The sequence below is a fragment of the Neolewinella agarilytica genome (assembly GCF_900110645.1).
Taxonomy (GTDB): Bacteria; Bacteroidota; Bacteroidia; order Chitinophagales; family Saprospiraceae; genus Neolewinella; species Neolewinella agarilytica.
Window position 1 is genome coordinate 1 of the sequence record NZ_FOFB01000013.1, and the last position, 57,671, is coordinate 57,671.

At 50.9% G+C, this 57,671-nt stretch carries 47 protein-coding genes and 1 pseudogene (1 of these 48 running past the window's edge); 24 read left to right on the plus strand and 24 right to left on the minus strand.

What is annotated here, in order from left to right; translation table 11 throughout:
* Positions 1–212: 212 nt before the first annotated feature.
* Together BM123_RS12430 and BM123_RS12435 are read right to left on the minus strand one after the other, a co-directional pair.
* Positions 213–1,487 carry an ABC transporter permease gene (locus tag BM123_RS12430; protein ID WP_090168962.1) on the minus strand — a complete coding sequence of 425 codons (1,275 nt, stop codon included), beginning with the start codon at positions 1,485–1,487 and terminating at the stop codon, positions 213–215.
* Positions 1,484–2,110, minus strand: a complete 627-nt coding sequence (locus BM123_RS12435) for an ABC transporter ATP-binding protein (protein WP_090168964.1) — start codon at positions 2,108–2,110, stop codon at positions 1,484–1,486. The genes BM123_RS12430 and BM123_RS12435 overlap by 4 nt, the downstream gene beginning before the upstream one ends.
* Positions 2,111–2,489: 379 nt before the next feature.
* On the opposite strand from BM123_RS12435, the gene BM123_RS12440 reads away from it, so the two are divergent.
* The 5 genes from BM123_RS12440 to BM123_RS12455 all read left to right on the plus strand — a co-directional run bounded on the left by BM123_RS12440 (position 2,490) and on the right by BM123_RS12455 (position 6,332).
* Complete coding sequence (locus BM123_RS12440) at positions 2,490–3,092, plus strand: hypothetical protein (protein ID WP_090168966.1); 603 nt, start codon at positions 2,490–2,492, stop codon at positions 3,090–3,092.
* On the plus strand, positions 3,089–4,114 hold the full coding sequence (locus BM123_RS12445) for a DUF262 domain-containing protein (RefSeq protein ID WP_090168968.1): 1,026 nt from the start codon (positions 3,089–3,091) through the stop codon (positions 4,112–4,114). Before BM123_RS12440 ends, BM123_RS12445 begins: the two co-directional genes overlap by 4 nt.
* A 141-nt stretch (positions 4,115–4,255) precedes the next feature.
* Positions 4,256–5,014 carry a hypothetical protein gene (locus BM123_RS12450; RefSeq protein ID WP_139211869.1) on the plus strand — a complete coding sequence of 253 codons (759 nt, stop codon included), beginning with the start codon at positions 4,256–4,258 and terminating at the stop codon, positions 5,012–5,014.
* A 53-nt stretch (positions 5,015–5,067) separates the two neighbouring features.
* Positions 5,068–5,223, plus strand: coding sequence for a hypothetical protein (locus BM123_RS24440; RefSeq protein ID WP_217642163.1), 156 nt, complete (start codon positions 5,068–5,070; stop codon positions 5,221–5,223).
* A 296-nt stretch (positions 5,224–5,519) separates the two neighbouring features.
* Positions 5,520–6,332, plus strand: coding sequence for a PorV/PorQ family protein (locus BM123_RS12455; protein WP_139211870.1), 813 nt, complete (start codon positions 5,520–5,522; stop codon positions 6,330–6,332).
* Here BM123_RS12455 and BM123_RS12460 read toward each other — a convergent pair.
* Together BM123_RS12460 and ribH are read right to left on the minus strand one after the other, a co-directional pair.
* A complete protein-coding gene (locus BM123_RS12460; RefSeq protein ID WP_245748532.1) occupies positions 6,319–8,193 on the minus strand; it encodes a PLP-dependent aminotransferase family protein in 1,875 nt (624 codons plus the stop codon). The two genes, BM123_RS12455 and BM123_RS12460, sit on opposite strands and share 14 nt — an antisense overlap.
* A 128-nt stretch (positions 8,194–8,321) precedes the next feature.
* Positions 8,322–8,840 (minus strand): 6,7-dimethyl-8-ribityllumazine synthase, encoded by a 519-nt coding sequence (gene ribH, locus BM123_RS12465; RefSeq protein WP_090168973.1) that lies wholly within the window; start codon positions 8,838–8,840, stop codon positions 8,322–8,324.
* Positions 8,841–8,997: 157 nt separating this feature from the next.
* On the opposite strand from ribH, the gene BM123_RS12470 reads away from it, so the two are divergent.
* From BM123_RS12470 to BM123_RS12480, 3 genes are all read left to right on the plus strand, one after another.
* Positions 8,998–10,935 (plus strand): DUF294 nucleotidyltransferase-like domain-containing protein, encoded by a 1,938-nt coding sequence (locus BM123_RS12470; protein ID WP_090168975.1) that lies wholly within the window; start codon positions 8,998–9,000, stop codon positions 10,933–10,935.
* On the plus strand, positions 10,935–11,648 hold the full coding sequence (locus BM123_RS12475; RefSeq protein WP_090168977.1) for a 3'-5' exonuclease: 714 nt from the start codon (positions 10,935–10,937) through the stop codon (positions 11,646–11,648). The genes BM123_RS12470 and BM123_RS12475 overlap by 1 nt, the downstream gene beginning before the upstream one ends.
* 112 nt (positions 11,649–11,760) lie before the next feature.
* A complete protein-coding gene (locus BM123_RS12480; RefSeq protein WP_090168979.1) occupies positions 11,761–12,663 on the plus strand; it encodes a hydroxypyruvate isomerase family protein in 903 nt (300 codons plus the stop codon).
* A gap of 101 nt (positions 12,664–12,764) precedes the next feature.
* Here the strand turns inward: BM123_RS12480 and BM123_RS12485 are convergent, their stop codons facing one another.
* From BM123_RS12485 to BM123_RS12515, 7 genes are all read right to left on the minus strand, one after another.
* Positions 12,765–15,617, minus strand: a complete 2,853-nt coding sequence (locus BM123_RS12485) for an Npt1/Npt2 family nucleotide transporter (RefSeq protein ID WP_139211871.1) — start codon at positions 15,615–15,617, stop codon at positions 12,765–12,767.
* 168 nt (positions 15,618–15,785) lie between these two features.
* Entirely contained in the window at positions 15,786–16,325 is a 540-nt protein-coding gene (ilvN, locus tag BM123_RS12490; RefSeq protein WP_090168984.1) for an acetolactate synthase small subunit, read from the minus strand.
* A gap of 174 nt (positions 16,326–16,499) precedes the next feature.
* Positions 16,500–18,254 (minus strand): biosynthetic-type acetolactate synthase large subunit, encoded by a 1,755-nt coding sequence (gene ilvB, locus BM123_RS12495; protein ID WP_090168986.1) that lies wholly within the window; start codon positions 18,252–18,254, stop codon positions 16,500–16,502.
* A 58-nt stretch (positions 18,255–18,312) separates the two neighbouring features.
* The gene (gene ilvD, locus BM123_RS12500; protein WP_090168988.1) at positions 18,313–19,995 is read right to left on the minus strand and encodes a dihydroxy-acid dehydratase; all 1,683 of its coding nucleotides are present in this window, start codon (positions 19,993–19,995) and stop codon (positions 18,313–18,315) included.
* A 263-nt stretch (positions 19,996–20,258) separates the two neighbouring features.
* A complete protein-coding gene (locus tag BM123_RS12505) occupies positions 20,259–20,927 on the minus strand; it encodes a hypothetical protein (protein WP_090168990.1) in 669 nt (222 codons plus the stop codon).
* Between the two features lie 184 nt (positions 20,928–21,111).
* On the minus strand, positions 21,112–21,612 hold the full coding sequence (locus BM123_RS12510) for a hypothetical protein (RefSeq protein ID WP_139211872.1): 501 nt from the start codon (positions 21,610–21,612) through the stop codon (positions 21,112–21,114).
* Between the two features lie 16 nt (positions 21,613–21,628).
* Positions 21,629–22,438, minus strand: coding sequence for a LytR/AlgR family response regulator transcription factor (locus tag BM123_RS12515; protein WP_090168995.1), 810 nt, complete (start codon positions 22,436–22,438; stop codon positions 21,629–21,631).
* A 385-nt stretch (positions 22,439–22,823) separates the two neighbouring features.
* Between BM123_RS12515 and ilvC the strand changes: the two genes are divergently transcribed.
* Positions 22,824–23,870, plus strand: coding sequence for a ketol-acid reductoisomerase (ilvC, locus tag BM123_RS12520; RefSeq protein ID WP_090168997.1), 1,047 nt, complete (start codon positions 22,824–22,826; stop codon positions 23,868–23,870).
* Positions 23,871–24,042: 172 nt separating this feature from the next.
* Complete coding sequence (gene ilvA, locus BM123_RS12525; RefSeq protein WP_090168999.1) at positions 24,043–25,302, plus strand: threonine ammonia-lyase; 1,260 nt, start codon at positions 24,043–24,045, stop codon at positions 25,300–25,302.
* Positions 25,303–25,305: 3 nt separating this feature from the next.
* On the opposite strand, the gene BM123_RS12530 is transcribed toward ilvA, so the two are convergent.
* Positions 25,306–26,184: a UbiA-like polyprenyltransferase gene (locus tag BM123_RS12530; protein ID WP_090169001.1), complete on the minus strand. Its 879-nt coding sequence runs from the start codon at positions 26,182–26,184 to the stop codon at positions 25,306–25,308.
* Between the two features lie 99 nt (positions 26,185–26,283).
* Complete coding sequence (locus tag BM123_RS12535; protein ID WP_090169003.1) at positions 26,284–31,569, minus strand: T9SS type B sorting domain-containing protein; 5,286 nt, start codon at positions 31,567–31,569, stop codon at positions 26,284–26,286.
* Positions 31,570–31,997: 428 nt separating this feature from the next.
* On the opposite strand from BM123_RS12535, the gene BM123_RS12540 reads away from it, so the two are divergent.
* The 3 genes from BM123_RS12540 (at position 31,998) to BM123_RS12550 (ending at position 33,293) form a co-directional block, all read left to right on the plus strand.
* Positions 31,998–32,552: a YceD family protein gene (locus tag BM123_RS12540; protein ID WP_090169005.1), complete on the plus strand. Its 555-nt coding sequence runs from the start codon at positions 31,998–32,000 to the stop codon at positions 32,550–32,552.
* Between the two features lie 25 nt (positions 32,553–32,577).
* Positions 32,578–32,802, plus strand: coding sequence for a 50S ribosomal protein L32 (rpmF, locus tag BM123_RS24695; RefSeq protein ID WP_090169007.1), 225 nt, complete (start codon positions 32,578–32,580; stop codon positions 32,800–32,802).
* Between the two features lie 104 nt (positions 32,803–32,906).
* Positions 32,907–33,293 carry a Rid family detoxifying hydrolase gene (locus BM123_RS12550; protein ID WP_090169009.1) on the plus strand — a complete coding sequence of 129 codons (387 nt, stop codon included), beginning with the start codon at positions 32,907–32,909 and terminating at the stop codon, positions 33,291–33,293.
* 208 nt (positions 33,294–33,501) lie between these two features.
* Here the strand turns inward: BM123_RS12550 and BM123_RS12555 are convergent, their stop codons facing one another.
* On the minus strand, positions 33,502–33,939 hold the full coding sequence (locus tag BM123_RS12555; RefSeq protein ID WP_090169011.1) for a hypothetical protein: 438 nt from the start codon (positions 33,937–33,939) through the stop codon (positions 33,502–33,504).
* Positions 33,940–33,991: 52 nt separating this feature from the next.
* Positions 33,992–35,422: a redoxin domain-containing protein gene (locus tag BM123_RS12560; protein ID WP_090169014.1), complete on the minus strand. Its 1,431-nt coding sequence runs from the start codon at positions 35,420–35,422 to the stop codon at positions 33,992–33,994.
* 230 nt (positions 35,423–35,652) lie between these two features.
* Here BM123_RS12560 and BM123_RS12565 point away from each other — a divergent pair.
* Positions 35,653–36,612 (plus strand): annotated as a pseudogene (locus BM123_RS12565) (PfkB family carbohydrate kinase); the annotation flags it as partial.
* 83 nt (positions 36,613–36,695) lie between these two features.
* Here the strand turns inward: BM123_RS12565 and aroB are convergent.
* Positions 36,696–37,754 carry a 3-dehydroquinate synthase gene (aroB, locus tag BM123_RS12570; RefSeq protein ID WP_090169016.1) on the minus strand — a complete coding sequence of 353 codons (1,059 nt, stop codon included), beginning with the start codon at positions 37,752–37,754 and terminating at the stop codon, positions 36,696–36,698.
* Positions 37,755–37,814: 60 nt separating this feature from the next.
* Positions 37,815–38,174 (minus strand): Hpt domain-containing protein, encoded by a 360-nt coding sequence (locus BM123_RS24920; RefSeq protein ID WP_090169017.1) that lies wholly within the window; start codon positions 38,172–38,174, stop codon positions 37,815–37,817.
* A gap of 384 nt (positions 38,175–38,558) precedes the next feature.
* Between BM123_RS24920 and BM123_RS12580 the strand changes: the two genes are divergently transcribed.
* Positions 38,559–39,794, plus strand: a complete 1,236-nt coding sequence (locus BM123_RS12580; protein WP_175489364.1) for a DEAD/DEAH box helicase — start codon at positions 38,559–38,561, stop codon at positions 39,792–39,794.
* Between the two features lie 128 nt (positions 39,795–39,922).
* Here BM123_RS12580 and BM123_RS12585 read toward each other — a convergent pair whose 3' ends face one another.
* Positions 39,923–40,819: a helix-turn-helix domain-containing protein gene (locus BM123_RS12585; RefSeq protein ID WP_090169021.1), complete on the minus strand. Its 897-nt coding sequence runs from the start codon at positions 40,817–40,819 to the stop codon at positions 39,923–39,925.
* A gap of 332 nt (positions 40,820–41,151) precedes the next feature.
* Between BM123_RS12585 and BM123_RS12590 the strand changes: the two genes are divergently transcribed.
* The 5 genes from BM123_RS12590 to BM123_RS12610 all read left to right on the plus strand — a co-directional run bounded on the left by BM123_RS12590 (position 41,152) and on the right by BM123_RS12610 (position 46,625).
* A complete protein-coding gene (locus tag BM123_RS12590; RefSeq protein ID WP_139211873.1) occupies positions 41,152–41,751 on the plus strand; it encodes a hypothetical protein in 600 nt (199 codons plus the stop codon).
* Positions 41,752–42,095: 344 nt separating this feature from the next.
* On the plus strand, positions 42,096–42,749 hold the full coding sequence (locus BM123_RS12595; RefSeq protein WP_090169024.1) for a CatA-like O-acetyltransferase: 654 nt from the start codon (positions 42,096–42,098) through the stop codon (positions 42,747–42,749).
* Between the two features lie 258 nt (positions 42,750–43,007).
* Complete coding sequence (locus BM123_RS12600) at positions 43,008–43,733, plus strand: DUF4332 domain-containing protein (protein WP_090169027.1); 726 nt, start codon at positions 43,008–43,010, stop codon at positions 43,731–43,733.
* Between the two features lie 190 nt (positions 43,734–43,923).
* Entirely contained in the window at positions 43,924–45,846 is a 1,923-nt protein-coding gene (glgB, locus tag BM123_RS12605; protein WP_090169029.1) for a 1,4-alpha-glucan branching protein GlgB, read from the plus strand.
* 164 nt (positions 45,847–46,010) lie between these two features.
* The gene (locus BM123_RS12610; RefSeq protein WP_090169030.1) at positions 46,011–46,625 is read left to right on the plus strand and encodes a hypothetical protein; all 615 of its coding nucleotides are present in this window, start codon (positions 46,011–46,013) and stop codon (positions 46,623–46,625) included.
* Between the two features lie 33 nt (positions 46,626–46,658).
* Here the strand turns inward: BM123_RS12610 and BM123_RS12615 are convergent, their stop codons facing one another.
* The 3 genes from BM123_RS12615 to BM123_RS12620 form a co-directional block, all read right to left on the minus strand.
* Positions 46,659–48,650 carry a putative porin gene (locus tag BM123_RS12615; protein WP_175489365.1) on the minus strand — a complete coding sequence of 664 codons (1,992 nt, stop codon included), beginning with the start codon at positions 48,648–48,650 and terminating at the stop codon, positions 46,659–46,661.
* Positions 48,651–48,790: 140 nt separating this feature from the next.
* Positions 48,791–48,913: a hypothetical protein gene (locus tag BM123_RS24700; RefSeq protein ID WP_262490464.1), complete on the minus strand. Its 123-nt coding sequence runs from the start codon at positions 48,911–48,913 to the stop codon at positions 48,791–48,793.
* 171 nt (positions 48,914–49,084) lie between these two features.
* Positions 49,085–49,888: an enoyl-ACP reductase FabI gene (locus BM123_RS12620; protein ID WP_090169034.1), complete on the minus strand. Its 804-nt coding sequence runs from the start codon at positions 49,886–49,888 to the stop codon at positions 49,085–49,087.
* 240 nt (positions 49,889–50,128) lie between these two features.
* Between BM123_RS12620 and BM123_RS24225 the strand changes: the two genes are divergently transcribed.
* Positions 50,129–50,269, plus strand: coding sequence for a hypothetical protein (locus BM123_RS24225; RefSeq protein ID WP_175489366.1), 141 nt, complete (start codon positions 50,129–50,131; stop codon positions 50,267–50,269).
* A gap of 244 nt (positions 50,270–50,513) precedes the next feature.
* Here BM123_RS24225 and BM123_RS12630 read toward each other — a convergent pair whose 3' ends face one another.
* Together BM123_RS12630 and BM123_RS12635 are read right to left on the minus strand one after the other, a co-directional pair.
* On the minus strand, positions 50,514–51,572 hold the full coding sequence (locus BM123_RS12630) for a GNAT family N-acetyltransferase (RefSeq protein WP_090169040.1): 1,059 nt from the start codon (positions 51,570–51,572) through the stop codon (positions 50,514–50,516).
* A 52-nt stretch (positions 51,573–51,624) separates the two neighbouring features.
* Positions 51,625–53,541 carry a UbiD family decarboxylase gene (locus BM123_RS12635; protein ID WP_090169042.1) on the minus strand — a complete coding sequence of 639 codons (1,917 nt, stop codon included), beginning with the start codon at positions 53,539–53,541 and terminating at the stop codon, positions 51,625–51,627.
* Between the two features lie 361 nt (positions 53,542–53,902).
* On the opposite strand from BM123_RS12635, the gene BM123_RS12640 reads away from it, so the two are divergent.
* The 3 genes from BM123_RS12640 (at position 53,903) to BM123_RS12650 (ending at position 56,908) form a co-directional block, all read left to right on the plus strand.
* The gene (locus BM123_RS12640) at positions 53,903–55,045 is read left to right on the plus strand and encodes an AraC family transcriptional regulator (protein WP_090169044.1); all 1,143 of its coding nucleotides are present in this window, start codon (positions 53,903–53,905) and stop codon (positions 55,043–55,045) included.
* A gap of 86 nt (positions 55,046–55,131) precedes the next feature.
* Positions 55,132–55,860, plus strand: coding sequence for a hypothetical protein (locus BM123_RS12645; RefSeq protein ID WP_139211874.1), 729 nt, complete (start codon positions 55,132–55,134; stop codon positions 55,858–55,860).
* 88 nt (positions 55,861–55,948) lie between these two features.
* Positions 55,949–56,908 carry an alpha/beta fold hydrolase gene (locus tag BM123_RS12650; protein ID WP_090169049.1) on the plus strand — a complete coding sequence of 320 codons (960 nt, stop codon included), beginning with the start codon at positions 55,949–55,951 and terminating at the stop codon, positions 56,906–56,908.
* A 199-nt stretch (positions 56,909–57,107) separates the two neighbouring features.
* On the opposite strand, the gene BM123_RS12655 is transcribed toward BM123_RS12650, so the two are convergent.
* On the minus strand, positions 57,108–57,671 hold the 3' portion of the coding sequence (locus tag BM123_RS12655) for a succinylglutamate desuccinylase/aspartoacylase family protein (RefSeq protein WP_090169050.1). It continues 423 nt past the right edge of the window; only the last 564 of its 987 coding nucleotides appear in the window; its start codon lies beyond the right edge, outside the window; it ends in the stop codon at positions 57,108–57,110.

Sequence of the window (57,671 nt, forward strand, 5' to 3'; positions counted from 1 at the left end):
CTCGCCTACAGTGACTCCATGAGCTGACGCATCAAGGGTCTTGAGTCGTAAAGATAAAAAACATCGCTAAAGCCTAGGATTTAACCATAGCACCTTTTGCCCTTCAAAAGTAGGCCGCCGGCAGGCATGTAAAACGGGAAGCTTAACGGATTATAATGGATCAATCATGATTAGTAATCCAAAATCATAGCGGACCATTACTTGACAGACCACTACCCCTCCATCAAAGTCTCCCCAATCTCCGTCCGTGCCGCCTGGGTAGCGGGTAAAACTGCCGCTACAAAGCCAATCAGCAGTGCCCCTACCAGTAACCACCACTCTTCCGGCAGGAAGCGGGCGGGGTCAAGGCTGTAGCGGAAATCATCGCTTACACTGGAAGCGATAAAGTAGAGAATACCGTGGCTCAGCAAAAGGCCAAGAATGTAACCGATGACCGCTACCATCAGACCTTCGACGATGATGAGGGAAAAGAGTTTGCCCCTCCCTGCGCCCATTACCCGTAGCAGGGCTAGTTCATACCGACGGTCCCGCAACGAATTGAAAAGACTAATGAAAATACTCAGGGCCGAGACAATTGTAATGGCCAACACCAGAATGCCCAGAATTCGCTGCCCGGAATCAAATTGCCGGCGGACTTCACTGATTTCATAGGCGGGATTTGCCGCCAGCAAGCCGGTATTTTCGTTGATGTTGCGTGGAAAGTTCAGTGCCTGAAAGCTACTGGGGTTCCGGTAGCGCACCAGAACACTGGTGATTTCCTGATCGTCACCGGCCTCTAACAAGGCCTGAATGTCACGTTTGCCGTGGTTATGGCCAGCGTGGTCTTCGTGATCATGCTCAGCATGGTCTTCGCCCTCGTGTTCGCCATGGGAATGCCAGTAGGTCTGGTTAGTGGTCAGCACGATTTGATCCATCACCGTGCCGCTGGGTGCAAGAATACCCACGACGGTAAATTCATCATCGTGCTCGATGTTGTCTTCGCCCTCATCAATGATGCCGTGGTTAGAGCGAAACTTATCCCCAAGCCCTAGTCCGTTCTTCGCAGCGACTTCTGCCCCGACGACCACCTCAAAGTCATCATCCCAGCGCTCACCGCTGGCCAGGGAGGCTCCGTACCAGTCCAACAATTTAGGAATCGTTCCTACAATCCGGTAGCCCCGGTAGCTATCACCGACAGACAGCGGCACGGCATCTGCCACAATCGGGTGCTTGGGGTTGAAGAAGGAACGGACTTCTTTCAGCGTCACGTTGCCGGTTGCGTAACCAACGTGGTACATGCTGTTGAGCGTCAACTCCAAAGGGCTGCCCTTCGCGCCAACAACCAGGTTAATACCCGCCAGGTTATTATCAAACTGCTCGTCAGCCTGCTGGCGGAGATTCAGCAGCAGAGATATTAATCCGATACTGAGGGCAAACAGCAGCACACTCAGCAGTGCGCTGAGTGGCTTAAAGGTCAGGTTTTTCCACGCTAGCGAGAGCAGGTTCATAAGCGGGTGTGTTGATCGATGATGCTCGTCAATCGGTTATCATGGGTAACAATGAGCAAAGTAGCGTTGACAGCAGCGGCGCTTTCCTGTAACAGTTGAATTACCTGCGTAGTGTTACCATCATCAAGTGCGGAGGTGGGTTCATCGGCCAAAATCACTGCCGGACGATTGATAATGGCCCGGGCAATCGCTGCCCGCTGCTGCTGACCAACGCTAAGGGCTGAAGGCAATGATTTAATCTTATGGCCTAACTCCAGCCGGTCGAGAATTTCCCGGATGGCAGGTCGGTCAGTGGTCTTACCCGCGAGCCGTTGGGCGAGCAGGAGGTTTTCCTCGATCGATACCGCTCTGATGAAGTGGGCCGTTTGAAAGACCATGCCCAGATGGCGACCGCGAAAGCGGTCGCGCTGCGGTCCACTTAGCCCGTTCAGGTCGGTTCCGTTGATCATCACCGTTCCGGTAGCTGGCGTTCTAAGCCCCGCCAACAATTGCAGCAGGGTCGTCTTCCCACTACCGGAGTTACCGAGCAGCAAACGGGTTTCACCGGCGGCGCAGTCGATATCGGGGAACGTCAGGCGTTCGCCGCTGGGGTATTGGTAGCTTAGGTTTCTAGAGCTTAACATGGGAGTGCAAGGTAGGCAATGGTGAGGGATGTTTGAAAGTGGAGGGTTAGGAAAAATGAGCCACTGGTTTTCACCCAAGACCATCGGATTACATCAAGTAGTGGATCTTTTTACTATTAGGTTAACGGGTAGGAAATGACGTCCAGATCGCTCGAAACAGGTGACGTTGTTGCTTTATATCTGGGGTATTGACGTCAACTGTTATTCCCTGAATATTGGGAACAACGCAACTTTTTCTGTTTTGAGCCCTTGATTTTGTTAGGTTTGTGCGAATGTAACATTCGCAGGGAAGTTGATTGAACGTAATGCGGATGTCATACGTTGGGCTCAACAAAATAAATCACGTATGGACAAAAATAATCTGATAATCTTTTAACCTATGAGGTATAGTGCAGAAGAAACAACAAAGAGAATTGAGACATTTCAGACAGATTTAAAAGCCTTATCTTCGGTAGAGGTAATTAGAAAATACATTACTTTTGGCGAGGTAGCTGCTTTAGAAGAGCACAACTATTATCAATTAAAATACGAGATATCAGATTTTTTTGAAATTCATCCTTCGCAAGTTCTAATGGTTGGGTCAGGCAAAACAGGTTTCTCAATAAGCGAAAAGTTACACGCTAAACCTCCTAAAAAAAGGTATAGACATTTTTCAGAGGAATCTGATTTGGATATGGCTATAGTATCTCAAGAGCTATTTGATATTATCTGGAAAGAAGTTATTGAATTCTCTGATGACAAAGCACTTTGGCCAAGAAGTGACGACTTCAAAAATTACCTCTTTGAAGGGTGGATTCGCCCAGATAAGCTTCCACCATCTTTTACCTTCAAGAATGGAAAGGAATGGTGGGAATTTTTTCGTAAACTTACCTCTAAAGGTACTTATGGTCCGTATAAAATTGCAGCTGGACTCTACAAAAGTTGGTATCATCTTGAGAGGTACCAAGCTGTTACAGTTAACGAATGCAAACAACTATTATGAAAACTACTGCTACCAACACCAAAATAAGAAAGATTGTCTCAGACTTAAGGTCTGAGAAACTAATTCCCAGACCTGACTTCCAGCGAAGACTTGTATGGTCAAATAAACATAAAAATGCTTTTATAAAAACAGTGCTAGAGAATTTACCCTTTCCAGAAGTTTATATAGCTGCTGGCGAAGTTGACCTAGCAACAGGGGAGGGTAAGGAGATACTTGTGGATGGTCAGCAAAGGTTGACTACACTTTACCATTATTTTATTGGTTCCAAGATTATTAGATTATCTAAAGATGTTCCAGCGTATGAAGATCTAGATAATGACGCTAAAAAGCAATTTTTAGAATATGATGTCGTAGTTAGAGATTTGGGAGCAGTTCCTATTGACGAAATCAAGGAGATTTTTTTGAGAATAAATAGCACTAGCTATTCTCTTAATCCAATGGAAATAAATAATGCAAGATATGATGGTGAAATAAAGCAATTCGCAGATAGCTTGGCTGCATTTGATTTCTTCGAAAAGCATAACGTGTTTAGTGGTAACGACTTGAGAAGAATGAATGATGTTAGGTTTATATTATCAGTTGTTGTCACAATGATGTCCACATATTTTCACCGCGAAAGTGAAATAGAAAAATATTTAGAAAGATATAATGACGAGTTCGATTATGCTGATGAAATTAGGGCTGGTTTTATCGGGACACTAGATATCATTGAGGGGTTCGACTTCCCGGGTGGCTATCGGGTTTGGAATAAAGCCGATTTGTTTACGTTGATTGTGGAGTTGCATAGAACAGTCATCAAGGAAAGCATGAGTTTAGACTATACAGTGTTGAAACATATGTTGACAGAGTTCTACGACGAGGTTGACAGATATAACAAAGAAGGAAATGAAGATGTCACGTCGGCGAATGTCATCTTATACCATTCTGCAGTATTACGAGGCACTAATGATAAAAGTAATCGATTGGCAAGAGGAAAAGTGATTTACAATCTGATTATTGGATGTATGAAAATGCTAAACTGAACGCGCCGAACAACGCAGCCAACGTCAACCCTCATATCGTCGGGCTGTGTGGCAGCGAACCGGTCTACGTAACAGAGTGCAAAGGATAAATACATTAGATGTTTAGATTCTGCTGTGCTAAATATGTATATTTACGAAAAAATGGAGATCAGAAAGTCTTTGCCTATCAAGCATTCTTTGCTTATAGATGTAGATGGATTATCACGACTTGTAAAATATTTACATGGAAAATTTAAGAAAGTTTCCCTAATAGCAAGGTGTAATGATGATACTAGGCTAGAGTTTCAATCTCTTGCTGAGTTGGTAGATTATGAGAACCCTACTCACCGAAGGATAAATGCAATAAGAATAGTTTGCAACAAAGACGATGTGTATACATCTACCTTTGGAGATGTTGAAATTACTTTGGGTGATTACTTAACACAATGGACTGGAATTATCGAATATAGGCTTGAAGACTATCAATTTTTTTTAGAACTAGAAAAGGAGATTAGTGCAAGAATCAAGCAGTTTAAACCATGGTATTCACTGTTTACAAGCTTAGATTTTACCACTGTAATTTTCGCTTCATTGATAGGATTGTTCATCTTGGGGACTTTTTATGGCGGATATCTTGAATACATTGGTAAGTTTCCCGAATCTACAACTAACGATGATAATAGCCCTGATATGTTGTTCTGGTCAGGATTCATTATCGTATTTGGCGCCTCGATTCTTTTAGGATATTTATTGAATAGGATAAATAAATACCTTTTTCCAGAATTTACTTTTTTATTAGGACAGAGTAATGAGACTAGTAGTATAAAGTTTGCAGCTCTAAGATTTATATTTATCGGCGTAATTTTAGCTATCATTATAAATGTGTTAAGTAGCTTTATATACGATATGGTGAAATCGTAGATTTCTGGTTTACTAAATTTATAATTAGTATTTTTGAAAAAATAAATCTTACAATGAATAGCGAGAAAAGTAAGAAGACATTAGATCAAAGAATTGATAAAATCAAATCTGAATTGATTGGGTTAGAACATACACACATAGGTATTGTAAAGAATATTCTGAAGTTTGGGCTGAATTTAGAAAATCCAGAAAAGCAAAAGGAAGCTTGACTGTTTTTATTAAATTTTATATTCCGAAGACAAGCCACGGTATTTGTAATCGCTATTTTTTCGGGCCTAACTGCTTTATTTAGTGTGTACTTAGCGTCTAGAGCAAACTCAATTATTTAAGATCAGAACAGTAGAAAAGTCCAATTGATAAGGGGGCAAACCAACCACCCGCATGTTTGGTAGTTGTACGCTTCCCAACCCAACCTACCACCATTTATCAGAAAGTAACCCTTAAATTGATCCCTTGCCGACAAACTCAAACGCGTATCTTCACGCCCAACCACCCAATCATCGCCGTGCGCTCACTTCTCCTTCTTCCTTTTCTTCTTCTCTTTTTCCTGCCTACGATTAGTGCCCAGGACGGTCTTTTCCCGGCTTTTGACATTCGCGCCAGGCTTTTAGGAGGTACCGGACTAACCGGAGAAGGAATTGATGCGCTATGGACCAACCCCGCCGGCCTTGCCCATACGGGAGATGAGCTGGAAGGAGCCGCCTTTGCCGAACAGCGCTTCGGCCTCAGTGAACTAACGACGGCCAACATCGGCGCTGCCTACAAAACCGGCCTTGGAGGCTTTGGCCTCCAACTGGCCAGTTTTGGCTTTGACAGCTACCGGGAGACCCGTATCGGCCTGGCCTACGGCCGTAAACTATCTGAAAAATTCAGCATCGGTGCAGATTTTTCCGGCTTCGCCGTCAGTACCGAAGGCTATGAGAGTACCTTCAACCTAACCTTTGGGCTCGGGATGCAGCTGGAGATCATTCCCGAATTGCACGTTGGCGCAAGAATATTCTCACCCTTACGCATCGAACGTTTCCCGGATGAATACCTTCCACAACTGCTGGCCCTGGGCCTGAGCTATCAACCGAGTAACAAGGTGATCCTCTCCGCAGAAATCCATCAGGATGCCGAGAACCCGGCCCGCTTCCGCGGCGGTCTTGAATACCTGCCTGCAGAGGAACTCAGCATCCGACTCGGCGTCGCTACGGAAAATACAGAATTATCCTTCGGGCTTGGCTATGAAGTCATTGATCGGCTGGAGCTTAGCGCAGGCGCCGTATGGCACGAAGTGCTGGGCGTCTGGCCCGGGGTTGGCCTCAGATGGCGGTAGTAACAAACTGCAAAAACACCTCCTTATGCCGGTCGAGGTCCATGTCCGGTGACAAGGCTACCCGAACGATATAATCCTTATCGCCTTCTTTCGTGGTTCCCTGCGTTGAGGTGGCAGGCACCGTCCAGTAACACCCCTTCAGCTGACCGTAGCTTACACAGTATTTGCTTTCGTCAGGGATTTCGGTAATCATCCGATTGATTAACTTGAGGTTCAGAGCTCTTTTGTAGGCCTCTTTTTCTTCCGGAGTATTCCCTTTCGTGGGTAGTCCCAACGAAAACACAGAGGGCGTAAACCCTTGGGCAGCCAACTCTTCGGAGACGAAGTTTATTTGGGCTTCAGGCAGTACCTCCCCGACAAAATTCACGAACTCACGCGTGTTCGTATAGGCAGCCATAATGCGCTGATTCATGGAAGGCAACTGCCTGGCCAGTATTTCCACCTGATGAGCCGTAGCCTCATTGTCGCAGAGAATTAAATGGGCTTCAACTTTTTCCATCAGGCTTTCCGCCAGCTTATTCCCTACACAGTAACCAGCCGTACACAGCCCACCACTTGGAAATTTAGACCCACTGGAATAGGATATGGTTCTGACCGTTGACAGTACTTCGCCTTCGCCTAAGAAATGCACATTGGGGCAAAAGGTCTGGTCCAGAATAAATACCGGATCGACGGCAATTCCGCCGTTCGGCGTTGTACGTTTTTTCTCCAACGCTTCCTGCAGTTTAATCAGGTCGGGCACTTCCACCCTTGGATTCGTTGGAATCTCAGCAATAATGTAGGGTACCGCATCTTGTTTAGCGACTTCTGCCAAAACCTTTTCTACGCCCTGCACCATATCGTTACCTCCATCCACCGGCAGATCCAACACCTCAACCTTATCGAGGCAGGCGGCTACGCGCCTTGCCTGATCGTTGGTTCCTCCGTAACAGTTTGGCGGGACAATAATTTTAATGTCTTTCCCGGGATGATTTTCCAAAGCATGGTCAATCAATCCCATCATGATGGCATACTGCACGGAGAGACCGCTGGAGCCCAGCAAAGCTCTTGTTTCTGTGCCAGTGATTTCCTTGAGCGCATCAATCACAACGGCCTTATTTACCTCAACGTCCCCCCCCTGAGGGCCTGAGAGTTCTCCCGTAAGCACTCGCAAAGCCGCCAGGCAATTGGCTGGCGTCATCGCAATGGTCTCTCGCCTCCGTACGTGTTGAATATCGGAAACATAGCCCTTGTTTTGCGCTCCGTTGATTAGCAAGACGCTACCAAATTGAGCATGCGTGCTCAGGAAGAAGTCAATACCTGACGAAAGCTTAACGGTAAAAATATCCTCCTGCGGAGCAACAAAAATGGTACTGCCATCAAATGCGGGAATATCTTCCACTCCTCTGACCTCCTTCAAATCGAAGGTATAGCCATAGACCCGTCGGATCATTTCGGCATTAAAAGAAGATGGCAATTTACCCGTATACAGAATCCGGGTTTTCTTCTTCTCGAATAAGTTCTTGCGCAAGACTGCCAGTATTGGAGTCACCTTAGAGGAAAAACTGATTACGCTTTTTGCCTCTAGATCATTAACACCAGCAACCACCCATTCCAACAAACAGGACAAGGGGTGGCCTAAGCGAATATAATCGTAGGCCGTAGGCAGTTCATTCAGGGCAGTTTTATCAGTAACGTTATTTCTGTACAAAACCTCCAATTGTTCCAAAAACTGGCTTTTGGCCTGCTCCTCGTTGTAAATATCCAGGCGGTGGGTGGTTAAATTCAGCCAGTCAGCCGGCATATTTTCCAACACCTTCTCAACGTAACTAATCATTGTATTCCCGTTCAGGGTAGCTGAACGCTCAAAAGCTGTATGCATGTACTTATTCGATTTATCTCCGGATGAACGGAAGACACTTTACAAAATTAACTTCAACGGTTTATGAAGGTTTCCGCTTTACCTGACCGGCAAAAATCAGATGGTATCAGGGAGCTGAAACACGACCATTAGCCAAAACCAATCCCTTTCTTTGAGGTAGCCTTCGCCCGGTAGAGCTCCGCCATACGAAGCGCGGTGACGGCCGCTTCCACGCCCTTATTTCCGTGCTTACCGCCGGCACGGTCAAGCGCCTGCTGGTGCGTATTCGGCGTGAGCACCCCAAAAATAAAGGGTCGCCCGGTGGCGATGCTGAGGTTTACGAGACCCTGAGCGACGGCATTATTGATGTATTCATCGTGTTGGGTTTCTCCTTTGATGACACAGCCGATACAGATTACAACGTCGGGGTTTTCCCGGCCGGCAATGATGCGCCCTGCGGCGGGTAACTCAAAGGTGCCGGGGACCTGAACAACGTGTATTTTTTCTTCGGAGGCGCCATGCTTCTGCAAGGTTTCCAAACAGCCTTCGTAGAGGGCATGGGTAATATCCCGATTCCAGTCGGCCACGACGATGGCGAATGTCATTTCACTGGCATCAGGGATGTTGCTGTCGTCGTAGGTACTCAGGTTCTTAAGGGCAGAGGCCATGATTGATAGGTTTTGGCTTGAATACAGTTTTGGGGGCGGTCTGGTTGTGATTCCCACCGCTCCCCTTCCCCGCTCTGCTTTCTAAAAACATTCTCTGCACCTGCATATGTGCCCAAATCGGACTAAATTGCGAGCGGACCGATAGAAAAATCTTCCCGTGCCCAATCAAGTAAGTCGACGTATTTATGATTTCCTGAAGGATCTGCCTCCTTTTTCGTTCGTAAAAGAGGAAGGGGCACTACTGCAGGTTGCCGGGCGGGTTGAGGTGCAATATCAGCCCATTGGCTCCATCATTTTTCGTCCGGGAGAGCCACCGCGCGAGCGTTTTTTCCTGGTCAAGGAAGGAGCCGTGGAACTTTTTGCCGTCAATGAAGGAGAAGAGCGCCTGATTGAGCGTTTTGGCGAAGGAGAAGTGTTCGGCATAAGACCGCTGCTGGCTGAAGACGAGTATCTGTTCCTCGCCCGTTCCGCAGAAGAGACCTTACTCTACGCCATTAATACGGAGGGATTCCGTGAGCTTCTGCCCAACTACCCCGAACTCAGTAGCTATCTCGCAACACTGATGGCGGGCAGCACCCGCTCGGCCCTGCAGGTGAAGGCCCGGCAAGCACCTGCACTCATCGAAAAAGAAAATCTCGGCGGCCCGGATCTGCTGGATCTGCAGACCATCCACCGGGCACGGGAACCCATCAGTTGCCAGGCCAGCGATCGCATCATTACGGCGGCCAAACTGATGAGTGAGCACAACATTGGCTCCATTATTATTGTCGACAAAAAAGAACGCCCCGTAGGTATCATTACGGACAGAGACCTGCGACAGAAGGTCGCCACCGGGATAAAAAGCAACCAGGAGTTAGTCGTGGAAATCATGCAATCTCCGGTAATCTGTATTCCGCCCTCCATCACCGTAGCGGATGTACAGATCGAGATGATGCGCCACAAGATTAACCATGTGGTGCAAACGGAAGACGGGACAGATAAGACGCCCCTTACCGGAGTCATCAGTAAGCATGATCTGCTGGTAAAGCAGGGCAATAACCCTGCGATTCTCATTCGTGAAATCGCCCGCTCCCAATCCGCTACCGAGCTAAGAGTATTACGCGAACGGGCAGAGCGCCTGCTCAGTCTCTACTTATCCCGTGAGGTTAGTATTTCCTTCATCACCACGGTGATGACGCAAATCAACGACGAAATCATCCGTAAATGCATCAAGCTGTCACTAGCACGCATGCAGGCCGACGGGCGCGGTAACCCGCCCGCCCTCTTCGACTGGCTCGCCCTGGGAAGCCAGGGGCGGGGTGAACAACTCCTCCGGACAGATCAGGACAATGCCCTCATTTTTGAGGACGTGCCCGAAGCGCGCTACCCTGCCGTAAAAGATTACTTCCTTCAATTATCTTCTTACGCTACTGAATTTCTGAACGATGTAGGCTTTGCTTATTGCCCCGGGGACATGATGGCCAGCAACCCCAACTGGTGCTTGTCCGTAAGTAAGTGGCAGTCGCAATTCAGCCATTGGATGCACGTAAACACCCCCGAAAGCATGCTGCACACCTCCATCTTTTTCGACTTCCGGGGTGTTTGGGGAGACGGCAGTCTGCCCGCCAAACTGACCGCTCATATCTTCAGCAACCTGGAGAAGCCGAGTCAGCGTTTCCTTTCTTCCCTCGCGCTGGCTGCGTTGGACAATCCATCCCCGCTTACCTTTTTCCGCAACTTCGTCGTGGAGCGATCCGGCGAGCATAAAGATCAGTTTGACCTGAAGGCCAGAGCCATGCGCCCACTGACGGATGCCGCCAGAGTATTAATGCTGGAAGCCCGGCAGGGAAGTGTCAATAATACCTTTCGTCGTTACGAGCTCATGGCGAAATTAGAACCTCAGAATGCCGAGTTGTATCAGGCCGCAGCGGAGGCCTATGAGGTCCTTATCCGTCTGCGGGCAACGATGGGTCTGCGGCGAAACGACTCCGGCCGCTACCTGAAGCCCAGCGAGCTGAGCCGTATGCAACGGCTGCTGCTTCGCAATAGCTTTGGCCCCGTAAAGGAGACACAATCACTACTGGAGACCCGTTTCCAGCTTAACTTTCTTCGTTGATGGAAGGCTTCGAATGGTTACGAAAGCTTCGGTCGAGCATGGGCAAAAGCAAGGCGAGTGAACCGGACTCAACCTGGCCGGAATGGTACCAACGCTATTTTAGGGCAACCCCCAATAAGCCAGCGGATGAAGTGCCGCTGGAGGAGCTGCCGATCGTGATCATCGACGCCGAAACAACGGGGCTTGACGTTAAGAAGGACCGGCTCCTCAGCATCGGTGCTCTGCGGGCACTGGGTAACAGCCTGCAGATCGCGGACCATTTTGAAGGCTACCTCCCTACCCCGCCCGATCAGCAGGATGCTCGGGCGGTACACATACATGGCATCATCCCCGGTTCCCGCCGCTATGACTACCTCGAAGAAGAAGAGCTCATGGAAGGTCTTCTGGAATTTATCGGTGAACGAACGATTGTGGGCCACCACATTGGCTTCGACGTGGAAATGATCAATCGTGCCCTTGAACGCCTGGGAGCGGGGCCTCTCCGCAACCGGGTAATTGACACCGCTGACCTGGCTAAGCGAATTCAGCCATCGGGCTATTGGTCTCCGCCGGAAAAGTATTCTTTAGACACCCTGGCCAGGCGGTATCGAATCCCTCTTTCAGACCGGCATACCGCTCTGGGCGACGCTTACATTACCGGAGTACTCTGGCTCAAGCTGAAGGGGCGTTTACTGGAGAAAGTTGGCAGAGACCTGGTGCTGGGAGATTTATAAACCCTTTCCTGAGCCGGCAGCATCCCTTTAGCTCAAAGAAAGAGAAGCATCAAAAATATTATGGTAGCGAATAATCGTCAAGAGGGTTATCTTACCCATAAACAGAGACATCATGCAACGACGTAACGCAATTAAACTGGCGGCTAGCCTTCCCTTCGCCGCCGCACCACTTGCCGTTAAGGCTCAAACTACCAGGAACACCAATAAATTCAATCTCGCTTTTGCTCCCCACGCCGGAATGTTTAAAGCCCATGCCGGCGAAGACATTCTGGATCAGATTCGCTGGGCGGCTGATCAGGGCTTCACTGCCTGGGAAGACAACAATATGCCTAAGCGAGAACCAGCCCTGCAAGCAAAGATTGGCGAGCTGCTGGCCAAACACAATATGACCATGGGCGTCTTTGTGGCCAACAAAATCAATTGGAAAGAACCTACCCTTACGAAAGGAGCCGGTGAGCATCGTGATGAATTCCTGAAGGACATTCAGGCCTCGGTCGAAATTGCCAAACGCTGCAATGCTAAATGGATGACCGTAGTGCCCGGTTTCGTAGAGATGCGGCTGGAGCCCATGTACCAGTTTGCCAATGTTGCCGAAACCCTCAAGCAAGGCGCCGCCATTCTGGAACCTCATGAGCTCACCATCGTACTGGAACCGCTAAACTACCGGAACCACCCAGGGTTGTTCCTGACCAAAGCTGCCCAGGCGTATGCGCTCTGCAAAGCCGTAGACAGCCCGGCCTGCAAGATCTTATTCGACATCTACCACCAGCAAATCCAGGAAGGGAACCTCATCCCCAATATCGATGCTGCATGGGACGAGATCGCCTACTACCAGATTGGTGATAACCCCGGCCGTAAGGAACCCGGAACGGGAGAAATCAATTACGCCAATGTGCTGGCTCACATTCATAATAAAGGTTTCCGAGGTGTCTACGGTATGGAGCACGGCAACAGCCAGGACGGTAAGGCAGGAGAAATGATGGTGATGGACGCTTACCGGAAGGTGGATGTGTAGGGGGGGGAGTTGCAGGTTACAGGTTGCAGGTTGCAGGTTGCAGGTTGCAAGTTGCGGGTTACGGGTTATGCTCCCTGCAACCTGCACCCTGCACCCTGCCCCTACTGCTCTATCTCATTCCCCTCCAACAGGCGCCAACTTTCCCGTGCGACGGCCCGGAGTCGCGGAGATAATTCCTCGGCCACGGCATACTTTTTCAGTAACGGCAGGTAGTCCTGGTTCCGCAGGCGCCCCATCAGCTTTAGCGCGGAGAGTTGCAGGCGGCGATCCTTGCCCTCCATACTTTGCATTAAAGATTTGAATTCCCGACGACGGAGTACTTCCATTGAGTCCCGGGTAGGCAGAATGGGCTGGGTCACTTCGCCAGTCTGTCGTTGCCGGGCTTCCAGAATGGGGATCAGGCTCCGCTGTACCGAGCTTTCCAGCAGGTTATCCAGGAACTCAATGGCGCTTATTTGCTCTTCGATGGTTCCTTTGGTCAAAGCCCGGTGCACGGGAATAATGTCTGTGGGAGGATAGCGCAGACCTAACAACCTCATTAATCGCTCAAAGGTGCCCGCCATCCGCTGGCGCAGTAGATTGGCGTACCCTTCGCGGTAATCCAACTCTTCTTCGTCCGTTGTAACTGTCAGCAGGATGTTCTGGACATTGAGCCTCTCCTGCAAACTCTCATAGGACTCCATTTCTTCCATCAACAACCGGTAAATGGTTTTAGCCGGCAGAACTCTGTTTGGAAAATCACGACGGAGTTTATTGAGTCCCCGAACGGCCTGCAGGCGCGTTTCATAGTCATGTGGTGCATAGCGTTCTATGCAGCCGATGAGCAGGTCGACGGAAGCACGGCTATCCAGCTGGCTCAACACGGCCGGTAAACGGCGCAGCTCCTGAACGGAAATTTCTCCGGACCGGATCAAGTCTGGCAATACTGCCGTTAACCCCGGGCCATACTGAACGAGCGCCTGCTCTACCTGTTTACGTAATTTAGGCTCCGTGATGAGCTGTAGAAGAGGGCGAATAAACTCTTCGTGTTGGTACTCCCCGGCGGAAATAACGGCGTGTTTAGCTACCACCGGATCATCATCAATCAGACAGGACAAGATGAAGCTCCGCGCAGATACGGATTGCGCCCGGCCACAAGCCCTTAGCACGTACTCCGCCCATTCCCGCCGCTGCGCGGCGGGCATACTGCGCATAGATCGTATCCTTGCTCGTATCCGCTGAGCAACATCCCAGCGATCCCGGCTTACTTCATTTCCTGATGTTTCCGTCGCCAGGCTCACCAATGCCGGTCCGGCGATTGCTACCGATTCATCCTCCAGGCATTCCCTCAGGATTCCCCGCACGCTGGACTCCGGACGGGAGAACAGATAGTCAAAGGCAGCTGCACGTACCTGCGGATCATTGTCCTTGATCAAAGAGGACACCTCTGATACCAGATCAGCTCCTGGTTGCAGGTATAAACTCCGCAAGGCTCTGGCCCGGACATTTGCGGAGGGGTGATTCAGGAGTTTGCGCACCGGGGTCCGTAAGGAAGTGTCCGCCAGGCTATCTGACCGCTCCAGTACGTAGAGTAATTGACGCTCCTGAGAGGTCATCTTTCCATCTTTCAACACCTGCAAAAAGCCCGCCAAAACCTGTTTATGGGTACTCTTCATCCGGTTTCTCTTCTCACGGGGTTGCAGGTGAGACAGTTGGTCCCTAAAGGCGTCCATATACTCTTCGCGAATCATCAGCACACAGACCAACCAGACAACGGTAAAAAGAATAACCACCCAGCTAATACTTGCTGCGGAGAAGCCCGCTATCTGTGTAAGCAGGATCAGGATCAAGCCACCCAGCCCGCCGGCAGCACTGTCGATAAAGACATCGATATAGGTCTTTACCTGTTTTTTCGTTTCCGCGTCTACTGGCAGGAAAAGCATCTCGGACGAAGCACGCGAAAGGCTCTGCTTTAAACTCCCGTCGGTAGCCCGACTGAAAGTAGCCGCTCCCAGCCCCGGTAGAAATAGCATTACTAATGCCCCGAGCCCCAGCCCCAGCGGTAAGAAGAGTAAGGCTCCGCTTACCCCAAACAGGCGAACAATTCGCTGCGTGAGTAACAACTGAATCAGAAGAGCGATGATATTGAAAGTCGAATACCAAAAGCCAAAAAAGGCCGCAAGCCGCTCCTGACTACCATAGCGAACGGCGGCAAGAGCACTGAACTGATAATCCACCAGCTTAGCCACCGTAACGCTTAAGGCGATAATGGCGCACATAAGTAACAGGTGCTTACTCTCCAGAATCAGACGATGGGGAGCCTTAAACTCCTCGGCGGATTTCTTTTTGCGGCTCACCTTACTACGGGTACGACTCACATAGCGCCGCCAGATAAAGGCCGTCAGCAAAATACAGGGCAGGAGCAACAGAGCGGCTATGAGCATCAGGTTGCGCGCGCCAATGTCCTGAACGAATAAATTGGTTACGTAGCCGCCGGCAATACCCCCGGCAATGGCACCAGCGCCGATGAGCCCGAAGAGGCGTTTAGACTGGCGGACGTCAAAGACGAAGCTGGCCATCATCCAGAATTGGCTGGCGGCCAGAACACCAAATATAGCTACCCACAGATAGAGTGCCACTGACACGGCTGGCCGAATGGAGGGATACTTCATTAACCAGCCACAAAGACCAAGTATGACCAACAGGATGGTCAGTGACGCAATCATTACCCGGATCAGGCTATTGTAGCGAAGGGCAAAGGCATAACCAGTAGAAACCACCGCGGCCAAGAAGGCCGTAATCACAAACATATAGGGCAGGCCAACGGCGCCATACTCATTGAGGAACAGGGCACTTGCAGTTGGCTTTACCATTAGCAAAATGGCAATGATCAGAAATATCAATAGTTGTAAAACCAGCACAGCTCCCCATTCCCCCGGTCGGGCCCGAAATATTTTGCGGAGGAATTCTTGCACAGACGGCTGGAGTAAGGTGGTGATGCGGCGAAGATCGTTATTTACTTCGGCTTTTGGTCGATCACGGTCACCTTCTCTGCTTTAAAACTTCCCCTGCACCCGCGGCCGCGCCTGAACTTGCCAACACGCACCGTTGACTCTATTCTCTTCAAGCTAAATTTGCTGTGATTAATTTTCTTCCGAGCTCCCCAGAGTCGCCAAATAATTATTCAGCATTTCCATAGGCTTCACTACCGCCACCCGTCCGGAACGGACGAATTCGTACACTTTGAATTTCTTCAGGTCTTGCAATAAAGCCTCCGTTTCGTGCTCGTGGCCGGTCTTTTCAATGACTACGAATTCCGGTTCAATCAGCAATACCCGGGCGTTGTGCCGGCGGATCAGCTGCTCGACTTCACTACCATTGCTGAATACCTCGATGGGCACTTTATACAGGGCAATTTCCTGGTGTACAATCTGGCTGTCATCGTAATAAAACGCCTTTAGCACATCCACCTGCTTATCCAGCTGAGCCACCAACTTTATCACCATCTCTTTGGTTACGTCCACCACGATGGTAAACCGGTGGATCGTCGGGTCACTACTCTGACTCGTCGTCAGACTAGGTATATTGATATTCCGGCGATTGAAAATGCCAACTACCCGGGACAAAAGCCCCGCCTGGTCTTCAGTAAAAACGGTGATGGTGTAAGAATTGATTTCACTCATACTATAATAATCTTTGGGTGCAGATACTCAGGCAGGCTTAGCGAGGGGCCGCAGGGTGCAATGTGGGTTAAAAAGCAATGATCTCCCTACCTACACACTCCCTTGACCAACTCATTGACTCCTTGACCATCTGACTGCCCGACTGTTTGACTCCTTGACTATCTGACTGTTTAACTACTTAATATCCTCCGGACCTAAAATCACCTCACTAACCGCCTTACCACTTGGCACCATCGGGAAGACATTGTCTTCCTTTACGGTCGTAACGTGCAACAGGTAGGGGCCTTTATGCGCCAGCATTTCAGCGATGGCTTCCTTAACGTCAGCCGGATTGTTAATACTCCTTCCGGGAACGCCGAACCCCTTAGCAATGGTCACAAAGTCAGGGTTGACCAATTCAACGGAGCTATATCTTTTTTCGTGGAACAATTCCTGCCACTGGCGAACCATGCCAAGGAAGTTGTTATCCAGCAAAACAATCTTCACACCTACATTCCACTGAGCGCAAAGTCCCAGTTCCTGTAGCGTCATCTGAAAGCCTCCATCCCCGATAAAAGCGATGGTTTCCCGCTCCGGGTCTGCATATTTGGCACCGAAGGCTGCTGGCAGTCCGTACCCCATCGTTCCGGCTCCGCCGGAAGAGACCCACTGGTCATGCCCCTTATACTGATAATAGCGGGCGGCCATCATCTGGTGCTGACCTACATCGGTAGCTACGATGGCCTGACCGTCGGTCTGATTACTCACTTCCCGAATGACCTGTCCCATCCGGATTTGTCCGTCTGCTGTTGGTGTAATTGCCTCATCAATAACCCGCTTTTTCTCAATGCGGGTGCATTCGTTGAAACGACCAACCCACTCCGGATAGCTCTTTTTTTCTACCAGAGGTAAGAGTTTTTCCAGCGCTTCTTTGGCGTCTCCGAGAACGGGCGCGTCGGCTTTCACGTTCTTGTTCAGTTCTGCCGGATCTACTTCGATGTGCACCACCTTACTGTCAGGCAGATAGGTAGACAGTTTACCCGTCACCCGGTCATCAAATCGCATACCAATGGCGACAACCACATCCGCATCGTTCTGCAGAAAGTTCGGACCATAATTCCCGTGCATGCCCAGCATGCCCATAAAGAGGGGGTGATCATCGGGCAAGGCCGACAAACCGTGACAGGTTGCACCAACCGGAATACCGGTCTTATCCACAAAATCTCTGAAGATTTCCTGAGCGTGCGCAATGTGGATACCGTGGCCGGCCAGAATCATCGGTTGTTTAGCACCGTTGATCAATTCAGCCGCGGCCACCAGCTGGCTTTTCCTGACCTTATTGTAAGGTATATAGCTACGGATCTCCTGATCCCTGGGATAAACGAAGTCGACCATGGCCAACTGTGCATCCTTGGTTATATCGATCAGTACGGGCCCTGGCCGTCCGCTATTGGCGATATAAAAGGCTTTCTTGAATACCCAGGCGATATCCTTTGGATCCGTAATCTGATAGTTCCATTTGGTAACGGGAATGGTACAATTGATGACGTCTACTTCCTGAAAAGCATCGCTTCCCAACAAGTGTCCATGGACCTGCCCGGTAATGGCAACCAGCGGTAAGGAATCCAGCTGAGCATCACAAAGGCCGGTCAGCAGGTTAGTAGCTCCCGGGCCTGAAGTAGCCATACAGACGCCCGTCTGCCGCTTAATGCGGGCGTATCCTTCGGCGGCATGAATCGCCCCCTGCTCATGTCGGGGAAGGATATGCGTCAGCTTATCCTCAAAGTCAATGAGAGAATCATAGACCGGCATAATCGCTCCTCCGGGGTAACCAAAGATCGTATCTACGCCTTCATTAATCAGGCACCGCAAGACGGCTTCCGCCCCCCGAATCAAGTTCGGAGCCGGTGCTTTGCCGTTGGAGGAAGGTTTGGTGGCAGTGGTATTCATATCACTCTGCTTTACTAATTCTCGTTGTATAAACTTGGGTCTCTTTTGGGCTGACGAACTAGAGATCCGTCACACATCCCAGTGAGGCGCTGCTGACTGATTTGGCGTATTTCTTCAGTACACCAAACTTTGCCCGCGATTCTGGTGGCGTCCAGCGGGCACGACGCTCAGCGATCGTGGCTTCGTCCAGCTCTGCTTCCAGAATGTTTTTCTCTGCATCGATCCGGATGATGTCGCCATCTTCCAGCAGACCGATCAATCCGCCCACCTGGGCCTCGGGGCTGATGTGGCCCACCACAAACCCGTGGGTTCCGCCGCTGAAGCGGCCATCGGTAATGAGGGCAACCTTTTTACCCAGGCCCTGGCCCATCACTTCACTCGTTGGCTTCAGCATTTCAGGCATTCCGGGGCCGCCCTGCGGGCCGGAATAGCGGATGACGACCACGTCTCCCTCCACAATTTCACGGCGGCTCAGGGCCTGGTTAGCCTCCAGCTCCGAGTTGAACACTTTAGCCGGCCCCATGAAGTGCAGACCTTCCTTGCCCGTGATTTTAGCCACGGAGCCTTCCGTTGCCAGGTTGCCGTAGAGAATGCGTAAGTGACCAGTTTCCTTGATCGGTTGATCAAAGGGCTTGATGATTTGTTGTCCGGCTTTCAGCGGTGCTGCTTCTGCCAGGTTCTCGGCCAGCGTTTTACCGGTAACGGTCATACAATCACCGTGCAGGAGACCTTGCTCCAGCAATACCTTCATTACGGCTGGAACACCGCCGACGTAGTACAAATCTTCCATGACGTACTTGCCCGAAGGCTTCAGGTCTGCAATGAAAGGAACCTTATCGCTGACCTTCTGGAAATCGTCGATGGTAATGTCCAGGCCGGCAGCATGGCTCATGGCGAGCAGGTGAAGGACGGCATTCGTACTTCCTCCCAAGGCGGTAATGGTGACCATTGCATTCTCAAAGGACTTACGGGTCAGAATGTCGCTCGGCTTGATGTCTTTTTCCAGTAGCCGGAGCATGTATTCACCGACGCGCTTGCAGTCAGCAGCCTTATCCGTGGAGTTGGCCGGGATGGAACTGTTGTAGGGCAAAGACATACCCATGGCCTCGATGGCGGAGGCCATCGTGTTGGCCGTATACATTCCTCCACAAGCACCGGAACCCGGGCAGGCGTGACGGATCACCCCTTTGTATTTCGTTTCATCCGCTTCTCCGGTCCGGTATTTACCCAACACTTCGAAGGCAGAAACAATGTCCAGCTTCTCCTCTTCGTAGCAGCCGGGGCTGATGGTGCCACCATAAAGCAGGATGGCCGGACGGTTGAGCCGGGCCAGCCCGATCATCGCCCCGGGCATATTCTTATCACAGCCCACTACGGTCACCAGACCGTCGTACCACTGTGCACCGGCAACGGTCTCAATACTGTCGGCAATTACATCGCGGCTGGGCAGGCTGTAGCGCATACCATCCGTACCCATACTGATACCATCACTTACCCCAATGGTGTGGTACATCAGGCCAATCAGGTCCTGCTGCTCGTTGATACTCTGTTTTACATCCTCGGCCAGGCCATTGAGGTGCATATTACAGGGGTTCCCTTCCCAACCGGTGGAGACCACACCAATCTGGGCTTTTTCCATGTCCGCATCATCCATGCCGGTGGCGTAGAGCATGGCCCGGGCGGCGGGCTGTTCTGGGTTGCTGGTTACGTTTTTGCTGTACTTATTTAGCTGGTGTGCCATATGTTTGGGTTAGACGGAGCCTTCAGATTATTGGTTGGGATAAAAGAAAAGCCGCTTTCCCCCTAGAGGAAAGCGGCTTTTTTGCCCTGCACTAAATCATGCTGCTTTCCTCCATGGGGTGGATACCACCACCACAAGAACAAGAATTAGCAACACGACGAGCAAAGCGTTCATCAATTAGTTTCCTTTGATGCACACAATGTACAAGGAAGCTACGGCCGGCCAAAGCATAGTTGGACGGAATTTACGATGGCAAAGCGGGCTTAGTAGCGTCGATGATCAAAGCGAAAGAGGGCACGGATGCCCACCTGAAAGGTTGTCAGCTTAGGTTCCCGAACTCCAAGGGACTGTCCGTTTACGTCAGTAACGACCAAATCATCAAGCAGTGGCCCGGTACCTACTCGTGCATTAGCATAGGGTGTAATGGTTAACAAATTGCTGAGCCCGATATCCAACCCAACTCCACCGCCGTAGGTGAATCCATTACCACTATCGAACTCAAAGCCTTCACCGTTGAGGTCGTAAACGGCGTAGCCCGGAGACAGCTGCAGGTAAAAACCTTTTTGCAGTTGGGGGCCTTGTTTCCCGAACGTCGGGCAATCACAGTCTCCCCCAAAATCAAAGGGATAAACGTTTACCTTAAATTCAAAGCCATATTCCCTGAGCTGGATTTGAGTTCGATCAACCACATTGTCATCGGTTTTACTGCTGGCAAAATAAACCGTTGGCAAAAACTCGACCCGTTTTTCGGGCAGGCGAAACCAGTAGCCAACCGATACCTCATTGCCTGCTTTCCAGTCCAGAAGGTTCTCTACTGACTCATCGCTAACATCCCAGCGTGTTTGGTTGAAATTAGCGGAGGCTGATACGGCCAGCTGGGCAAATCCGGTAGCGGAGGACAGTAAGAGAAGGAAAATGAATAGACGGCTCATGGATTGATTACTTAGTTGAATATGTGCATTTGAACGAGGAAAGCTTCCCGGTAGTATGGGTGCAAGGGTATACACCGTGGGTTGAACCCGGTTCACCCTCGTCGGCCGAGGAGAAACGACTCTTCTCTCCCCTCGGCGGACGAGCGAAACTCCTTCGTCAAAACGCTCGGCCGACGGGCGCGCCTCAAAACTCCAGCTCCATGGCTCCTCCAACCGCCACTGCATTCCAGCGTCCGCGCAAAATGTTTAGTTGCTCCCGGATGCGACACAGCTTCTCCTCGGTCAGAAGCAGCATCTCCGGTAAGTTACTTTGCCGCAAAATTTCCTGAAAACGGGGGATAAAGTCCTGTAAGGGCGCTCCTGATTGCAGTTCCGTCAGCAATAAATTCACCAGATGCTCCACCTGCAGGGAGGTGCGGGGCAAGTTTGCGGGGCGTAATGGATCCGGTCGTTCTTCGGGCCGCGCCTCAAAGTCTTCAATCGCATAGCCCGCCGCCAGAATGCCATAAAACGCATCCTTCAGCTCAAGCTCCGTCTCAATAGCATAGTGCGCCAGATCATGAAGTTCCGTTCCCGGGTGGAGTTTAGCCCAGGTCATGCTACCGTCTGATCGGGTTACGGACAAGACCGTACGGCCCGATTTTGGGCGGGAAAAACGAATAGTCAAAGAAGGTAGTTCAGGCATAGTATTCTAGGTTAAATTAACCCGCTAACAGCTCCAGTAAGCGCTGCTTCCTCGCAGCGGCAACGGCTAACTCCGTCCCGTCATTCAGCGTAACGGCCCCACCCTTACCCCTATGATACCTTTTAACGCTGGCCAGGTTAATGACCGTAGACCGGTGGATGCGGAAAAAGCCCGCTGGCTCCAGCAAGGCGTCATAAAATTTGAGCTTACGGCAGATCAATAGCTTTCGTCCATCGGTCAGGTGGAAATTTGTGAAGTTATCCGCCGCTTCCAGAAAACGAATCTCTTCGGGCAGTACAATCTCTAATCCATCGATCAACGGCAGAGCCAGCCGGGAAGGTGCCTCCAGCGTGGTCTTTTTAAAATTTTCCAACAGAGTCCTGGTCACCTGTCCTTGTTCCCGCAGTCCCGCCCGGGCCTTTACTTTCGCCACGGCGTCGATGAGATCATCAATATCCACGGGTTTCAGCAGGTAGTGCGCTGCGCTCATACGAAGCGCACGCAAAGCATACTGCTCGTAGGCAGTAACAAAAACGACTTCCATCTGATGAGACGCAGGCAGGCGTTCCAGCAAATCAAAACCATTTCCAAAGGGCATCTCAATATCCAGAAACAGTACCTCCGGCTGGTGATTCCGGATAGCCTTCAGCCCCGCATCAACGCTTTCGGCCTCCCCTACCACCTGTACATCCGGGCAGTACTTCTCCAGGTAATGTCTTAGTGCCTCCCGGCTGGGCGCTTCGTCGTCAATAATTAGCGTTCTGATGGCGGTTGGTTTTGGTGATGATTTATCAACCCGTTGGTAAGCTCGGTCGATTGGCTCCACAATTTAGGAAGAAAGGAATAGCTGGCGTACAAAGAAATTTATCCGTGCGCCTACCGTCAAAACCAACATACCTGAAACGAAGTGGTTTGGGACAATTAGCGCGCCGTTAGCGTGGTGGGTGGCAAGGCGCTTGAGGCCGACTTTAGCCATAGCTAAAGGAGGTTTCAGGCAACGCAGCCAGCCGCCGCGATAACAAGCGATAAAGTCCCAAACTACTTTGATTCAGGTATAAGCAGCTAGCAGACTAAGGTTGGCCAATAAAAATTCAGCATTCAGGTCTGCACTCCATATTACTAGCCACTAGCCATCGTAATTGACTTAGCTTTTAACCTAAGCCATTCCCTCAATTTTATCATCTTTGCCTTCCCACCAAAAAATAAATGAAATGGCAATGTTAAACTTCGGAGGAACGGAAGAGAAAGTCGTGCTCCGCGAAGAATTCCCCCTCGAGAAAGCACTGGAGACCCTGAAAGACGAAACCATTGCCGTGATTGGCTATGGCGTACAGGGCCCCGGCCAAAGTATGAACCTGCGGGACAATGGTTTCAACGTCATCGTTGGTCAGCGTAAAGGAGGTGCTTCCTGGGACAAGGCCGTTGCTGACGGTTGGGTACCCGGCGAAACGCTTTTCCCCATCGAAGAAGCTGCTGCCAAAGGAACCATCATCCAGTACCTGCTGAGTGACGCCGCTCAGATCGAGGTCTGGCCAAAACTAAAGCCGCACCTGACGCCGGGTAAAGCACTCTACTTCAGCCACGGCTTTGGCATTACTTACAACGACCAAACGGGCATTCAGGCTCCGGAAGGCGTTGACGTTATTCTCGTCGCTCCCAAAGGTTCCGGCACTTCCCTGCGCCGGATGTTCCTGCAGGGTCGTGGCCTCAACTCCAGCTACGCTATTGCGGAGGATGCTACCGGACGTGCTTACGAGCGCGTCATTGCTCTGGGTATCGGCGTTGGTTCCGGCTACCTGTTTGAAACCGACTTCCAGCGAGAAGTATACTCCGACCTTACCGGTGAGCGGGGTACGCTGATGGGTGCCATCCAGGGTATCTTCGAGGCCCAGTACAGCGTTTTGCGCGCCAATGGCCATACGCCTTCGGAGGCCTTCAACGAAACGGTAGAAGAACTCACACAGAGTTTGATGCCACTCGTGGCAGAGAACGGAATGGACTGGATGTACGCCAACTGTTCTACCACCGCTCAGCGGGGAGCACTGGACTGGAAAGACAAATTCCGCGACGCAACGAAGCCTGTGTTCGAGGAGCTGTACAAAAGTGTGGCGACCGGCGAGGAAGCCCGCCGCAGTATCGACCTCAACTCACAGCCTGATTACCGGGTGAAGCTGGAAGCAGAACTAAAAGAGCTACACGAAAGTGAGATGTGGCAGGCTGGCCGTACGGTCCGTGGCCTTCGCCCCGAAAATAACTAGTCGAATGCAATTCTGATTTTATAGAAAACCTTGCCGATAGCGCTTAACTGTGTTATCGGCATTGTTTTACCTTGTCCTCCGCTAACGGAATATCGTCCGTTTCAGAATAGGGGCGCGGTCGCAGGTGCAATGAAAGTTGCGGAAGCAATGCGCTCACAATCCAGCCTTACTTATGCCTTCCATCTCCAATTCGACCCTAATTCCCGTTGATGACGTAATGCGTGCCCGGCACCGCCTGCGGGGTATAGCCCTGCATTCACCGCTGCAACGCAATCATCGGCTGAGCGAGCTTTACGGAGCGGATATTTACCTGAAGCGGGAAGACCTGCAGGAAGTACGCAGCTATAAGATCCGGGGAGCTTTCAACAATATGGCCATGCTCTCCGACGAGCAGCGCGCCCGTGGCGTGGTTTGCGCCAGCGCCGGCAATCACTCTCAGGGCATGGCGCTTGCCTGCGCCAAGATGAAGGTCAAAGGCACTATCTACATGCCCGCCGTTACCCCAAAGCAGAAAGTAAACAAGGCTAAATCCTTTGGTCGGGAGTTCGTCACCATCGTGCTTACGGGTGACACTTATGATGACGCTTATGCAGAAGCACTACGCGGTGCGGAGGAAAACGGCTGGACCTTCGTCCATCCCTTTAATGACCGGAACACCATCGCGGGCCAGGGCACCGTTGGCCTCGAAATTCTCGACGATGCCCACCAGCCAATTGACTATCTGCTCATGGCCGTCGGAGGCGGAGGCCTCAGCGCCGGAGTAGGCAGTGTTTTTGCCGAGCTAAGCCCCAGTACGACCATCTATGGTATCGAACCCGCCGGAGCTCCAGCTATGCACGACAGCTTTCGCGCCGGCGAAGTGGTCACGCTGGAAAAGATAGACAGCTTTGTGGATGGCGCCGCGGTGCGGCGCGTGGGAGACATCAACTTCCCCATCGTAAAAGAAGTAATCAGAGACATCCTTCTCGTGCCCGAAGGCAAGGTTTGCAAGACCATGCTAGAACTCTACAACGAAGACGGCATTGTTGCTGAACCCGCGGGCTCCCTCTCCGTTGCCGCCCTGGATCAGTTAGGCGACATTAAGGGCAAAACCGTCGTTTGTGTTATTGGCGGCGGGAATAATGACATTGCCCGAACCGCTGAAATTCAGGAACGTGCCTTACTATTTGCCGGCCTTAAGCATTACTTTATTATTGAGTTTCCCCAGCGAGCCGGTGCCCTACGGGACTTTCTCAACATCCTCGGCCCTAAAGACGACATCACCCACTTTGAGTATACCAAGCGGACCAACCGAAGTGTAGGCCCGGCTTTGGTCGGTATCGAGCTAGGCAATGCCGAGGACTTCAAAAACCTTACTGATCGGTTGGATAAAGGTGGTATTCAGTATAAACACATCAACAACCAGCCTTTACTCTTTGAGATGCTGGTGTAAGCCCTACCAGTAAATATCCACTATCGTCATCGCACCAAAAAGCAGGCTGGCTATTCCGTTGGTGGTAAAGAATGCCAAATTGATGCGGCTCAGGTCTCCGGCCTTTACGAGAGAATGCTGGTAGATCAGACAGGAAATAAAAATCAGCCCGGCCATGAGGCTTAACCACTGAAATTCAGGGTACAGATTCCCCTGATACCATAGGGCGTATACCAATATACTTGCGCACACGAGATGGAGGAAACGCCCCAGGCGTAGTGCATTTTCGGTTCCCAGGCGGACAGGAATGGAAAACAAGTCCTCTTCCCGGTCAAACCCCTCATCCTGCAGGGCATAAATAATGTCGAAGCCGGAAACCCATAGTAATACTACAGAGCCATAGAGTACGGGAAGCAGCGCCCACTCTGCCGTAACCGCCAGGTAAGCCCCGACGGGTGCGAGAGCTAACCCAAGCCCCAAAACAAAATGACACAGGTAAGTGAATCGCTTGGTGTAGCTGTATCCCAGAATGACCAGGAGAGCAATTGGGGACAAAGCGAAACAAAGTGGGTTCAGCAGATAAGTAGCACCGACAAAAAGCAGGCAGTTAATAATGACAAAGATCAGTGCGGACCGACTGGATATCTTGCCGGCGGGTATTTCCCGAACGGCAGTTCGCGGGTTCTTACCGTCAATGTCCCGATCAAGCCAGCGATTAAATGCCATGGCCGCAGAGCGGGCAAAGATCATACATAAAATCACCAGGCCAAGCTCCCGCAGGGGAAGGCTGCCATGATCTAACACCCCCAGGAAGAAGCCCAGGAGCGCAAATGGCAGCGCAAATATGGTGTGGGAAAATTTTACGAGCGACAGGTAGTCGCCCAAACGGCGAAGTAGGGACATATATGGTCTTCACTGATCCTATGGGGAAGACGTACGGCAGACAGAATTGTTTGCTAAAAAGCAGGCCTGCCCGCTGTTCAGCATAGAAACGTTCAATTCCTACCTCATTAAGACGAAATCCCCCTTCACAAACCGTTCGGAGCCATCCGTTAATCGAACGGTAGCATAGAAGACATATACACCAATCAGAGCAGAACGTCCATCCAGGTTGCCGTCCCATCCATTGGGCCCTTCGTGCACCAGGTTACCCCAGCGATCAAAGATCTGGAAGGTGGTAAGTTCTTCCACCCGGTCACCATATTCCAGCTGGTAGAAATCGTTTACGTTATCTCCATTAGGGCTGAAAGCGGAGGGAGCGTATACGGGCAGACGCTCATCTACCGTAATGGCTACCCGTTCCGTGAAGCGACAGCCATCAACGGTAAGCAAATTGAGCTGATAAGTCGAAGAGGAGGAAGGCCGGGCAATCGTTGTCTCCTGACCTGGTGTTCTCAACCCAAGGGGCGGAGACCACCAGGCGGTATCGAGTGCAATACTGATGTCGGGGTCCAGGAGCAGGCTGTCGCCGATAATGATGGTGGTATCGGCAAAGAGATTTAGCTGCGGGCGCAGAGCCCCTGGCACTGTATATCTTAGCCGGAGCGAACAGTCATTGGCGTCTTGAAAGGTTACTGTCCCTGTGCCCACCTCCGGGGCAAAGTCTATGGCTCGTTCAACGGGAAGAAAGAACTGACCATCAAGGCTCATTTCGTAGAATCCGGAGCCTCCGAAAATAGTGTCTACAACGATCGCCCCCCTGCCACCAACACAATTAGGTGGTAAGGCGGAAACCTCTGCCCGTAGTTGCTCCCGGTCGGAGATACTTACTGAATCAACCCTGAGGCAACCATCGGCATCCTCCACTGATACGGAATAGGTTCCTCCAAATAGATTCCGGTTGAGGGCTTCCGTTGGCCCATTACTCCAGCTGTAGGTATAAGGTTCCTGCCCTCCCGCAACCTCTACCCGAACCCGACCAAGCGTATCGACACAAAAATCAGCAGGATCGAGGACAGCCTCCGTAGCGATCGTCAAATCATTGACATTGACGCGGGAGTCACCGGTAAAAGTTCCGGGGCAACCGCCGATTCCGGCATCCACCAAGGTATAGATCGTTGATTCCTCCGGGTGAAAGACTACCCGACTGCCATCCGTTATTCCATTCAGGTTGGTGGTATTCCCCAGGAGGTCACGGATTTGAGCATTGATGCCTCCGGGGCCGTCGTAGGCAAAACGCAACTCAATAGAGTCTCCCTGGCAGATTTCATGGTCTCCCAGCAGGCGAAGCCCCCCTACCCTTCGGAAGCTAACGTTGACGGCCACCAGGGAATCACAGCCAGTAGAAGAAAGACCGGGAAGGCGGGCAACTCCGCCCGGATCATCAACAGTGTAGATTTCTCCGCCATAACGAATGGTGTCACCGGCACAGGCATTAGCCGTATAACTTCCGATAAACACCGGAGGAATGTCTAGGCGAACGTAGACCAGGCTGTCACACTGCCCGGCACGGGCAAATGCGACTTCTCCTTCCGGGCGGTTAGCGTTGAAGGTATCTTGTGTTTCCGGAATTATGTATTCCGTTCCCGGGCAAATGAAAACTACAGAAGTATCTGGTATTTCCGGAGAAAGAAATGTGATATCTACCTCGTAACGCTGCCCGCAGGATGATCCATCATCGACCATAAAGGTGTCCGACGGGTTGGAAACATCAAAGGAACGACCACCGATCATGAGGGGTTCCGGCCGGCAGACAAAATCAAACCGGCGGATGGTATCCGGCTGATCTACTTCGATACGGGTAGTGATGTTAATCTGTCGCTCACAGTTAGCGTCCGTGATCTCAATTAATTCGACCAGGTTGTTATTCCCAGGCAGGTCACTGACGGCGACCCTGAGTACTGCTGTGTTGCCCGGTGAGGTGAAGGTTGCATCGGTAACGGGTGCACCAGCAGGTAATGGTACCAGGCGGTAGGCAAGACTGAAGGGGCCCGTTCCGGAAAAAGCAATAGGTAAACGCAGGCTATCCCCTTCGCATAGTTCATATTGCGGATCGGGCATAGTGACAATTGCAGGCGCATCATCCACCCCGGTAATGGAGAACATCGTATCCAGACGACAATCGTTGGAATCAAGAATGCTGAGCGCAAAATCCCCTTCCATTGTGGGGAAAACAATGCTATCATTCGGGAAACCGGCATCGGACCAATTATACCGGATCGTTCCAGCAGTATTAGTAGCCAAAACGCTGATCGACCCATTTCCATCGCAATTCACGGGGTCGATAGTGGCAACGGCTGAAACCCGGCAGGGCTCTTCAATGATGGTAAAAGTACAGCCGGCCGATACACAGCCATTGGCATCTGTAACCCTGGCGGTGTAGGGTCCGGGAGACAGCCCGTCAATCAGCGTATCTCCAGCAACGGATACGTTATAGTTCGTTTCCAGTACTTGTTGATCAAGGGTTATTTCGTAAGGTGGCAACCCTCCGGAAACGCCCAGTACGATGCTGCCGGATGTGGAGCCAATTGCGTTCGTTTGTGCCCCACAAACAATTGCCGGTGATTCTCCATCTTCCAGCGTAATCATTACCGTGTCGAGGCAGGTGTTAGCATCCATTATTTCAATGGTGTAAGTGCCAGCTGGTAAATCAGTCTGGGTCTCTCCCGGCGGCAGAACTCTGCCGGATGTTCGCTCGGGGTAATCTATCCAACGATAGGTGTAGGGCTCAGTGCCTCCGCTGGCGGCAACGGTCAGACTTCCCGTTGCTTCACCGGAACAATCGGGAGCGGTAATAACCTGGTTCGCAGTGGGCAAGGTAAAAGTGGGAGGAGCGGCATTAATCAGTACGTAGCTGTCCGGTGCGGAACTACAGCCTACGGCATCAATGGCTATCACACGGTAGGAACGCCCGAATACCCCTCCGGACAGGCTGTCAAAGGTGATGAGCTCTCCGGCGATGAGATTCGATATACTGTCCAGGCCAGCCCCATTGGTTGGGTTGATTAGTCTTATGGTGTAGGGTGGCGTACCACCCCCAGCGACGGCAACTTCAATCGCGCCCGTTGGGGAGCAAGGGTTAGAAGGGGTAACCGTAGCCGACTCCAACGCAACCATTCCACGGTTACGCACCAGGATCGGGCCCGCCATGACCGGCGGGCAGCCGGAGCCGTCAGAAACGGAGACGAAATAATCTCCCTCCGGCAGCGGGCCTGCCTCCTGCATATTGTCGAACGTACCAATTCCATTACCTCCGCTCCAGCTGGTAAAAATCGGTCCGTCATTTCCGGAGATGCTCAGGCGGATAACGGAGTTATCCACCCCGCTACAACCGTCGGCCAGGATGGAGACGTCGTTGATGGTCAGTGGGCAGTTTTCATCGATAATTTGCTGGAAGCAGGAGGTCATTTGCCCTGCGTCGTCAGTAACAGTAATGGTGTAAGTCCCCTCGGCCAAGCCATCAAAAACACGACTTCCTGCGGGCTGGTTGGGGAAAGTAGTACTTCCCCCACCTCCGTCGGAGAGCACGACATTGAATGGTGGCACACCACCATACAGTTCAATAGAAATAGCGCCCAAAACGGTAGTGCCATTAGCCTGGTTTCTGATGGCGCAGGTAAGGATGATCGGGTCGAGCAGGGTGACTTCTGCCGTACAGGTATCGCTAACACATCCGTTGGCGTCTGTTGCGACGATGCGGTATTCACCGGGCCGGAGGCCGGTCAGTTCTCCCATTGCCATTGGGAAATTCATGGCACCTGCGTCTGCGCCCAAATAAGTCACCGTATAAGGAGCGGTTCCTTCCGCCAGAGAGACCACAATAGATCCGTCAGGTACTCCCGGACCACTTGCTCCGCCAGACACCTGACAACTCAAGGAAAGTGGCGGCCCATCCGGGACGGTAGCCACTCCGGTCGTTTCACATCCATTTCGGGAAGTTACCGTCCAGGTATAATCGTCTGGGGCGAGTCCTGTAACCGTTGCCATGTCTGGTAGCGTGTCCCCCGCCCACTGGAAAGAAAAGGGGCTCTCTCCAAAAGCCGTTAATACGACTCCGCCATCTTCATTTCCCGGACAGTTCGTCGGTATCTCCATAACGCCGACGGTCGGGCCTCCCTCCAGCACCAACTCAATGGGTACTAGGTTTCCTTCACAGGTAAAAATACCCGCGCGAGCAAAAATGGTCGTTTCCGGGCTGGTAAAGACTTCCGGGTCCGTGATTTCCTGCGTTCCGGCAGCATCAGTATAGTAGGTGACGGGTTGCCCTCCGCCAATTTCATCATCCCACAAGCGGAGGTTAAATTCTCCCATGCCCACAAAAAGCGGGTCACAACCGCCTATGGGCTCGGACGGAATCATGGTAATGGCCCTATCCCCCTGATATTCGATAAAAAGGCGGCTCACCACGATACAGAGATTCTCGGCGTAAATAATCCGGGAATAGATGGTATCTCCCGGCGAGCCATCAGGCGTGTACTCCGTAATCCTGCTTACGTTCGTTTCGGCGGCTTCTGCTGAAGGGTGGAAGGATACGGATAAGGCAGATGCAGGATAAATGGCCGATAACTCTACTGCGCTAACCGTTGGGAGATCGCCGTTCGGGTCACAGATAAAAAAGGTAGTATCCAGTGCCGGGCAGGTTTCCGGGATGATGGGTAAATCACAATCCAGATTCCCCACCTGATTTAAACCGACCAGATAGTAGGTACCATCATCGGGGTCCAGCTCGCGGGTATTGTAGGTAAAGCCCCGTAAGCCACAACGGGAGATAATGGTGATCGTTCTTAAGGGGTTTCCACTTTCCGGCGCACCATTGGCAAAAGCTCCAGCCGTTCGTTCACAGGCGCTTTGCAGGATATAAACCGGACGATCTCCGCTGCAGACATTACCAAAATTAAATTCAGAATCAGCCAGATCAATGTTTTCGGTAGTCCCGGTGGCGAAGACAACCACGGTTGCACCAGCTGGAATGGTATCATTTGGCCCAAGGGGAATAATATTCGTACAACCTGGTAAAAGAGTGATGGCCGGTTCTCTCCATCCACAGCCTAAGGGGTTTCCGGAAAGATCAACGCCGATGTCTGCGTTAGGGTCTCCAAAGCCATTAAAAGGAAGATCAATCCCGATAACAGATACCGGAACGGGAACCAGGCCGCTCGATAATACCAGTACCTCAGACTCAACCCGGGTATCACTACCGTTGGGATTTGGGTGATCTACACAGGAATTTAACACGGCCAACTCTGGCGTGAGACACTGAGCCGTCAGATCAGGCGCAAGCAAACAAGAAAAAAGGCAGATCGTCAGCAGCCAAAGACTGTTCGTCCACGTTTTGTTAAGGGATGTCATTTTCCTGTGAGAAGGGTGGTATTCAAAGTGTTTTAAATCGGTATACCGAAGGTAAGTCTAAATCATACCGCCGTAAGAATTAACGGCCAGGAATTAGCTATAATTGTCCATGAAATGGAGATAAAGGAAGACGAAATCGTTAATATGTTTAAGTTTGAATGTTTATTGTCCTATTTTTCAAAGACAGATGGTTAACTGTCGAGCTACTACGACCTGGTTCCCTGCTTACAGCTCCCCTTCAGGCCTTTGTGCGCTGACTCAATAAACCGTTAATAGTCAATCCTCTGTTCGGAGACAGGTGCACTAATAGAAACGGTAAAAAAAGACCAACAAATCTTGTCTAAACCAACAAAACCCGTATCTTTGCGCCCACTTTGAAACGTCCTCCGGTGCCAACGGGCTCCAAATCCGGAACAAAACGTAAGGCCATGTCCACACAATCTCCTTTTATCTTACCCTTAAGCGGGCTTAGTCAGGGTATTTACGTGTATGACCTGATCGTTGATGATGAATTCTTCGCTACTTTTCCCGATTCTCCGGTAAAGCACGCCAACGTAAAGCTTCAGCTTACCGTTGACCGGCAGACCCGCGAGATGGTGCTGGACTTCGATTTTGCGGGTACCACAAATACCAACTGTGATCGTTGTTTGGCAGACATTGACTTGCCGATTGCTGATAAACGTCAGTTGATTGTGAAGTTCAGTGCTGAAGCCACTTCTTTGGAAGAAGAAGGAGAGCTCATTTATCTCCATCCGGACACTAGTCTTTTCAACGTCGCTCCCTATGCCTACGAAATGGTGTTGCTGGCTCTACCCATGATCCGCACCTATGACTGCCGTGCGGGGGAAGGGCCCTACCCTTGCGATGAAGAAATGCTGGATCGTATTGATGCTTCCGTAGATGTGGCTCCGGCCCCGGATGAAGAAACATCAAATGATTCTGACAAACCAGGCCCCTGGGACGTACTGAAGGATATCAAATAAATAAAAGAACAAAATCTAAATAGCCATGGCACATCCCAAGTCGCGGATCTCGAAGCAACGGAAGCGTAAGCGTCGTACTCACTACAAGGCTACGGCCCCCACTATCTCCGTTTGTCAGACGACCGGTGAAACTCACCAGCCTCACCGCGCCTACTTTGATGCGGAAGGTAACATGTTCTACAACGGTAATATGATCGTCAAAGGCCCCGAGCAGTTCGAGGACGAAGAGGTCGGTGACATCGAAGAGTAGAGCTTCTTACTTGTAGCTATTTGAATAGCCCACTGGTTCCATACCAGTGGGCTATTCGTGTTTGATATATTCCCCTTACTTTCGGCCACGAAAAACAATCAACTATGTCCAGAACCATCATTAATACTTCTAACGCACCTGCTCCCGTAGGCGCCTACAACCAGGCTATTCTCCATAACGGCGTTCTATACGTAAGTGGGCAAATCGCCCTGGACCCCGACAGCGGTGAACTACTCACCGGCGATATCGAAACAGAAACCCGCCGGGTACTGGACAACCTGGGCGCCATTCTGGAAGCTGCAGGTACCAGCTTTGCCAACATCCTGAAGTGCAGCGTTTTTGTAAGCGACATCGAAAACTTTGGCCGTATCAACGCAGTCTACAGCGAATACTTTGACGCAGAGACGGCACCAGCTCGTGCCCTGGTGGAAGTAGCCAACCTTCCGAAATACGTGAATGTGGAGATTAGCTGTATTGCGGCGGTCGATTAATAGTGCCCAACATGAGTCATCCCGAATTTTAGGCAGCCTTCTCTGTGTTTTCTCGGATGAAACCTCGTTCGAGCGGTATAGAAAACGATCAGCGGACAGCATTCAGAGCCGTTTTGCCTGAATGCTGTCCGCTGATCGCTAAAAGTCTTATTATTTACCAGAAAACATAGTCATCTCATCCCAAAAACAGGGATAACTCATGTTGGCCTCACTCCCCGCGCATCGCCCGCATCATTTCATTAATGTTATACCGATCAGCGGGAAAGGCCCAGGTGCGGCGATCTTTGGTTTGGACCAGCAACACTCTCGTGGCGGGCCCTAAGCCGCTGCCCGTATAGCTTTCCAGGCGCATTTCCGAAGGTTTAGGCATTGGAAAGTCTTCGCTGCCAATCAGTAGTCTCTCATCCGCAATTTTCACTTCAGGATATTTGAAGACCGACCAGAAAGAGCCCAGAAAGCCCATCAGGGCCAGCAATGCTAAGAAATAGGACAGCATGGGCATCAACACTCTGCGACGAGGATCCGGATGCTTGTTTTTGTTAAGCCTGAAGGCCAACCAGACAAGGATGATAAACAAGGCCCCACAAACAGCAGCCATCAGGTATATGTCGCCCATCTGCGGGCTGAAGGAAAGTGCTTCGTTCATGATTTTGAATGTGCTGTTTGCTGCTTGAGGGATGGCATAAAAGTCTGAGGTATTACTTGCCGCTCGCTTCTGCCTCTAATTCCTTTTGTCGTTCCAGTGCGGTGAGCAACTCATCGAGTTGCTGGGCACCAATTCGCTTCGAGACGATCTTCTTATTCTCATCAAGGACAAAAATGGAAGGAGTGGACCGAATGTCATAGTCTTTATAAAAGCGCATGTAGCGATCCGTGGCATGCAGCCATTCCCCGATCCCATTGTCATCAATGTATTCCCAGCATTTACCAATCTCTCCCTGCTTGGTACAGATGGAGAAAATCTCCACACCTTTGTCTTTCCATTTCTCGTAGAACTCCTTCATGAAAGGGGTGGACTTTTTGCAGGACGGGCAGGCAAATTGCCAAAAATAGAGAATGGTATAGTTAGCCTTTAGATCATACAACTCAACGGGAGTTCCATCCCGCCGACTCATCTTCATATTCGGTGCTTGCTTACCGATGAGGAGAGGTCTGGCCCGTTCCGCATTTTCCTGCATACTCTTTAGTTGCTCTTCATCCGTCCAGTAAGCGCGGCCGTTACTGTAGTAATTGTCCACCATATGCACGTAAACAGCATCCATACCAACAATTTTGCTGGCTGCTGCTTTGTTGATAAAATGAACAACGTAGTACTTAAACATCTCGGATTTTGGATCCATCAGATCCAGTACTCCATCAATCGTTTTTGATACCGTATCGGGGTGCTGAACGTGGAGCTTATCCACAAAATACTCGATCCGATTGAAGAGAAAAGGTGTCCGGAGCAGTCGCTCATCCTTTAGATCAATGGGGTCGAAATAGTGTTTCTGCAACCACTTTAGCTGGGCGGTTCGTCGTTCCGTTTCGTCCGCTATTTCAGGGTATTCCGGCGGGTTATTCGACTGGTTAGTGCGGATGATGGCAGCGACAAAAGATGCCGGATGCTCTTTGATTATATCGTCTTGTTTAGCCTTAACGCGTAGGTCAAAACCTTCCATTTCCTTCGTTACTTCTTCCCTCCTTGCGTCCGTGGTCGTAGAGTCCTGAAGGACTTGCACCAGCGGCTTACTTTCTTCCTGCATGTTGTTTAGAAAATCCATGTATCCGAAAAAAAGCTCGTTTTCCCGGCTACCTTTTGCCGTAACTTTTCCGAGATTGGTCAGCTGAGTAGACAGGCTGAATTCCTGATCTCCATCCGTGCCGATCAGCATCTGGAAGTAGTTATTGTCGGGTTGAGTTACCACGAGATAAATACCTGCGGGCAGCGGTTCATCTCCAACAAAAAGATAACTTCCATCTTCCGTCTGATAAGCCGTATCCATGAGATATTGCTTATCGAGAATATTGTTAGCCATGGTCAGGATTTCCTGGTCGTAGCCTTCAATATCGACGCTGATTTTATAGCCTTCTTGTGCCAACAGCACGGAGGCAAAAGGAAATAGTAAGGCAAAGAGAGAAAGAAACTTCATGTAAGCGCGTTTTGCGTTGCGCAAAGGTAACGCACGACTCGCCGAAAGTATTAGCCAGCAAGGGAGGTTTACATTTGTTTAAGAACCAAAAAACGGCTGAGGAGGCGCTGACGCAGGTGCAAAGAACCGTTGATAAGAGCAAGGTGGAGATATTCCCGCTATGCCAGTCTCCCGATTTTCAGTATCATCGTTCTGTCGTTTATCCGTTTCTCCTCTAAAACCATAGCGTTATGCCGAGAATTGTAACATTCGGAGAAATCATGCTTCGGCTTAGCCCGCCCGGCTGGAAACGTTTTTCTCAAGCATCTTCCTTTGACGCGATCTATGCCGGAGGAGAATCCAACGTAGCTTTTAGTCTCGCTAATTTCGGACTTGACACTCGCTTTGTCACCCGAATCCCTGAGAACGACATCGGAGCGTGTGCACTTAACGCCCTGAATTCCTGCGGTGTAGACACCAATCATGTGATCCGGGGAGGAGAAAGGTTAGGTATTTACTTTCTGGAAACGGGCGCTATGCAACGGGGGGCTAAAGTAGTCTACGACAGAGCCTATTCCAGTATGACAACTATTATGCCAGGTCAAATTGACTGGGAAGCTGCATTCGAAGACGTAGATTGGTTTCATTGGACGGGAGTTACTCCGGGCCTCAGTCAATCCGCAGCGGATGCCTGCCTGGAAGCCTGTAAAGCCGCCGCCGACCGGGGAATTACCATCTCTTCAGACCCGAATTACCGTAAAGCCCTATGGAAATACGGCAAATCACCAGCAGAAGTTCTGCCGGCATTAGTTGAGTACAGTGATATCGTGATCAGCAGCAAATTTGACGCAGAAACACTATTCGATATTCCCTTTGAGGAAGAAGGCTTATGGAATAAAAATCCGGACAGCCGTACCAGCTATTCAGCCGTTGGCAAAGCAGTTATGCAACGGTTTCCAAAAGTAAAGAAGGTAATTTCCACTTCCCGGGGATCCATCAGTGCAAGCCATAACACCTGGTCGGCGATGTTGTGGGATGGTAAACAGATTCACACAAGTCCGACCTACGAACTGAGCCATATCGTAGACCGCGTTGGCGGTGGTGACAGTTTCATGGCTGGCCTGATTTACGGCTTCCTTACCTGGCCGCAAGAGGACCCAATGGCTCTCCGCTTTGCTGTTGCCGCTTCTGCACTTAAGCACTCTGTTTCCGGAGACACTAACCTGGCTACGGTCGACGAAGTTATGAGTTTATTACACGGTGACGGAAGTGGTCGGGTAAGCCGTTGGCCTCTCTACCCCAGCCCATTGTACCACCGCAGAGCGGCAACAATCATGTCAGGTTCTGCCGTAGCGTTTACCCGGGCGCTGCCCGGGGCGGAGAGCAGCGTGAAGTTGATTCGGCTGTCTTCATTTTTCTTATCCTGCCGCATAAGGGTGAGCAACTGCCCGAAGGCCGATTCCGGTACTGCCTGGTGACCGTAGATTTTCAGCAGATAGGTGGTAATTTCTTCGAGGTCATCACCTGACAGAGAGTCCAGCTGCGTGCTTAGCCAACTCTCCATTATCATACCCGCTGCCACGGCTTCGCCGTGGAACAAACGATCCTCCGTTTCCAGCCAAAAAGACTCAATGGCGTGACCAATGGTATGGCCGAAGTTCAGGGATTTGCGCAAGCCTTTCTCAAAGGGGTCCTCCAGCACGACTTCCCGTTTAATGTTTACACTTGCCGGGATGATGGTACTCCAGTCAACTTCCTCCAGTTTCGTAATCGTCTTGACCGCCTCCCACTGCTCCCGATCAGCGATAAGTGCGTGCTTCACAATTTCTCCGTAGCCTGACCGGACTTCCCGGGCAGAAAGTGTTTTCAGGAAAGCCGGGTCAATCCAAACTGCGACCGGGTCATTGAAGACTCCGATACTGTTCTTGACATGATTAAAATCGATCCCCAGCTTCCCCCCAACGGAAGAGTCTACCATCGACAGGAGTGTGGTAGGAATCTGTAAAAAGTCAATCCCACGCTTATAGGTAGAGGCCACAAAACCGCTCATATCTTCCAATACTCCGCCGCCCAGACAGATGGCGCACCAGCGGCGCCCTACCCCAGCCTCAAACATGGCTTCCCAAAGTTCCTGGCAGGTTCCCAAGTGCTTATTGAGCTCTCCTTCCGGCGCCACCACCACCGGCGTCCCTTCCGGCAGGTAGTGCTCAATCAGAGGCAGACAGTCAATAACTGTGTTATCATCAGCAAAGACTATCCAGCCGGCGTATTCTTTGCCCCTGAGCCAGTCAAAGTGCTTCTGGGTAATAGAGCCAATTTCAATCTGATAGCTGTCAGCGACCTGAAGCGTCATGGAAGTTAATTTTAGGATGAAGGTAGGATGTTCATCGGGGAGTAAAACTCCTACCGTTTATTAAGAAAGGCCCTTAATCGATTTCTTTAGGTCCCTTTCGTGCATTTTCACCTGACTGGAAAATTCCGGAAGTAGAGATGCCACCCTCTTCAGGTCTTTCCCTTCCGAGGCTTTTTCCAATACAAGGCACAGAGCAGAGAGAGAGTCTGAACCAAGCACCTTCGCGTTCGACTTCAAAGTGTGAAACACCCGCTTTAGGGAAACGAAATCCCGTTCACTGAATGCTTTAGACAATTGTCTTTTCATTTGTGTCAGGTCACGCAGGTAGACGTCAATGAGTTCCTGTTTAAAACTAAGATCTCCACTGGCCATGGAATCCAGTAGTTGAAGCCTGGTATCAAAAGTATAAGGAGAATGCATAATGTAAGGATGTACTTTAAAACGGTCTGATAATCCCGTTTAAACGAGCTTCTGTCTCACGCTCCGAATCACATCGATTACCAGTGTACTGGTTGTAGTCAGCGCTACAACGTAGCCCGGGGACGCGCGAAAAACGCCACAAATGTAAAGTAAAGACGACAATGGTAGCAGCCAGGAACAATCAGAACCTGGTTGCAGCTGGCCCAAGCTAAAATGCACAGCAGCGCTCCATCATCCTCCCGCCCCCTTTAACATTGGCAGTGTGCCAGATATAAGGATACACCTTAGCCGTCAGACCAACTGAAGCAGGAGGAAATGCCCTTCAGGCGAATACGGTTGCCATTCTTACATCTGTTGTATTGCCTAATCATTTACCTTTGCTCTATGAAATTTACCGACTACCCGCTCGCTTCAGAAATTAAGCGAAGCATTGGCAAACTAGGCTGGAAGCGCCCCACGGACATCCAGTACAAAGCCATCCGGCACATCCTGGCCGGAGAGGACGTTATGGGTATCGCCCAAACGGGTACCGGTAAAACGGCAGCCTTTGCTATTCCCGTCTTACAGCTGATTCATACCGGCAAGGAAAACCAACGTCGCAAAGACGGCATCAAGTGCCTCATCATGGTCCCTACACGTGAGCTGGCCATGCAACTCGATGAAGTATTTACGGCACTGGCCAACGGAACCCGGGTGAAGGTTTTTGCTCTTACTGGCGGCGTGGAGCAAGACCCACAAATTGCGCGACTCCAAAACGGTGTAGACATCCTCATCGCCACCCCCGGGCGGATGTTCGACCTGCTCAACCAGAAAATTCTCCGACTTGAACGGGTTAACATTCTCGTTCTCGACGAGGCCGACCTGATGCTCGACCTTGGTTTCATTGATGACATCCGCGGTGTACTCGGCCACCTGAAGATGCGGCGGCAAACATTATTTTTCTCCGCTACCATCAACGAGAAAATCAAAAAGCTGGCCTACACGCTAGTCAATAAGCCCATCCGCATTCAAATCTCTCCGAAGGATCCGATCTCTCGCAATGTCGATCATTCTGTTGTATTTATTGAGATGGACGACAAACGCTTCTTTCTCGAACGGTTCATTAAGGAAAATCCCGAAGCCAAAATATTAGCCTTTGTTCGCACCCGCGTCCGCGCCGAAAGAGTCCATAAAGCCATGAGCCGGGTTGACATCCCGACACTCTATCTACACGGTGACCTTAGCCAGGAAGAACGTAATACCGCTCTCGAAGCTTTCCGAAACGGCGAGCAACGCGTTATGATCGCTACTGATGTTAGCGCCAGAGGTATTGACATCCCTGACGTGACGCATGTCATTAATTACGACCTGCCCGACCAGGCCGATAACTACGTCCATCGCGTCGGCCGTACCGGCCGTGGGGAACGCCGGGGCTTCGCCTACACTTTTTGTGCCCCGCAGGAACACGATAAGCTCAGGGCCATTGAGGCCTATACCGGCACCGAAATCAAGGTTGTGGAACTTGACCGGCAACAATACAAGGAAACGCTTCACTTCAGCCGTACGGACAACATGAACCTGGACGAACTTTTGAAAGAAGCCGAGCAATGGGAAAAGGGAAAGAAGAAGAAAAAGCGGTAACTTTTTGTAGACGCGCTCCGCGATTTTAGGCACCTACCCTAAGGAGCACCTAAAAGCGCGAAGCGCGTCTGCAAGAAAGAGGAGCGCAGCGATCCCTTTCGTCTGAAAGCCTGCGCAGCAGCGGGCGCCTAATCCGGCAACAGCCCTACAATCGTTTTGCGCAAATCACTCCGATACTCCGTCGGTGTTCTTCCGGTATGCTTTTTAAAGGCCCGGTTAAACTGACTGAGAGAATTGAAGCCACTATCGTAAGCTACTTCAGCGATAGTCGAGTGCTCGTCGCCCAGCAGCTTACAGGAATATACGATCCGGAAGTTATTGAGGTAGGTGACAAAGGTTTTGCCCGTCACTTTTTTGAAGTAGCGACAAAAAGCTGGAACCGTCATGGAAGCCACCTTCGCAATTTCCGTAAGGGACATCTCATCCCGAAAGTTTTCGCTGATAAACTGCTGCACATCGTTAAACCGATCGTAGCCGTGCGTAGCAATTTGCAGGTGGAAGCCGTCAGCGTTAAGCGATTCATATTCCTGGCTTACCGCCAGGTTCTGTAAGATGTCGATCAGCAGCAACAAACGGCTAAGCGGATCAAGATCGATCAGTCGCTCCAGGCGAGAGCCCTGGACGGTGCGCGTAAGCCCCCCAAAAGAGAGTCCGTTCCTGGCTCGATCCATCAGGTCACTCACGCCACGCATTTCTGGCAGGTTGAGAAAATCGGCAGAAGGAAAATCGGTAGAGAACTGTACGACAGTTTCGGCCTTGTTTCCGGTAAAGCGATCCGTAAAACCCCAATGGGGCAAATTGGAGCCAATGAGAATGAGCTCACCATCCCGATAGTGAGACACGTGGCTCCCCACATGACGGCGACCATGGCCACCGCGAACATACACCAGTTCCAGCTCCGGATGATAGTGCCAGTTAGGCAGCTTGTTTACCCGGATAGAAGGATCAGCGTAATGCTTTACTAAAAAAGAGGCTCCTGGCTGCGGCATTACCCGTTCTAATACGGGAGTGGTATTTAAATCCATGGGAAAAATTCTGACGACTGTACTAACGCAAACTATTGGTTGGACGTATCCATGCCCTAAAGTAACACATCAGATGAGATTCGGACGAGTCGGGGGGGTACAAACCTTTGCGGGAGGACTGTGCCAATATTGTCAATTGATGAGTTAATAAAGGGCCAAAAGGCGCATATATTACCCTAGCAATGCTGTTTTTTACCCCTTCAAATATCAATGGTTAATAAATGCGCAGTCTTTGCCAAGATACGCGTGGCAAACAGCGAATATTCGCTCCATCTTTGCATTGCAATGAGGTCGGACATGCACCATTTGTGAACTACTAACCTCTTGAAACCATGAAAATAGTACTTAATCTATTTTGTCTGTTGGTTTTCTCTTCCGTAGCAACGGCATCGGTAGATCCATTTGACATTGTCGTCTTGGCAGACCAGTCTAATCAGAGTGTTGTCTTCCGCACAACGGTCGCTTTTGACCGTACGACAGACTTTGAAATATACAGCAATTCCGGAGATCTTATCTTTCAGGAAGAGCTGGCCCCAGGAACCTTCTTAGCCAAACGGTTTAAGCAGAACAACTTTGGCCCGGGCAAGTATACCATAATTCTGGCAGATGCTGTCGGGAGAACGGAATTACCCGTAACGATGAGTAGTGATAACATTTCTACGGATCGGAACCTGGCCCTGCGGACGCAGTTTCCGGTTGTTGACCTGAAAAGCAGCGGTGTATTAGTGGTTAACTGCCGCAATAAGCCTTGCCGACGGATCAGCCTTCGGTTGACGGACAAAGCTGGAGAGGAAATCTTCAGTGAGGAAGTTGACGGAAAAGCAAGCGTCCGGCGTTCCTACCAATTGAATCAACTGGCGGCGGGAGATTATCTCGTCACCATCTCGTCGAAAGACGTACAGAACTATACAGCAGCCTTTACGCTGCGCTAAGATTTTTTGCATGATCGACTTTAAGTTTTCGCCCCTCTCGGCTTTTTGCCGGGGGGGGCTTTTTTTGTGGTCGGTACTTAAGCCTCTTAGTTAGCTACAGCATTTTGGGGCGTCCCGCAGTTTTGCGGGACAGGAGCAGAGAAAGCCGTTGAGGAGCATAGTTTGGGGCAGGCATTGCGATCAGGATTACCAGATGCACCACCTATGAGAAGATCAATCTTCACCTACAGGGATTTCAGCATCCAGCGGCCAGGTCAGGATAATCAACTCGTTAGTGCCTTTGGTTATTTAAACGTGCTCCTTCACGCCAAGTGTAAGGACCTTAAATACCTATCTTCACCTCCATGAAAAAGATCTCTTTCGAAGACCCTCACCGCCGCCTCCACTTCGATTTTTTTCGGAATATGGATAGTCCGCACTTTGGCATAACGGCAGACGTAGACATCACAATATTTCTTGATTGTGTACGACGATCACCAGGCTTACGGTTCACGCCGGCCATTGTATATCTCATTACTCAAACAGCCTTGGAGATTTCTCCCTTTTGCTGGCGCATCAGAGGAGAAGAAGTTGTTGCGCATGATAATCTGAAGCCTAGTTTCACCGTACCTACTGCTGCGTCTTCAGTGTTTAGCTTTTGCACCGTCCCCTATCTGCAAGACCCCACTGACTTTCACACCCTTGCCGAAGAAACCATCGAGGCCATGAAAGAAAACCCGAGCTTTGAAGACGAGCCAGGCGCAGACGACTACCTCTTCCTGTCCGCCTTCCCCTGGGCGAGTTTCACCAGCATAACCCATGCAATGAATCATTCACCAGCCGATAGCATACCGCGTATCACCTGGGGGAAATACTATAAAAGAGACCAGAAAGTATTTCTTCCGCTAGGCGTACAAGCGCATCATGCCTTGGTTGATGGCAGCGATATTGGCCGATACTATCAACTCCTTGAGCAAAAACTGAAGGACAGCGAAAATATTTTTGACAAATTCCTATGATTTCTCACTTTTTTACCACCAAGCATTATTTGGGGATAAAACGCCCCGCGAAATACACTTAGTTACTATTTCTATTAAACAGAATAAATTTGGGAAAATGCGAATCCCCTTGCTCCCTCAACCTAATCAGCACCTGCGTATAGCGCCCAAAACATTTGATTATCAGATAGTTCGGCATAACTTTACATTTAAATTGGCGTTAGTGTACATAGAACACTATCCAAGTCCTTCCATCTGTAAAAAAACCACACTACTATTATGATTAAGAAGTCTGTTGTAAAATCAAAAAATCAGTACAAGGTTACTTTTGAGGTCCCTTCTGATCTTATCGGAGCCGGCCGTGAAGTACGGGTACTGGCTAATTTCAACGACTGGAGTTGGGACGGAGGCCTGGTCATGAAAAATGGCAAAGGCACCTATAAAGCCAGCACTGAACTGCCCGCAGGCCATTACCAATTCCGCTACCTGGTTGATGGTTGGGACTGGAAAAATGACGACAGTGCCGAAGCTTATACCGATAGCGGATACGGTACGATCAACTGCTGTTTTGCTTTAGATGCTATTGCTGCCAAGAAGGCCGCGCCTAAAAAAGCAGCTCCCAAGAAAGCTGCTCCAGCGAAGAAAGCCGCTGCGAAGCCTGCTGCGAAGAAGGCCGCCCCTAAGAAAGCCGCTCCAGCTAAAAAAGCTGCTCCCAAGAAGGCTGCTCCTGCGAAAAAAGCCGCTGCGAAAAAAGCTGACGATCTGAAGCGCATTGAAGGCATCGGCCCGAAAATCGCCGGTCTGCTCAACGATGCTAACATTCACACTTTCGCCCAGCTGGGCAAAGCCAGCCCCAAGAAACTTGCTGACGTACTGCAGGCCGCAGGCGCGCGTTTCCGTCTTGCTAAGCCTGACACCTGGCAGGAACAGGCTAAACTAGCCGCTGCCGGTAAAGACGCTGAACTGAAAACGCTGCAGGATTCCCTGAAGGGAGGCCGTCGCTAATTCTATGCATGGCTGATGAATTTCAGCTTCTCTTCTGCGCTTCGCCCATCGCTCTCCGGTAAGGAAAGCTTTGGGCGAAGCGTTTTTTTATGCTGTTAACATCTGTCAAGTTGATCCGTTAGACTTATGTTAGCAGCTTAATTGGTAATGCGCCCGTAAGCCATTCCACTTTAGAAAATTTTCCCAGCCTATGAGTTCCGTAAATAAAGTAGTCGCCCACAGCCTTTTCACTGATTTTGACATCAGCCTCTGGAAGGCTGGTAAAAACTTCCGTGCCTATGATAAGCTAGGTAGCCACGTCATTGAGGTAGACGGAACCAAGGGCACCTACTTTTCCGTTTGGGCGCCCAGTGCACGGGCAGTGAGTGTAGTGGGTGACTTTAATTACTGGAACCGGCAGGAACACAAGCTTAATCCACGTTGGGACAGCAGCGGCATCTGGGAAGGCTTCCTTCCTGGCCTCGGGAATGGAACCGTTTACAAATATGCTATTGATGGTCCTGATGGTGAGCACCTCGAAAAAGGAGACCCTTTTGCCCGTCTGTGGGAGGTACCGCCCAAAACCGCCAGTGTAGTGTGGGACACCTACTACGAATGGGACGATAAAGAGTGGATGGACAAGCGCATTGAAGCCAACGGCATCGATCGGCCCTATTCCGTTTACGAATGTCATCTGGGTAGCTGGAAGAAAAAAGAAGGCGGGATGGAGAGCCTGAGCTACCGGGAACTTGCCGTAGAGCTGGTCGCTTACCTGAAAAAAATGAACTTCACTCACGTGGAGTTTTTGCCCGTAATGGAGCACCCCTACTTCCCCAGCTGGGGGTATCAGATTACCGGGTACTTTGCCCCCTCGAGCCGTTTCGGCGGCCCGCAGGATTTTATGTATCTCGTGGATGAGCTGCACAAGGCCGGGATCGGGGTGATCCTTGACTGGGTGCCCAGTCACTTTCCTACCGATGACCACGGACTGGCTCAATTCGACGGTACGCATCTGTTCGACCACGAAGACCCGCGTTTGGGCTTTCACCCTGACTGGAAATCAGCCATCTTTAACTACGGCCGGAACGAAGTCCGCTCCTTCCTGATATCTAACGCTCTTTTCTGGCTCGACCGTTACCACATCGATGGACTGCGGGTAGATGCCGTTGCCTCCATGCTCTACCTGGACTACAGCCGCAAGGAAGGAGAATGGATCCCGAACAAATACGGTGGCAACGAAAATCTGGAAGCCATTGGCTTCCTCCGGGAGTTTAACGAAACGATCTTCCGGGAGTACCCTGATACAATGACCATCGCGGAGGAAAGTACGGCCTTCAGCGGCGTCTCCCGGCCCACCTACGTCGGAGGCCTCGGCTTTGGGCAGAAGTGGATGATGGGCTGGATGCATGACACCCTGGGCTACTTTAAGCATGAGCCCATTCACCGAAGCTACCACCACGGCGAAATCACCTTCAGTCTCGTGTATGCTTTCAGTGAAAACTTCATGCTCCCGCTGAGCCACGATGAAGTAGTACACGGCAAAGGCCCCCTCATTGACCGGATGCCCGGAGACGAATGGCAACGCTTCGCCAACATGCGCGCGCTGTATGGATATATGTACACCCACCCCGGTAGCAAACTCCTCTTTATGGGCGGAGAGTTCGGGCAGACGACCGAGTGGAGCATCGAAAAAGGTATCGACTGGAACCTGACGAAATACGCCCCGCACAAAACGCTTCAGAAGTTCGTAGCTGACCTCAATAAGCTCTACCAAAGCACTACTGCTCTTTACGAAAAAGCCTACGACCCCAAGGGCTTCGAGTGGATCGACGGAGGTGATCACCAGAATAGCGTACTGAGCTATCTGCGCCGTGGCAAAAAGGAGAAAGATATTGCGGTGGTCATCAACAACTTCACACCGGCCGTGCGCCATCACTACCGCATCGGAGTACCCTTCAAAGGGACCTACGCCGCCATCCTCAACAGCGATGAGGAGAAGTACGGTGGCACAGGTAACTACGACTTGCCTAAGCTAAAAGCTGCTGATTCCGAATGGAACGGCCGGCCCTATCATCTGGAGATGACGATTCCACCTTTGAGTACGGTGGTGCTGAAACTGCAAGGGAAGAAGTAGTCAGGTAGGCTGCCGCAGGTTGGAGGTGTTGTATTTGGCTGCGGCCAACGGAGTTCGCGTTTATGCCGAGCGTAGCTGAGGTGCAGGTGCAAAGGATGGATAAAAGGTGATGTTCCAATGTATTACCTTTAGAGCGTTTCAGAACCTAGCTAAATCCTATCAACATGCGTCCCTTCCTGCTCATTCTTTTTCTTCCTCTTTTTTTCTTACTAGATAGCTGTAAGACAACTCAATCAAGCACTAATGCAGAGCATACCGTTATCGAAGCCGCTGAAGAAGTAAGGCTAAGCCCAAACAGAAAGAGCTTTACTTACATGAAAAGCGGTCAAGAATTTAAAACCAAACGAGCACTGAAGGGTACACTAAGCCCCGAGCTCACCGATAGCCTATTCTCGTTAGCGCAGGAAGAAAATCTACCTGCGTCTAAGGTTTTGTTAATCTACTACTATCCAGCCAAAACACTTAGTAATAGTACTGGCAGTTGTAACAGCTCCTGCACAAAAAACAAGTACAAACAGGTCGATCGGCGGATAAATAAACTAGAAGGAACTGCCGTAAGCTACCTGAAACGGCCCGGAGCCGATTTAGGCAAGTATGCAGAAATATCTAATTGGAAAGATGACACCTATTATCTTATTGAGCGCAACTTTGTTCCGCATCCTCAATTAGGAAATAGCTTTATAGTACTCTCTAAGAACGGTAATTATGAGGCCTATTTAGGAGAGTACCCTCAATCCTACGTATTAGAAACCTTCAGTCGGGTTTACAAAAAAAACTAAAATGCCAACGCTTACATAGATTAGTCATTTTTTCTAATCCAACAACCGCCAACTAACCCCAATTCGCAGCGCCTCATCCGGATAAGGATAATCTGAGGTGAGGTAAAGCAAAGCATCCAAGTCCCAGAGATTGTTGAGTTGGACGTACTTCACGAAGAAGCGGAAGCGGGTCACCCGCATGCTGAAGAAAGGATCAATCTGATACTGGAAGCCCGTCTGCCGGTCTTCCTGCAGCTGGAACTGCTGCACGACGGGGTTGTAGTAGTAAGGGCGGAAGCCGGAGGCATAGCGGAAGTCGAAGCCGAGGTTGACGTTCAGGACCTTAAACCACTTTCCGGAGTAGTAAAAACTATGCTCGCCGTAGAGACGTGGCAGGCGAAAGACGTCCTGATCCGCCTCCTGTAGCAGGAGTCGGTTATTGAGGTTCCAGCGGCCGAAGGAGAAGTCGCGTTCGGCCGTCAGCTGCAGCAAGCTGTTGGCTCCATTAGACTGCTCCGGGCGCCCCTCCGAATTGAAGTAAACATAGTCCGTTAGTAAAGAGTACGCCAGCCCAGCCCGGATTTTCACCACCGGCAGTGTGTATGCCCCTTCGAGCCGAAGCTCCAGCGTTTTCCCAAAATCGTTGCTCCAGATATTTTCTCCGTTGAGGCGGAAATTCTGGGCTACCAGATCCTGGGCGTAGAGCTGATTCAGGGCCTTGAGCTCGAGTTTGCCGGCTTTGCCGAGGTCGAGGGTACCTTCACCGGAGAGACGATAGTCGCCGGTTTGGCCCACTAAATTTAGCTGGGCGTTGACCAGCAGGCTGAGGCGGTCACTGGGCCGAAGACCAATACGGGCGTGAGCAATCAGGTTATTGACCGTGGAATCACCGTCCTGCTGAATACGGTGCAGCTGGTGCGTCAGGCCGGCTTCCAGTACATCTTTCTGAACGGTAGCCCGGTCTCCTGATTGTCCTCTCCTAAAGGTAGATAGGGTGATATCGTTTTCGATAATCCGGTGTTCAATCTGGTTGCGGACGCCGCGTACATCAACGAATAGAGCTGGAAAACGACGAAAGAACGCGGAGGTGTCCGTATTCGTCTCTTCGGCGGAGACGCGATAGCGGCGACTATCCAACCGAAAACGGTGGCGAAGGGTGAAAGCCCGTCCCTCATTACCCGTCAGGCTGTCTTTTTTACCGCCAAACTGCAGGTACTGGGTAGCCATCAGTTCACGGTAGCTGTAGCGCAAACGGGTTTCTTCCAGAAAGCTTTCCAGGTTTTGCAGGTTGTTGACCTCTCCGCCGTCTACATTATTCTGAAAAGAAGAATCAATTACCCCTCCGTTCTGCAACTGCTCATAGGTATTAGCCGCGAAGCTGAAGAAGCCGCTGTAGCGGCTGCCCGGTGGTCGGACACTCAGGGCCGTGGCCACATGCGTATTTCTAAGGTTCTGATTGGGGTACTGATCCTGGGTGCCCTGCTGAGAGATTCGGGTATAATCAAGGAGCAGGTTAACGCCGGCAGCAAAGTTGCGGCTGAACTTGGCGGTGGTCCAGTTATCCTCCTGCTGGCTTTCACGCACGTGGCCCAGATAAGTGAAGGGGTGTTCCAGCCGGTAATATTCCAGATTTTCACCCGTGAGTTGATAGAGGTCAAACTGCCGGAAGCCAATGGTCGAGCCCGTGCGGGTGATCGGTTCGTAGCGAAGAGGGTAAGCTGCTCCACCACGGGTGCCGATGGTGGCGTAATCAAAGTCAGGCTTTCGGTCTGGCTCATACCGCTGGAATTGATCGAGCAAAGAGTCCCGCCAATTGCTTTCAGAGTTAGGGTTGTCCACCAGGTAAGTGAAAATGCCGAAAGTATCAACGATGGCCTGCCGTTGTTCCTGAGGGCCGGCCCGGCGATCGGTGCTGGCATCGAAGTCGGGGTCTCCGGACTGGGGCCGCCCATCAGAGGAAGGGTCAAGGATCTGCCCGAACAGAACCGTTCCGGATAGTACGAAGAGGGCGAAAAGGAGGAGTCTCCTCCCCTGCCCTACAAGCATTCTTCCTGCACTTGTCCCGCAGCATTGCGGGACGCCTAAATCCCCGTCTTGTCTTACTAACTTCCTCATGCACCGCAAAGAAACGATGAATGAGGGGAACGTTGCCTGACAATGCCCGGATTAGAGAAAAATTAAGACAATCACCAACAGCCCGACAGTTCCCGACCGTACATAGCTAAGCGTTCCCGCTCCGTAGTTCCCGTCTCAATACTAAGCTCTTCTCCAAAGCGAATTCGGTAAGTGTTGCGTAGATAGGAAAGCATGGATACCAAGGCTACCCTACCCGATTCATATTCATGCCGCAGCAAGGACACGTTGCTGCTGCGCGGTAGAATGATAGAATAGAAGGGTTTTAAGATTATCACGGCGGACAATTCTATCACTCTATAAATTCTATCATTCTAACTCCCGCTATAATTGGGAGCAATGGCAACCTACCCTTCCAACAATTTCGGGTTCATCCCCATATTCGAGAATCCGCCATCGTGGTAGAGGTTCTGCATGGTCACGTAGCGGGTCAGGTCGCTAAAGAGGGTGGCACAGTAGTTGGCACAGTCAATGGCCGGGGCGTTGCCCAGGGGCGACATATCATCTCCGTAGCCGAAGAACTCCTGAAAGCCTTTGATGCCTTTGCCAGCCGTCGTCATGGTGGGTGACTGGCTGATGGTGTTCACGCGAACCTTTTTCTTCTCGCCGAAGTGGTAGCCGAAGCTACGAGCGAAGCTTTCCAGCAGCGCCTTGCTCTCCGCCATTTCTCCGTAATCCGGGAAAATACGCTGAGCGGCGATGTAAGTCAGGCCTACGATACTTCCCCATTCCGCCATGTGGTCTCCCTTATACAGCACCTGGCACATCTTATGAAAGGACATGGCGCTGATGTCGAAAGTCTTTTTCATCCACTCGTGGTTAGAGTCCGTGTAATGCTTTTTCTTGCGCACGTTGAGGCTCATACCGATAGCGTGGAGGACGAAATCAATCTTTCCTCCCAGGATTTCCTCTGACTGCTGAAAGAGATTTTCCAACTCTTCGATACTCGTAGCATCACAGGGAATGATGGTAGCTCCGAGTTTTTCTCCCAGGGCATCCAGCTGACCAAACCGAAGCGCAACGGGTGCATTGGTAAGCGTGAATTTTGCGCCCATGGAGGCACAAACCTCCGCTACGGCCCAGGCAATTGATTGGTCATCGAGAGCACCAAAAATAACGCCGCGCTTGCCGGCAAGAAGTTGGGTAGCCATATCAGAATACTTTAGTGTGTTAGTCTTTTTGTGTAAACTGGGCGTGAAGGTAGTCAGTTCGGCAAAAACCAAGGCGAGAAAGCAACATATTATGCACTTTGGCAAGCTCAGCGGAGGCGCGGACGCTGGTGCAATGATGACTTTAAAGGAGCCGTGTTTTGCCAATTGAGTCCCTACGGCTATCTTGATGCCCAACAAACGATGGGCGTTTGCCCGTTTCACCATTACAATTTTCCGATCATGGCCAAAAGAAAAGTTTCTCGTAAAAAGCCAAAAATCAATGCAGAAAATGCTGCACAGACTAAAAAATTCTTCACCATCACTGGCATCCTAGTTCTGGTTTTGCTGGTGATAATTTTTATTTTCTTCTCTCAGTCCTAAGAGCAGGATGCTCCGTCAGCTATTCCGGAGGAATCACGGCTGAAAATGGTGATGGTTGCAGGTGCAAGACATGCCTTGCACCTGCAACTTGACCGCCTCTTGAGGCCTCAACTCCTCCGGAATCGTAGTAAACATTGGCGGAACAGCTTAATCCTGAGAGTTTGTCTGCCGGACTAAAAGTATACCCTTCGGGGCTGCTGTGCGGTGAGCGCCCGGCAGGTATGCGTTAGCCATGGGTGTCCCTCTACTCCGGAGCCGTCAGGTTAAGCCCGGCCAACAGCTCTTCTGCAGTAGTTCCCCGGGCAAGAACCTCCCCCTTTTTCACGGGCTGTTCGTAACGCCGCCTTCCGGATGGGCCAACGGAAGACACCTTGATGTCACGCAGGCCCGACGGTAGCGCCCGAAAGTAATGGTACTCCCCCAGCGTATTGTCGTAAATGACCATGCCCGATAAAGCACCGGAAATGGTCATCAGATAGGGAGCATCCAACATGCCTACCCGGTTACCCGGGTAGTGAAAACAAGCGGTGAAGGAGGGGTATTCCAGTATCGAAGTCTGGAATAATTTTTTGGGCATAATGGCCTTCAGCCGCTCCAGCGCTTCCAGATTATCGGCCAAAGGGCCAGATGGAAAATCTGCCCGATCAGCGGGCAGCGGAAGCCATTCACCCGACCTCACCTCCCGATACTCCATCGGGCCAAAACTCATTTTGTAGTCAAAGGCAGGAAAGCCCGGTGAAAAGTAGCCCGGGTGATAATAGGACTTCCCCTGAGCAATGCACCAGGCAATTTCCAGCAGTATCGTGTAAGTCCCTAAGCTGTCTGCAGCATAGTCAGGATCATAAATACCTGCCTTCGTGTAAGCACAGGTTTGCCCGGCGTCAAAAAAGCTGAAGCCCGCCAGCCGCTCTCCGTCATAAAGACGAACCACGTGGGTATGAAACACTTTCCAGCCAATATCCCCCGTAACGTGGTACTCAATGTCCAGTCGGCTTTTCTCCGGGTTTTTCTCCATGTAGCGTCGGTTTACTTCCCACATGGCAGCATCGGGCAGTTGGGCCGGGCTAATCTCCACCCGGAATTTCTTTTCATTCCGCCGCATTAGTTTCCGGTGGCGCTTCTTGAAGACAAAGCCCCTGAGCGGAAGCCTTAGCTGCAGGCATCCATAGAGCGCATCATCGTCCGTCCTTAAATAGTCCGAGCAATAAATAGACTGCCCCGCTGGCCGCCAGCCGGCGGTGAGGTAGTCGTCCAGGTCGGCTGGTTGAAGCGGACCCTCGGGATGAAGGATAATGACGGGCAAAAGGCCGTAAGATTGGGGGCGGCGAAGATAAGACGGAATAAGTGTTGGACAATCATCCTAAAAGGCCCTTTTCCGACAATTGATCTACACGACCACTGACCTGCGCGTCTTCCACCAGCCCTGGCGCATGCCAGGGTTTCACCCTGGCGTCGATAACCAGAGGGCCGGCACATCCCCAGTGCTTGTGCTCGGTGAAGGCACCCAGGCCGTGCACATCATGGCTCGGGTTGGAACGGGTGAAGGTGGCCCAAACGAAGTTGGAGAAGTCTTCGGCCAGGAAAGCACTGTCGTCACAGATAACAATCATGGCTATTCCGTTTTCCAACATAGCACCTGCGTCCGCGCCCAGATCCGCCGTAGTAAAACGCTCCACATCTTTAAGTGCCTGATTAGCACCGGCACTATCCAGCTGGGCCTTGTCCGACGGACCAGCCGGAAAAGCAATGAGTCGCGCGGGATCCGGGTCGGCACCCGGCACCGCCGGCCCTTTGACCGCCAGAATACCTGGCGCCACAAAATGCGGGTCGCTAAAGCCTGCAGGCAACGCTAAATTAGCGGGTAAATCCGTCGTCAGTTCCCGTCGTTTCTCCCCGCGTACGGCCCAGATTAACTTACTCCCACCGTTCCAGCCCGAGCCGCTGTAGTCCAGCGTATCGATGGTAGTTTTGGTCTGAAAGTGAAGGTCGCGAGTAGGGTCAAATCGTTCCAGAACGTGTTGGAAGAAGGCCGGTTGGTCGTCCGCATCCAGTTCGGGATCATCTTCGCCGGCGGCAATAATGCAATACTTGGCCAGGCTCGTCTGTCCGCTGCCAATGATTCGGTTCGCCTGGGTAATAATTTCTTCCGGCACGAGCATTTGACCGTCTTCGCGGAAGGGCATGTATCGTTCCGAACCAATAGCCAGCAATAGCGGATGAACACCGGCTTCGTCAACGGCATTGACCTGTTTGATGCCGGGGAATTCGCCCGGCGTGAGGTCTTTAACAATCTGATGAATCAGGTAGCCAAACTGGCTGTCCTCCGCTGGCGGACGGCCCACCACGGTGAAGTGCCAGATCGGATCTTTGCGGTGCCAGACGGTTTCGACGTCCATGACCGGGAAAGGGTGCTGCAAACTGTAATAGCCCAGGTGATCACCGAAGGGCCCTTCGGGCATCATTCCGTTTTTACGGATGGTGCCGGTGATGACGAAGTCGGCGTCAGCCGACAGCAGCCAGTCCCGGTCCCAGGTATAGCCAAAGCGGCGGCCGGCCAGCATACCGGCGAAGGTCATTTCGCTCAATCCTTCCGGCAAAGGCATGATTGCACAGAAGGCGTGGCTCGGAGGCCCGCCCACAAAAATGCTGCAGCGGAATGGCTCATCAGATTTAAGGTACTCCGTATGATGGACGCCGATGCCCCGGTGCAGCTGGTAGTGCAGGCCAATTTCTTTGTTCGTAACGTAGTCGTTACCCGTCAGCTGAATCCGGTACATTCCGATGTTGGATTGCATCGGTTTACGGCTTCCTGGCGGCAGGGTCATTACCTGTGGCAGGGTGACGAAGGCGCCACCATCCTGTGGCCAGGATTTGACGAGCGGAAGCTGATCAATCGTCGTTTGGCCGTACTTGATGGCGGGATTGAGGTGCTTTCGGGGCAAGGCGCTCAGCGCCGTGAAGGGTGCGCCGGCATAGCGGAGCGGAGCCTTGGCGAAGTTGGCGGGGTCGGCCTTTAGCTCCACTACCTTTTTAACTTTGGGCAGGGTCTTCCGGAAGAGAAAGTCCGTCCGTTCTTTGGTTCCATAGAGGTTAGACATCGCCTGAAAAGGGCTACCCTTCACGTTCTCAAACAAGATTGCCGGACCACCTTTGGCAAAGATGCGGCGGTGGATCTCGGCCATTTCCAGATCAGGGTCTACTTCGGCGCTGATGCGGAGAAGCTGACCTGCTTTTTCGAGGTCTCGGGCGGCTTGGCGGAGGGAGGAGTACATAGTCTGGTGGTTCGATAGTCTTGTAGTGCCGTGCAGCATGCGTGACGGGCACGACAAGACTACTGAACTACCAGACTACTAATATGGGCGCGGACGCCGGTGCAAAGTAGGACTTCTTAAAGAGCAATGAAGAGAAGAAGGTTGTCTCTCTTCTGTCAGAAATTCATTGCTCTCTAAAAACGCCGCTTTGCACCTGCGGTAGCGCCAAATACGCTACTGGCTGATCTTCAACTTCCTGATTCCTGTTTTTGTCGTCTCGTCAAGGAAGCTTAAAGACTTCCTAAATTTGCCGGCAAACAAGGATGTATGCAACTTCAGACGTATCCTGTAAGGTCTGTTACATCACTTAAAACCCCGGACATTGTCATTACTATCAGCCCTTTTCGGCATCGCTATTTTTCAGGGACTTGTACTGGGAGTGATCATTCTCAGGTCGCCCATATTCCGGAGCGATGCCAATAAATACCTGGCGTACGCGGTGATGGGGCTTTCCTTCGCCTTGCTTAGCCTGGCTTATGAGCTCACCGAAGATTACCCGGAAGACTTTCTGCCCTTTATCATTGATATTTTCAGTTCCGGGGCACTCTTTCCGGTGCTGGTATTATTGTTTATCGTCAACCAGGTGGACCACCCGATTCGGCGCTCCGGTAAACGGTGGTGGTGGTTTCTTCCGCATTTCTCCTCCGTTGCGCTGAGTGGGCTTAATGCGATTGTCGATTTTGCTTCCGCTCCTTTAATAGTTAAGGTATTATTTGATGCAGCCGAGGTCAGTGTATTTCTGCTGATACTGGTCTTCATCCCGGGCATTTTACTCTACGGATATTCTTTCCTCAAATACGCTGATAGCTCCCGGGAAAAACGCTGGCTAACCCAGCTCTGGTTCTGGGTGTTCGCCATTATGGCTTCCTGGGTCTCATCCATAGTGTTTGCTATGTTTTCCTACATCAATATGGCGTGGATGCTGAGAACGATCGCTTTGGGTGCCAGCTTTTTAATTCACTGGATTACTTACGCAGGCATCTTCAAATTCAAACTATCCAAAGATCAGGAAGAGATCCGGGCTTTGATCAGCAAGTGGAAATCAGGCTCCCTCCAGCCAGCCCTCTCCACATCCTCTCCGCCTCCACGTCAAAGTGAGGAGAAGCAGGAGCCTTCTTTTACCGAAGAAAACGATTATTTCAGAAGGCTGGAAACACTCTGTGCCAACGAGCGGATATATCTTGACCCTTCACTGGACAGGGCTAAAGTTGCAGAGATGTTGGGGATAAGCCCCGGTTATGTTTCTCAACTCGTCAACTCCATCACGGGAGATAATTTCTCGACCTACATCAATCGCTACCGGGTCGAAGCCGTCAAAGCGATGATTGCCAGTGCCGAGTTTGACAACTACAGTTTACTGGCCATCGGGCTGGAATCCGGCTTTTCCTCAAAGACCACTTTTCACACCGCCTTTAAAAAAATGACGGGAATGACCCCTAACGGGTACCGAAAAGCACATTCCTAGGTTCGGATTCATGGAAATTCAAGGTTTTGGAACCTCTGGCGACGGGATTTGGCCGACTATTGCCCCAGAATCAAATGAATGAAATCATGCATTTAACCAAAAGCCTTTCTGGCTTGTCCGACCATCATTGTACTACAAGCTACGGTCAGGCCAGGCAGGCGGAACGAGAGAAACCTCACGGATACAACTTCCCCTCCGCCCTGCCTTCAGTCTACCTTGTGATTGTCCTGCTGCTGCTGCTGACGGCCAGGCTTTCGGCGCAAAACACATCTGCCCCCATATCCTTCGCGGGAAGTACCGACTTCAAGGTCGGGTATTTTGGCAATATATTCTCTAACCAAGGCCTCAATATTGGTGCAGAACACCTCTGGAGAGAGAGGATCAAAATCAAAGAAAGAAGGAAAGGTCCGAAGACTATCAGGCGCCAACTACTACTGAACGGTAATATTGGCTACTCCACAAACTTCGCCACCCAAACCCAAAACGGAATTTTCGCCTATTCCGGCCTCACCCTCCGCAGAGTCAACGCTAAAAGCAGGGAGCTTTTCATTGAGCTCAATCCACTTGGCTTTTACCGTTCGATGCTGCCCACAACCTATGAGGTAGCGGGTGATGACGTCAGCCGCGTTTCCTTGCCCGGCAGAAGCTACTACGCCCCCTCCGTCGCCTTTGGTATAGGGCGGTTCCGCAAAGAGACCAAACGATCCGGTTGGTACTTCAACCTTCAGTATACGGTACTGACTGACTACAATGCTGCCGTGCTGCCCATCTTCTCGCTGCACTTCGGCCGCAAATTCAATTTCACCCGTAAATAAAGCCCTTCAGCCATGAAATTCAACAAAGTCAAAACAGCCCTTTCGATATTCGTAATGCTCAGCGTCTTCTCCTGCACGAAAGGAAGAAATGAACCTTAAAGACCTGAATGAAACCATCTACCTAAGACACCGACAGGCGGATATGCCCGCTCACGTACACGGCAACGCTTCCGAAAAAGTGTTCCTAATCTATCTGCACGGTGGCCCTGGCGGATTGGGCCTGGAGGCCCGGATAAACACGTTGATCACCGAGGTTGAAAAAAATAACGCTGTTGTCTATTTTGATCAACGGGGATCCGGGAATGCACAAGGAAACTATTCGGAAGATGACGTGAGCATCGACCTGATGGCAGAAGATGTGTTAGCCCTGGTGAAAGTTTTGCGAGCCAGATACGGTGACGACCTTAAGTTCTTCCTGATGGGTGCAAGCTGGGGAGGAACCCTCGGGCCGGCAACTTTACTAAAAAACCAGGATGCCTTTTTAGGGTGGATCGACGTTGCTGGCGCCCATAGCCCTAAAGACTTGTACCACGAGTACCAGATTATATTACCCGAAAAGGCCAACGAGCAGATTGCGTTGGGGAACAGTATACCACACTGGGAGGGTGTTCTTGAGCTCGTCCGAAATGTAGGCCCTGACTACAGTGAGGAGGATTTCTCTAAGTTAAACCCGAAAGCGCACGAATCCGAAAAGGTACTTGCTCAAGACATGGTCATCGTTTCACCACAAATTATTGGAGAGGACGGTGCAGAGCGGAGTTTTGCTGTCCGAAACAACGGAGAGATCGGAATTTTATTAACTCAAATGGGGCTTTGGAGTGACCTGTCCTTCACGGACCGCCTATCCGAAATAATCATACCATCCTTAGTTCTTTGGGGAGCACATGATCTGGTCGTTCCGACCAGGTTTGCACAGGAAGCATACAATCACTTAGGTTCTACGCACAAGGAGATCTTTGTTTTTGAGCGTTCGGGACATAGTCCGCTGGAATCTGAGCCCGGTCTTTTCGCTGAAAAGGTCATTGGGTTTATTAATGAGTATCGGTGAAGACTTCTTTTTTAGTTTGAAGTAGCCGGTTAGAGTCAGGCAGTCAGGAAGAACTCTTTGACTGCCTGGTTCTTTGATGCTAAACCAAATACGGCGCAAACGCCGGTGCAAAGCAAGACTCATTAAAGAGCAATGGTTGGCAGAAGCTAACTCACCATCCGAATCCAGAAATGAATGGCCTGGAGAGGGTTAATTAGCCTTATTCAATTCCAAGGTGCAGAATTCTGCCTCCGCTTTGATTTACCGGGCTGGTGGATTTACCGATCACCACGCCTTTTTCTGGTGCGTAGTATTGCTTAATGAGTTCACCAAAAACATTTCGGAGAGAGGCGATCAGCTGCCCTTTTTCCAGGCGATCCAGCAGTTCAACGTGAACCTGTAGTAGGCCACCGGTTTGGGTGTAGAGCCAATAGCTCTTCTTGCAGATTATGGTAGACTCCTTGGGTTCCAGCGTCTCATCATCCGTCATTTTAAGGTAGCTGAGCACGTTGTGTACTCCCACCAAACCACTACGGATCATTTTCTTCTGGTACACCCCCGGATTACCCACCTCGAGTGTGATGGCGGGGATGTCGAGAGCATCGGCTGTCCCCCGGAAAGTACCATCATTAGGAGGGTTGTGCACAATAAGCTGCGGGTGTTGCAAGAGCGCGAGTCGCCGGGTTACCTCTATGCTCATATCAGCACGGACATAGTAACTATTAATCCGGCCACGACTGGCCGTGTGAAGATCCAGCAGGTAATCGGTAAATTTCAGGAAACG

Excerpts from the sequence above, each read along its gene's own strand:
- BM123_RS12430 (WP_090168962.1), bottom strand. The coding sequence starts at position 1,487 with ATGAACCTGCTCTCGCTAGCGTGGAAAAACCTGACCTTTAAGCCACTC.
- BM123_RS12435 (WP_090168964.1), bottom strand. The coding sequence starts at position 2,110 with ATGTTAAGCTCTAGAAACCTAAGCTACCAATACCCCAGCGGCGAACGC.
- BM123_RS12440 (WP_090168966.1), top strand. The coding sequence starts at position 2,490 with ATGAGGTATAGTGCAGAAGAAACAACAAAGAGAATTGAGACATTTCAG.
- BM123_RS12445 (WP_090168968.1), top strand. The coding sequence starts at position 3,089 with ATGAAAACTACTGCTACCAACACCAAAATAAGAAAGATTGTCTCAGAC.
- BM123_RS12450 (WP_139211869.1), top strand. The coding sequence starts at position 4,256 with ATGGAGATCAGAAAGTCTTTGCCTATCAAGCATTCTTTGCTTATAGAT.
- BM123_RS24440 (WP_217642163.1), top strand. The coding sequence starts at position 5,068 with ATGAATAGCGAGAAAAGTAAGAAGACATTAGATCAAAGAATTGATAAA.
- BM123_RS12460 (WP_245748532.1), bottom strand. The coding sequence starts at position 8,193 with ATGCATACAGCTTTTGAGCGTTCAGCTACCCTGAACGGGAATACAATG.
- ribH (WP_090168973.1), bottom strand. The coding sequence starts at position 8,840 with ATGGCCTCTGCCCTTAAGAACCTGAGTACCTACGACGACAGCAACATC.
- BM123_RS12475 (WP_090168977.1), top strand. The coding sequence starts at position 10,935 with ATGGAAGGCTTCGAATGGTTACGAAAGCTTCGGTCGAGCATGGGCAAA.
- BM123_RS12480 (WP_090168979.1), top strand. The coding sequence starts at position 11,761 with ATGCAACGACGTAACGCAATTAAACTGGCGGCTAGCCTTCCCTTCGCC.
- ilvN (WP_090168984.1), bottom strand. The coding sequence starts at position 16,325 with ATGAGTGAAATCAATTCTTACACCATCACCGTTTTTACTGAAGACCAG.
- ilvB (WP_090168986.1), bottom strand. The coding sequence starts at position 18,254 with ATGAATACCACTGCCACCAAACCTTCCTCCAACGGCAAAGCACCGGCT.
- ilvD (WP_090168988.1), bottom strand. The coding sequence starts at position 19,995 with ATGGCACACCAGCTAAATAAGTACAGCAAAAACGTAACCAGCAACCCA.
- BM123_RS12505 (WP_090168990.1), bottom strand. The coding sequence starts at position 20,927 with ATGAGCCGTCTATTCATTTTCCTTCTCTTACTGTCCTCCGCTACCGGA.
- BM123_RS12510 (WP_139211872.1), bottom strand. The coding sequence starts at position 21,612 with ATGCCTGAACTACCTTCTTTGACTATTCGTTTTTCCCGCCCAAAATCG.
- ilvC (WP_090168997.1), top strand. The coding sequence starts at position 22,824 with ATGGCAATGTTAAACTTCGGAGGAACGGAAGAGAAAGTCGTGCTCCGC.
- ilvA (WP_090168999.1), top strand. The coding sequence starts at position 24,043 with ATGCCTTCCATCTCCAATTCGACCCTAATTCCCGTTGATGACGTAATG.
- BM123_RS12530 (WP_090169001.1), bottom strand. The coding sequence starts at position 26,184 with ATGTCCCTACTTCGCCGTTTGGGCGACTACCTGTCGCTCGTAAAATTT.
- BM123_RS12535 (WP_090169003.1), bottom strand. The coding sequence starts at position 31,569 with ATGACATCCCTTAACAAAACGTGGACGAACAGTCTTTGGCTGCTGACG.
- BM123_RS12540 (WP_090169005.1), top strand. The coding sequence starts at position 31,998 with ATGTCCACACAATCTCCTTTTATCTTACCCTTAAGCGGGCTTAGTCAG.
- rpmF (WP_090169007.1), top strand. The coding sequence starts at position 32,578 with ATGGCACATCCCAAGTCGCGGATCTCGAAGCAACGGAAGCGTAAGCGT.
- BM123_RS12550 (WP_090169009.1), top strand. The coding sequence starts at position 32,907 with ATGTCCAGAACCATCATTAATACTTCTAACGCACCTGCTCCCGTAGGC.
- BM123_RS12555 (WP_090169011.1), bottom strand. The coding sequence starts at position 33,939 with ATGAACGAAGCACTTTCCTTCAGCCCGCAGATGGGCGACATATACCTG.
- BM123_RS12560 (WP_090169014.1), bottom strand. The coding sequence starts at position 35,422 with ATGAAGTTTCTTTCTCTCTTTGCCTTACTATTTCCTTTTGCCTCCGTG.
- aroB (WP_090169016.1), bottom strand. The coding sequence starts at position 37,754 with ATGACGCTTCAGGTCGCTGACAGCTATCAGATTGAAATTGGCTCTATT.
- BM123_RS24920 (WP_090169017.1), bottom strand. The coding sequence starts at position 38,174 with ATGCATTCTCCTTATACTTTTGATACCAGGCTTCAACTACTGGATTCC.
- BM123_RS12580 (WP_175489364.1), top strand. The coding sequence starts at position 38,559 with ATGAAATTTACCGACTACCCGCTCGCTTCAGAAATTAAGCGAAGCATT.
- BM123_RS12585 (WP_090169021.1), bottom strand. The coding sequence starts at position 40,819 with ATGGATTTAAATACCACTCCCGTATTAGAACGGGTAATGCCGCAGCCA.
- BM123_RS12590 (WP_139211873.1), top strand. The coding sequence starts at position 41,152 with ATGAAAATAGTACTTAATCTATTTTGTCTGTTGGTTTTCTCTTCCGTA.
- BM123_RS12595 (WP_090169024.1), top strand. The coding sequence starts at position 42,096 with ATGAAAAAGATCTCTTTCGAAGACCCTCACCGCCGCCTCCACTTCGAT.
- BM123_RS12600 (WP_090169027.1), top strand. The coding sequence starts at position 43,008 with ATGATTAAGAAGTCTGTTGTAAAATCAAAAAATCAGTACAAGGTTACT.
- glgB (WP_090169029.1), top strand. The coding sequence starts at position 43,924 with ATGAGTTCCGTAAATAAAGTAGTCGCCCACAGCCTTTTCACTGATTTT.
- BM123_RS12610 (WP_090169030.1), top strand. The coding sequence starts at position 46,011 with ATGCGTCCCTTCCTGCTCATTCTTTTTCTTCCTCTTTTTTTCTTACTA.
- BM123_RS12615 (WP_175489365.1), bottom strand. The coding sequence starts at position 48,650 with ATGCTTGTAGGGCAGGGGAGGAGACTCCTCCTTTTCGCCCTCTTCGTA.
- BM123_RS24700 (WP_262490464.1), bottom strand. The coding sequence starts at position 48,913 with ATGCTTTCCTATCTACGCAACACTTACCGAATTCGCTTTGGAGAAGAG.
- BM123_RS12620 (WP_090169034.1), bottom strand. The coding sequence starts at position 49,888 with ATGGCTACCCAACTTCTTGCCGGCAAGCGCGGCGTTATTTTTGGTGCT.
- BM123_RS24225 (WP_175489366.1), top strand. The coding sequence starts at position 50,129 with ATGGCCAAAAGAAAAGTTTCTCGTAAAAAGCCAAAAATCAATGCAGAA.
- BM123_RS12635 (WP_090169042.1), bottom strand. The coding sequence starts at position 53,541 with ATGTACTCCTCCCTCCGCCAAGCCGCCCGAGACCTCGAAAAAGCAGGT.
- BM123_RS12645 (WP_139211874.1), top strand. The coding sequence starts at position 55,132 with ATGCATTTAACCAAAAGCCTTTCTGGCTTGTCCGACCATCATTGTACT.
- BM123_RS12650 (WP_090169049.1), top strand. The coding sequence starts at position 55,949 with ATGAACCTTAAAGACCTGAATGAAACCATCTACCTAAGACACCGACAG.